The sequence below is a fragment of the Photobacterium sp. GB-72 genome (genome assembly GCF_003026095.1).
Lineage (GTDB): Bacteria > Pseudomonadota > Gammaproteobacteria > Enterobacterales > Vibrionaceae > Photobacterium.
This window is the reverse complement of sequence record NZ_PYNV01000014.1, coordinates 1-57,671: the sequence shown is the minus strand read 5'-3', so window position 1 is coordinate 57,671 and position 57,671 is coordinate 1. Positions and strand designations below refer to the sequence as shown.

Annotated in this window: 44 protein-coding genes and 2 tRNA genes; 20 read left to right on the top strand and 26 right to left on the bottom strand. The window is 41.4% G+C overall.

Annotation, left to right across the window (positions count from 1 at the left end; genetic code table 11):
* From C9J40_RS15460 to ppx, 3 genes are all read left to right on the top strand, one after another.
* On the top strand, positions 1-501 hold the full coding sequence (locus C9J40_RS15460; protein WP_107205967.1) for a glycine cleavage system protein R: 501 nt from the start codon (positions 1-3) through the stop codon (positions 499-501).
* 121 nt (positions 502-622) lie between these two features.
* Positions 623-2,710 carry a polyphosphate kinase 1 gene (gene ppk1 / locus C9J40_RS15455; RefSeq protein WP_107205966.1) on the top strand — a complete coding sequence of 696 codons (2,088 nt, stop codon included), beginning with the start codon at positions 623-625 and terminating at the stop codon, positions 2,708-2,710.
* 1 nt (position 2,711) lies between these two features.
* Positions 2,712-4,232: an exopolyphosphatase gene (ppx, locus tag C9J40_RS15450; protein WP_107247363.1), complete on the top strand. Its 1,521-nt coding sequence runs from the start codon at positions 2,712-2,714 to the stop codon at positions 4,230-4,232.
* 97 nt (positions 4,233-4,329) lie between these two features.
* Here the strand turns inward: ppx and C9J40_RS15445 are convergent, their stop codons facing one another.
* From C9J40_RS15445 to C9J40_RS15425, 5 genes are all read right to left on the bottom strand, one after another.
* The gene (locus C9J40_RS15445; protein ID WP_233217656.1) at positions 4,330-5,340 is read right to left on the bottom strand and encodes a PstS family phosphate ABC transporter substrate-binding protein; all 1,011 of its coding nucleotides are present in this window, start codon (positions 5,338-5,340) and stop codon (positions 4,330-4,332) included.
* A 14-nt stretch (positions 5,341-5,354) separates the two neighbouring features.
* The gene (gene phoR / locus C9J40_RS15440) at positions 5,355-6,686 is read right to left on the bottom strand and encodes a phosphate regulon sensor histidine kinase PhoR (protein ID WP_107247362.1); all 1,332 of its coding nucleotides are present in this window, start codon (positions 6,684-6,686) and stop codon (positions 5,355-5,357) included.
* A gap of 159 nt (positions 6,687-6,845) precedes the next feature.
* Complete coding sequence (phoB, locus tag C9J40_RS15435; RefSeq protein ID WP_107205963.1) at positions 6,846-7,535, bottom strand: phosphate regulon transcriptional regulator PhoB; 690 nt, start codon at positions 7,533-7,535, stop codon at positions 6,846-6,848.
* A gap of 187 nt (positions 7,536-7,722) precedes the next feature.
* On the bottom strand, positions 7,723-11,520 hold the full coding sequence (locus C9J40_RS15430) for an SbcC/MukB-like Walker B domain-containing protein (protein ID WP_107247361.1): 3,798 nt from the start codon (positions 11,518-11,520) through the stop codon (positions 7,723-7,725).
* Positions 11,521-11,534: 14 nt separating this feature from the next.
* The gene (locus C9J40_RS15425) at positions 11,535-12,767 is read right to left on the bottom strand and encodes an exonuclease SbcCD subunit D C-terminal domain-containing protein (RefSeq protein ID WP_107247360.1); all 1,233 of its coding nucleotides are present in this window, start codon (positions 12,765-12,767) and stop codon (positions 11,535-11,537) included.
* 355 nt (positions 12,768-13,122) lie between these two features.
* Between C9J40_RS15425 and C9J40_RS15420 the strand changes: the two genes are divergently transcribed.
* Positions 13,123-13,911 (top strand): glycosyltransferase family 2 protein, encoded by a 789-nt coding sequence (locus C9J40_RS15420; protein WP_107205960.1) that lies wholly within the window; start codon positions 13,123-13,125, stop codon positions 13,909-13,911.
* Between the two features lie 505 nt (positions 13,912-14,416).
* On the opposite strand, the gene C9J40_RS15415 is transcribed toward C9J40_RS15420, so the two are convergent.
* Positions 14,417-14,575 carry a hypothetical protein gene (locus C9J40_RS15415; protein WP_369919083.1) on the bottom strand — a complete coding sequence of 53 codons (159 nt, stop codon included), beginning with the start codon at positions 14,573-14,575 and terminating at the stop codon, positions 14,417-14,419.
* A gap of 268 nt (positions 14,576-14,843) precedes the next feature.
* Positions 14,844-16,151 carry a serine hydrolase gene (locus C9J40_RS15410; RefSeq protein ID WP_107247390.1) on the bottom strand — a complete coding sequence of 436 codons (1,308 nt, stop codon included), beginning with the start codon at positions 16,149-16,151 and terminating at the stop codon, positions 14,844-14,846.
* 514 nt (positions 16,152-16,665) lie between these two features.
* On the opposite strand from C9J40_RS15410, the gene C9J40_RS15405 reads away from it, so the two are divergent.
* From C9J40_RS15405 to rdgC, 4 genes are all read left to right on the top strand, one after another.
* A complete protein-coding gene (locus C9J40_RS15405; protein ID WP_107205957.1) occupies positions 16,666-16,908 on the top strand; it encodes a hypothetical protein in 243 nt (80 codons plus the stop codon).
* 172 nt (positions 16,909-17,080) lie between these two features.
* Entirely contained in the window at positions 17,081-17,473 is a 393-nt protein-coding gene (locus C9J40_RS15400; RefSeq protein ID WP_005369367.1) for a hypothetical protein, read from the top strand.
* Between the two features lie 297 nt (positions 17,474-17,770).
* Positions 17,771-18,997 (top strand): NAD(P)/FAD-dependent oxidoreductase, encoded by a 1,227-nt coding sequence (locus C9J40_RS15395; RefSeq protein WP_107247359.1) that lies wholly within the window; start codon positions 17,771-17,773, stop codon positions 18,995-18,997.
* Between the two features lie 157 nt (positions 18,998-19,154).
* Complete coding sequence (gene rdgC, locus C9J40_RS15390; protein WP_199187096.1) at positions 19,155-20,066, top strand: recombination-associated protein RdgC; 912 nt, start codon at positions 19,155-19,157, stop codon at positions 20,064-20,066.
* Positions 20,067-20,168: 102 nt separating this feature from the next.
* Here rdgC and C9J40_RS15385 read toward each other — a convergent pair whose 3' ends face one another.
* The 3 genes from C9J40_RS15385 to C9J40_RS15375 form a co-directional block, all read right to left on the bottom strand.
* The gene (locus tag C9J40_RS15385; RefSeq protein WP_107247357.1) at positions 20,169-21,602 is read right to left on the bottom strand and encodes a permease; all 1,434 of its coding nucleotides are present in this window, start codon (positions 21,600-21,602) and stop codon (positions 20,169-20,171) included.
* A gap of 132 nt (positions 21,603-21,734) precedes the next feature.
* On the bottom strand, positions 21,735-22,328 hold the full coding sequence (locus C9J40_RS15380; protein WP_107205953.1) for a DNA-3-methyladenine glycosylase I: 594 nt from the start codon (positions 22,326-22,328) through the stop codon (positions 21,735-21,737).
* Between the two features lie 69 nt (positions 22,329-22,397).
* Positions 22,398-23,759 carry a GntP family permease gene (locus C9J40_RS15375; RefSeq protein WP_107205952.1) on the bottom strand — a complete coding sequence of 454 codons (1,362 nt, stop codon included), beginning with the start codon at positions 23,757-23,759 and terminating at the stop codon, positions 22,398-22,400.
* Positions 23,760-23,922: 163 nt separating this feature from the next.
* Between C9J40_RS15375 and C9J40_RS15370 the strand changes: the two genes are divergently transcribed.
* Genes C9J40_RS15370 through C9J40_RS15360 form a run of 3 tightly spaced genes read left to right on the top strand, consistent with a single transcriptional unit; the run spans position 23,923 to position 26,883 of the window.
* Positions 23,923-24,435 carry a gluconokinase gene (locus tag C9J40_RS15370; RefSeq protein ID WP_107205951.1) on the top strand — a complete coding sequence of 171 codons (513 nt, stop codon included), beginning with the start codon at positions 23,923-23,925 and terminating at the stop codon, positions 24,433-24,435.
* Positions 24,432-26,222 carry a phosphogluconate dehydratase gene (edd, locus tag C9J40_RS15365; RefSeq protein WP_107205950.1) on the top strand — a complete coding sequence of 597 codons (1,791 nt, stop codon included), beginning with the start codon at positions 24,432-24,434 and terminating at the stop codon, positions 26,220-26,222. The genes C9J40_RS15370 and edd overlap by 4 nt, the downstream gene beginning before the upstream one ends.
* A gap of 22 nt (positions 26,223-26,244) precedes the next feature.
* Positions 26,245-26,883 carry a bifunctional 4-hydroxy-2-oxoglutarate aldolase/2-dehydro-3-deoxy-phosphogluconate aldolase gene (locus C9J40_RS15360; RefSeq protein ID WP_045127690.1) on the top strand — a complete coding sequence of 213 codons (639 nt, stop codon included), beginning with the start codon at positions 26,245-26,247 and terminating at the stop codon, positions 26,881-26,883.
* Between the two features lie 83 nt (positions 26,884-26,966).
* On the opposite strand, the gene C9J40_RS15355 is transcribed toward C9J40_RS15360, so the two are convergent.
* Positions 26,967-27,995 carry a substrate-binding domain-containing protein gene (locus C9J40_RS15355; protein WP_107205949.1) on the bottom strand — a complete coding sequence of 343 codons (1,029 nt, stop codon included), beginning with the start codon at positions 27,993-27,995 and terminating at the stop codon, positions 26,967-26,969.
* Between the two features lie 278 nt (positions 27,996-28,273).
* Here C9J40_RS15355 and yegQ point away from each other — a divergent pair, with 278 nt between their 5' ends.
* Together yegQ and C9J40_RS15345 are read left to right on the top strand one after the other, a co-directional pair.
* Positions 28,274-29,662, top strand: coding sequence for a tRNA 5-hydroxyuridine modification protein YegQ (gene yegQ, locus C9J40_RS15350; RefSeq protein WP_045084309.1), 1,389 nt, complete (start codon positions 28,274-28,276; stop codon positions 29,660-29,662).
* A 5-nt stretch (positions 29,663-29,667) separates the two neighbouring features.
* Positions 29,668-29,922 (top strand): YfhL family 4Fe-4S dicluster ferredoxin, encoded by a 255-nt coding sequence (locus C9J40_RS15345; protein WP_005369403.1) that lies wholly within the window; start codon positions 29,668-29,670, stop codon positions 29,920-29,922.
* 83 nt (positions 29,923-30,005) lie between these two features.
* On the opposite strand, the gene mepA is transcribed toward C9J40_RS15345, so the two are convergent.
* Together mepA and fdhD are read right to left on the bottom strand one after the other, a co-directional pair.
* Positions 30,006-30,836, bottom strand: coding sequence for a penicillin-insensitive murein endopeptidase (mepA, locus tag C9J40_RS15340; RefSeq protein ID WP_107205948.1), 831 nt, complete (start codon positions 30,834-30,836; stop codon positions 30,006-30,008).
* Positions 30,837-31,116: 280 nt separating this feature from the next.
* Positions 31,117-31,944, bottom strand: a complete 828-nt coding sequence (gene fdhD, locus C9J40_RS15335; protein ID WP_107247356.1) for a formate dehydrogenase accessory sulfurtransferase FdhD — start codon at positions 31,942-31,944, stop codon at positions 31,117-31,119.
* A gap of 101 nt (positions 31,945-32,045) precedes the next feature.
* On the opposite strand from fdhD, the gene fdnG reads away from it, so the two are divergent.
* The 6 genes from fdnG to selB all read left to right on the top strand — a co-directional run bounded on the left by fdnG (position 32,046) and on the right by selB (position 40,988).
* A complete protein-coding gene (gene fdnG / locus C9J40_RS15325; RefSeq protein ID WP_146144964.1) occupies positions 32,046-35,060 on the top strand; it encodes a formate dehydrogenase-N subunit alpha in 3,015 nt (1,004 codons plus the stop codon).
* A gap of 3 nt (positions 35,061-35,063) precedes the next feature.
* Positions 35,064-35,939 carry a formate dehydrogenase subunit beta gene (fdxH, locus tag C9J40_RS15320; protein WP_005369414.1) on the top strand — a complete coding sequence of 292 codons (876 nt, stop codon included), beginning with the start codon at positions 35,064-35,066 and terminating at the stop codon, positions 35,937-35,939.
* Positions 35,936-36,571, top strand: coding sequence for a formate dehydrogenase subunit gamma (locus C9J40_RS15315; RefSeq protein WP_005369417.1), 636 nt, complete (start codon positions 35,936-35,938; stop codon positions 36,569-36,571). Before fdxH ends, C9J40_RS15315 begins: the two co-directional genes overlap by 4 nt.
* Positions 36,572-36,668: 97 nt before the next feature.
* The gene (gene fdhE, locus C9J40_RS15310; protein WP_107206455.1) at positions 36,669-37,559 is read left to right on the top strand and encodes a formate dehydrogenase accessory protein FdhE; all 891 of its coding nucleotides are present in this window, start codon (positions 36,669-36,671) and stop codon (positions 37,557-37,559) included.
* 13 nt (positions 37,560-37,572) lie between these two features.
* Complete coding sequence (gene selA / locus C9J40_RS15305; protein ID WP_107247354.1) at positions 37,573-39,042, top strand: L-seryl-tRNA(Sec) selenium transferase; 1,470 nt, start codon at positions 37,573-37,575, stop codon at positions 39,040-39,042.
* A gap of 23 nt (positions 39,043-39,065) precedes the next feature.
* Positions 39,066-40,988, top strand: coding sequence for a selenocysteine-specific translation elongation factor (selB, locus tag C9J40_RS15300; protein WP_107247353.1), 1,923 nt, complete (start codon positions 39,066-39,068; stop codon positions 40,986-40,988).
* 10 nt (positions 40,989-40,998) lie between these two features.
* Here the strand turns inward: selB and C9J40_RS15295 are convergent.
* The 12 genes from C9J40_RS15295 to C9J40_RS15240 all read right to left on the bottom strand — a co-directional run bounded on the left by C9J40_RS15295 (position 40,999) and on the right by C9J40_RS15240 (position 55,458).
* A tRNA-Sec gene (locus C9J40_RS15295) sits at positions 40,999-41,093 on the bottom strand.
* 106 nt (positions 41,094-41,199) lie between these two features.
* A complete protein-coding gene (locus C9J40_RS15290; protein ID WP_005369422.1) occupies positions 41,200-42,180 on the bottom strand; it encodes a sugar-binding transcriptional regulator in 981 nt (326 codons plus the stop codon).
* 266 nt (positions 42,181-42,446) lie between these two features.
* Positions 42,447-43,223, bottom strand: coding sequence for an ABC transporter ATP-binding protein (locus C9J40_RS15285; RefSeq protein ID WP_107247352.1), 777 nt, complete (start codon positions 43,221-43,223; stop codon positions 42,447-42,449).
* The gene (locus tag C9J40_RS15280) at positions 43,223-44,299 is read right to left on the bottom strand and encodes an iron ABC transporter permease (protein WP_107205942.1); all 1,077 of its coding nucleotides are present in this window, start codon (positions 44,297-44,299) and stop codon (positions 43,223-43,225) included. Before C9J40_RS15280 ends, C9J40_RS15285 begins: the two co-directional genes overlap by 1 nt.
* A gap of 90 nt (positions 44,300-44,389) precedes the next feature.
* Positions 44,390-45,532: an ABC transporter substrate-binding protein gene (locus tag C9J40_RS15275; protein WP_233220330.1), complete on the bottom strand. Its 1,143-nt coding sequence runs from the start codon at positions 45,530-45,532 to the stop codon at positions 44,390-44,392.
* Positions 45,533-45,607: 75 nt separating this feature from the next.
* Positions 45,608-47,572: a TonB-dependent receptor domain-containing protein gene (locus C9J40_RS15270; protein ID WP_107247350.1), complete on the bottom strand. Its 1,965-nt coding sequence runs from the start codon at positions 47,570-47,572 to the stop codon at positions 45,608-45,610.
* 147 nt (positions 47,573-47,719) lie between these two features.
* Entirely contained in the window at positions 47,720-48,427 is a 708-nt protein-coding gene (locus C9J40_RS15265) for a response regulator transcription factor (RefSeq protein WP_107205939.1), read from the bottom strand.
* Positions 48,428-48,558: 131 nt separating this feature from the next.
* Positions 48,559-49,398: a sugar phosphate isomerase/epimerase gene (locus tag C9J40_RS15260; protein ID WP_107247349.1), complete on the bottom strand. Its 840-nt coding sequence runs from the start codon at positions 49,396-49,398 to the stop codon at positions 48,559-48,561.
* A gap of 1 nt (position 49,399) precedes the next feature.
* Complete coding sequence (locus tag C9J40_RS15255) at positions 49,400-50,674, bottom strand: DUF6005 family protein (protein WP_107247348.1); 1,275 nt, start codon at positions 50,672-50,674, stop codon at positions 49,400-49,402.
* Between the two features lie 9 nt (positions 50,675-50,683).
* Positions 50,684-51,940 (bottom strand): AMP-binding protein, encoded by a 1,257-nt coding sequence (locus C9J40_RS15250; RefSeq protein WP_107247389.1) that lies wholly within the window; start codon positions 51,938-51,940, stop codon positions 50,684-50,686.
* 10 nt (positions 51,941-51,950) lie between these two features.
* Complete coding sequence (locus C9J40_RS15245; RefSeq protein WP_107247347.1) at positions 51,951-53,681, bottom strand: IucA/IucC family siderophore biosynthesis protein; 1,731 nt, start codon at positions 53,679-53,681, stop codon at positions 51,951-51,953.
* The gene (locus C9J40_RS15240) at positions 53,668-55,458 is read right to left on the bottom strand and encodes an IucA/IucC family siderophore biosynthesis protein (protein ID WP_107247346.1); all 1,791 of its coding nucleotides are present in this window, start codon (positions 55,456-55,458) and stop codon (positions 53,668-53,670) included. The genes C9J40_RS15245 and C9J40_RS15240 overlap by 14 nt, the downstream gene beginning before the upstream one ends.
* Before the next feature lie 191 nt (positions 55,459-55,649).
* Between C9J40_RS15240 and C9J40_RS15235 the strand changes: the two genes are divergently transcribed.
* Entirely contained in the window at positions 55,650-57,002 is a 1,353-nt protein-coding gene (locus tag C9J40_RS15235; RefSeq protein WP_107247345.1) for an MATE family efflux transporter, read from the top strand.
* A gap of 545 nt (positions 57,003-57,547) precedes the next feature.
* Here C9J40_RS15235 and C9J40_RS15230 read toward each other — a convergent pair.
* Positions 57,548-57,624: transfer RNA gene (locus tag C9J40_RS15230), tRNA-Asp, on the bottom strand.
* Between the last annotated feature and the right edge of the window lie 47 nt (positions 57,625-57,671).

The window sequence follows — 57,671 nt, the reverse complement described above, 5'->3', positions numbered from 1 at the left end:
ATGAAACAACTCATAATTACTGTTATAGGTAAAGATAAAACGGGACTGGTAGAGCAACTTTCAGACACGGTATATAACAACCATGCGAATTGGCTAAAAAGTTCATTAACTCAGCTAAGTGGCCAATTTGCAGGGATTGTTCAAGTTGAAGTTTCCCCTCAACACATTCAACAACTTAGCGATGCATTATCGCAAATTTCGGGGTTGCAGATCCACATTGTAGAAGCACAAATCAAAGCTTCCTCACAACAGCAAATGCAGAAATTAACCGTTACAGGTAATGATCGGTTAGGGATTGTTAAAGACGTCACGACCCATCTGCATCAACTAGGCATAAACATCTACAAGCTCAAAACGAAAACGGAAAGCGCACCTAACTGGGGATACCCGATTTTTACCGCGCAATTTCAACTCGAGCTGCCAACCGATCTCAGCATGGATACCGTACAAGAACAATTAGAATTATTAGCCGATGATTTAACCATAGATATTGAACAATAATTTAAATATCTGGCTGATAAAACAATCACTCAAATTTACATCTCACTGTAACGCTAATACCTTATATTTGCCACAAACAGCTTAGTTTTATAATGCAAAGTAACAAGGACGAACACCGCGCATGACTACCGAAAATCTATATATTGAAAAAGAGCTAAGTTGGCTCTCTTTTAACGAACGAGTATTACAAGAAGCAGCAGACAAGTCTGTTCCTCTCATTGAACGAGTACGATTTCTCGGTATTTTTTCTAGCAATACAGATGAGTTCTACAAAGTCCGCTTTGCTGATGTGAAGCGCCAAATTTTAATTCATGAAGCACAAGGTGGCAGTGATCAAGCCAAAAAATTATTGAGCAAGATCCAAAGTCGAGTACTAAAGCTAAATCAAGATTTTGATACGCTATACAATGAAATATTGTTAGAAATGGCGCGTCGTCATATCTTTTTAGTTAATGAATTACAGTTAGAAGACAGCCAGAAAGCATGGTTGAAACATTATTTCCAACACACCATTTTGCCCCATGTTACCCCGATTTTACTTACTGACGATGTCGACATACTGCAAGTCCTCAAGGATGAATACTCCTATCTTGCTGTCGCTATGACCAAAAACCATGAAACCCATTATGCGTTAATAGAGATCCCAACTGATCAACTGCCCCGTTTTGTTCAATTACCCAAAACCAAAGGGAAACGTCATAAAACCCTTATCTTGCTTGATAATATTATTCGACTTTGTATCGATGATTTATTCAACGGCTTTTTTGAATATGACGAACTTGCCGTATTTGCGATGAAAATGACCCGCGATGCAGAATACGATCTCAGCCAAGAAGTTGAACACAGCTTGCTAGAACAAATGTCAGAAGGGTTAAATCAACGCCTAACTGCGATGCCTGTACGTTTTGTATATCAACGTGATATGCCGGGTGATATGATCAATGTGTTATGCGATAAACTCCAAGTATCAAGCTATGACAGTGTGATCCCCGGTGGCCGTTATCACAATTTTAAAGACTTTATTGGTTTCCCTAATGTCGGTAGAAGCTATTTAGAGAACAAAGATCTTCCGCCAATTAAAAGCTATCAATTTACATCGGCTCGTAATGCCTTTGATGCCATCAAAGCGCAAGATATTTTATTGTATTACCCATACCACACCTTTAGTCATATAACTGAGTTGGTACGACAAGCCTCTTACGATCCCAAAGTCCGTAGCATTAAAATCAATATTTATCGTGTTGCTAAAAACTCACGCATTATTGAATCAATGATTGATGCTGCCAACAACGGTAAGAGTGTAACTGTCGTTGTCGAACTGCAAGCACGCTTTGATGAAGAAGCCAATATTGAATGGGCAAGGCGTCTCACTGAGGCTGGAGTAAACGTTATTTTTGGTGTGCCAGGGTTAAAAATCCACTCCAAACTTTGCCTAATCACCCGTAAAGAATCAGGCGAGCTGGTTCGATATGCGCATATCGGTACGGGTAACTTTAATGAAAAAACCGCTCGAATTTATACCGACTTTTCACTCCTAACCTGTGAAAAAGCCATTACCGATGAAGTAAAACAAGTCTTTGCTTATATCGCAAACCCATATCGCCCCGTTAAATTTAACCATTTAATCGTATCCCCGCGTAACTCTCGCTCTCGATTGTATGAACTCATTGATAGAGAAATAGCTCATGCTAAGCAAAAGTTACCATCAGGTATTACACTTAAGGTCAATAACCTCGTCGATAGAGGTTTGATTAATATGCTATATCAAGCCAGTAATAGCGGCGTGAAAATCAAATTAATTGTTCGAGGTATGTGTTCATTAATTCCCGGGATTAAGGGGATCAGCGACAACATTACCGCGATCAGTATTATCGACAGATTTCTAGAGCATCCTCGCGTCGCGGTATTTGAAAATAATGGTGATACTGAGGTTTATATTTCATCAGCTGATTGGATGAGCCGGAATATTGATAATCGTATTGAAGTCGGGTGCCCTATTAATTCACCGGTGTTAAAACAACGTATTATCGATATTCTTAATATCCAACTTTGCGATACTGTCAAAGCACGTATTATCGATGAAGGCATGCATAACCATTATGTACCGCGTGGTAATAGACGAAAAATTCGCTCACAAACGGCAATTTATGATTATCTGAAACACAGCGAGAAAAAACTGAAAAAGCACGCTGAAAAAACAGAGAAATAAAATGACAAAAACTAATTCTTCGCCACAACCTCGCGAAATAGCAGCTATCGATATCGGTTCAAATAGCTTTCATATGGTTGTGGCTCGCATTGTTGGTCAAAGCCTTCAAATTGTCAGCCGTCATAAACAAAGAGTCCACCTTGCATCTGGGCTTGATAAACATTTAAACCTTGATCAAGCCGCCATGAATCGCGGCTTAAGCTGCCTTGCAATGTTTGCCGAAAGACTGCAAGGCTTTAAACCTGAAAATGTCCGTATCGCGGCAACGTACACATTACGTCAGGCGCAAAATGCCCATATTTTTCTCCAACGAGCTGAGCGTATTTTACCCTTCCCCATCGAGATCATTCCCGGAACAGAAGAAGCCCGCTTAATTTATCTTGGCGTTGCACATACCCAACCCGATAAAGGTAAAAAACTGGTGATCGATATCGGTGGCGGTAGCACTGAATTAGTCATTGGTGAAGAATTTGATACCCATATTTTATATAGCAAGCATATGGGGTGTGTAAGCTACAACAAACTCTTTTTTTCTAATGGAAAACTCAGCCGTAAAAATATTGCGGCGGCCCAACTTGCAGCACGCCAGAAGCTTGAAAGTATCGCCAGTAAATATACCGATATTGGATGGGATAAAACCTTGGGCTCATCTGGCACCATTAAAGCTATCCGTGAAGTATTAATCGCTCAAGGTCATAGCGATGGCGTGATCACATCATCTCGTTTAAACCGATTACTTGATCAAATTAGCACCTTTAAACATCAAGATGATCTCGAACTTCCGGGCTTAACCGATGAGAGAAAGCCTGTTTTTGCCGCTGGAGTAGCGATCTTAAGTGCTGTGTTTGAAGCGCTTGATATTGATGATATGCATTTTTCCAGTGGCGCATTACGCGAGGGGTTACTGTATGAAATGGAACAACGATTCCGTCACAGTGACATTCGTATTCGTACCGCTGATACAATGGCAAAACAATACAATATCGACACCACACAAGCGAAACGTGTTCAAACAACTGCGATTAAAATTTACGACCAAATAGATACTCAACCGGGCATGAACAAAAATGAATTATCGACCTTGCTATCATGGGGCGCGTTACTTCATGAGGTTGGATTAAATATTAGCTATCCCGGATTTCATCGCCATAGTGCATACTTACTTCGGCATAGCACGATGCCAGGGTTCAATATCGAACAACAAACGGTACTTTCAACCTTAGTACGCTATCAACGTAAAACATTAAAACTGACAGAAATGCCCGAGTTGACCATCTATAAACGTAAACATCTTTACCCGTTAATTCGTACCTTGCGTATTGCCGTGGTGTTAAATGGGCAGCGCAGTGATGAACCATTACCACATATAAAAGTGAAGGCCGATAAAGAGCACTGGCAATTAACCTTACCTAACGGTTGGACAACACAAAATAAATTACTCGCAGCAGATATGCGAACGGAACAAGAATATTGGCATAAAGCGGGATGGATGCTAGAAGTTAATGAATTGAGTGACTCATAGTTATACCTAACAGCTAAAACAACAACGCCAGCGAAATGCTGGCGTTGTCAATTAACCATTTCTACTTAGCTTATTAGGCAGTAAACATCATCTACAGTTACAGCCCAAGCGCAGCCATATTTTGTTCAACAACCTTTACGGGTAACGGAATATAACCGTCTTTTTGAACAATTTTCTGGCCGTCACTCGATAGAATAAAGCGCAAAAACTCCCCTTCCATCGGTGCTAACGGCTTGTTCGGGTGTTTATTAACATAAATATATAAAAAGCGGGATAATGGGTAATGACCACTGACTGAATTCTCAATCGTCGCTTCAACATAATCATCTCCTTCACGCGCCACAGGTATCGCTTTAATCCCTGTCGTTTTATAGCCTATCCCGGAATAACCAATCGCATTTAATGAAGTTGATACCGATTGTACAACCGATGCCGATCCCGGTTGCTCATTAACATTGTTACGAAAATCCCCTCGACATAGCGCATGTTTTTTAAAATAGCCATAGGTCCCTGAAACTGAATTTCGTCCATAGATCTGAATACCACGATCTTTCCAGCTACCCGGCAAGCCTAGCTGTCCCCATTTGGTAATAGGTTTTAATGCACCACAACGTAAGGTTTGTGAATAAATCGCATCTAACTGCTCAAAGTTAATCCCCTTTAATGGATTATCTTCATGCACAAACACCGCAAGCGCATCAACGGCAACTTTAATCGCAGTCGGTTTATAACCATACTCTTGCTCAAATGCTTCAATTTCTTTGTTTTTCATTGCTCGGCTCATCGGGCCAAGTTGCGCTGTCGCTTCAATTAATGCGGTTGGCGCTGTTGATGACCCTGCCGTTTGAATTTGAATATTGATGTTTGGATAGCGACGTTTAAATTCTTCCGCCCAATAAGTCATTAAGTTCGCCAAGGTATCTGAACCAACTGACGACAAGTTACCGGAAATGCCGCTCACTTTCTGATAAGGCAATAAGCTTGGCTCTACAGCTTTAACGCTTGATGTTTCTATACTGGATGTTTCAGTTTCAGCCTGAGCGCTGCCAGCCAGTAATAACAACAATACCCCAGTAAAAGATTTCAATCGCTTACTTATACATTTCATCTCTTTAATCACTTCTAAATATCATCGGCTAATTCAGCCGTTTGAGTGTTATCTGCAATTAATCGAGACGGCAGTGTAAATGCAAAGGTACTGCCCTTTTCAAGCTCACTTTCAATTTCTAAATGGGAGTCATGATGGCTCAAAGCATGTTTAACAATCGCCAGTCCCAAACCACTACCGCCAGTTTCACGAGAACGGGCTTTATCCACACGATAGAAACGCTCTGTTAAGCGATGAATATGCTGAGCTTCAATGCCCTCACCACTATCTGTTACTTCTAATCTTGCGCCGTTAGGCGAGCGATACCAACGAACCGTAATATCAGCATCACTTGGAGTATGTTTAACCGCGTTATAAACCAAATTAGAAATCGCACTACGTAGCTGATCATCATCTCCTAAGACACTTAAGCTCTGATCAATCTCAAAATTAAAATGCTGATTTTTATCCCCACTGAGTGAGATCGCTTCTTTTTCTAAAATATCTAACATCGCAGGTACATCGACCACTTCCTCTAACTCAATGGTTGGAGCGGCTTCAATTTTTGACAAGGTTAATAACTGTTCAACTAGCGCATTCATTCGCGCTAATTGCTCCGTCATCACCCCATGTGCACGATCCCACATTGGTCCCGATAGCATGTCAGGATCTGACGACATTTCAAGATAACCTTGCAGCACCGTCATTGGCGTGCGCAATTCGTGAGAAACGTTAGCAAAGAAATTACGACGCATACCTTCAAGCTGCTTAAGCTGAGATACATCACGTACCGCCATCAAATACTCACCTTCGGTATAACGCATGATCCGCAGCTCTAAGGTGCGGTCATAGTTCATTGGTGAAGTGATTTCTAATGGCGTATCAAAAGACTGTCTTGCCAGAAAACGAACAAAATCAGGGCTTCTTAATAAGTTACTAATAGGTTGACCCGCATCATCAGGCCAACGTAAGCCCAATAATTGCTGCGCTAATTTATTGCACCAAACGATATTGCCTTCACTGCGGAATACAACAACTGCATCGGGTAACGATTCAGCACCATTACGGAAACGACGAATTAGGGTGGTTAATTCTTTACGGCGGCGACGATTACGTTGTTGTAAACGATACATGCCATTAAATAGCGGCTCCCAACTACCAGAACCAGAAGGAGGAGTAAGGCTACGATCTTTCCATAACCAATCAGACATTTTCAATTGATTGTGGAAATGCCAAATCAGTTGAATCCACGTTGCGACGAGTAAAAACCATGGTAAATAACCGAAAATCAGACCAAGGATGATCCACGGTAGATAAAACAGAATTAACTCCCATACCAATTTTTTCCATGACAATCTTTCGACCATGCTTTACTCCTTGTAACGGAGTTATGGTATGGATCCGTTACATTAAATTTCTTTACTCGTACAAACAACACAACCTCCAACCTTATCGAACTGCGATAATGGGTGAAGGCTCGTATTTTTCTTTATATAGCCAACCCGAGTGTGGGTTGTGGATCATTACTATGGGCGAGTTGAGAAGCGATAGCCCGCTCCACGTACCGTTTGCACCATCTTATCGTGCCCACCTGATTCTAACGCTTTTCGTAAACGACGAATGTGAACATCAACAGTACGATCTTCAACATAAACGTTAGTGCCCCAAACATTATTGAGTAACTGTTCACGACTATAAACGCGCTCTTGGTGCGTCATAAAGAAGTGCAACATTTTAAACTCTGTTGGGCCCATATCTAATGGTTCATCATCCGATGTCACACGATGCGATACAGGATCTAATTTCAGCCCTTGCACATCAATGACATCATCTAATGCTGTTGGTGACACACGACGCATAACCGCTTTTAAGCGTGCCATTAACTCTTTGGGAGAGAATGGTTTAGTGATGTAATCATCCGCACCTACTTCAAGACCACGAACTTTATCTTCTTCCTCACCACGTGCTGTTAACATTACAACAGGGATTTGGCGTGTAAGTTCATCGCGCTTAAGGTGTTTGATCAGGTTAATACCTGAACCACCGGGTAACATCCAGTCCATGAGAATAAGCTCAGGATAAGGTTCGCACATTTTTTCTAGTGCTGTGTCATAGTCCTCAGCTTCGATCGCTTGATAGCCCTTTTGCTCCAACACGAAACATAGCATTTCACGAATTGGAGCTTCATCTTCTACCACAAGAATCCGTCTTACCATAATCAAATATACCTAGTCGTTTGCTTCATCTGACATGCGCCATTATGTGTTCTTAATATTACACTTTTGTGACTTGTTGTAATAAAAGTATAAACTAAGTTGAATATGTGTCATTTAAACACTCTCATAATTTATAAAATAATGAGATAAATATTAAATAATTACAATGGGTTAATGCGTATTTATATTAACCTTTTATGGCAATATGACTACGCCCCCCCCCTTGTGCTTCAACCGCCACTTGCACCCCGATACGTTCAACTAAAGTACCTACATGAGAGATAACACCAATTTGTCGACCATCCGCTTGAAGTGCATCAAGGCAGGCTAATGCCATTTCTAAACTATCAGGATCTAGGGTGCCAAATCCTTCATCAATAAACAGAGAGCCGAGTTGACGCGTATCTGCCGCCAGTGAGGCTAAGGCTAAAGCCAAAGACAACGACACTAAGAAACTCTCGCCCCCCGAAAGCGATTCCACACTACGTACTTCATCACCCATATCATGATCGATAACCTGCAACGCCAATGGGCTGCCCGGTACTGGTTGTAACGCATAACGTGGCGCAAGATCTTGCAAGTGATGGTTGGCATTAATCACTAGCTGTTGCAGCGTTAATCCTTGAGCCAAGGTACGGAATTTATTCCCCGTAGCCGAGCCGATTAAATCACTCATTTCCATCCATAGCTCGGTTTGCGTTTGCTGGGTCGCTAATGCTGAGCGAAGATCACCAGCTTGTTTATCAGCTTGTTCGCCTAAATCTAAACGTTGGCGTAATTGGAAGACTTGATCATCAAGTTGCGATTTTTCCGTCTGCCATTGGCTAAACAATTGCTGCTGAGTTGAGGCGTCATCACTAATGTCATGTTCACTAAACCACTGCTTGGCTAATTCAACCGTCGGCTGATAATCCACCTGTGCTTGCTGTCTTTCTTTAACAATGGTTTCGCCTTGCGACACCGCTTGCTCTAGCTGTTTTAGCTCACTGCGCTCTTGCTGTAACCATGCCTCATCGTGACTTAATAACGCCGTTAATTCAGCCTCCGTTAACGCGAGCTTTTCCAACCATGCTTGCCACACTTGTTGTAGATTCTGTTGCGCCGTTTCAGATTCTGCTAATTGTTGGGTCGCGTTCTGCTGTTTGGTTAACTCTGCGGCAATCACTTCTGCCAATTGGTTTAATTGTGTTTGTCGCTGTTGGCATTGTTGCTGCTGTGCATCAACATCGGCTTTGGCTAAGCGTTCAATCGTATCGAGTGGCTGATCGCCAATAAGCTCAATACGTTGTTGCCAACAAACCTGTTGCTCTTTCGCAAGACGGGCTACTTTTGCAGTTAACTCATGGGCTTGTTGCTCACCATGTTGAACGCTATTGGTTAATGTTGCGAGCACTGGTGCAAGCTCTGTCAGCTGTTTTTCAAGCAATTGCTGTTGCTCAATATTGGTTTGATATTGTTGAACTTGGCGCTCTAAATCGGCAATAAAGCCCGCTTTACCTTGCTGAGCTAATGCGTTTATCCATGCGTCATTACCATAGATTGTCATTAACGCCTGCTGTCTTTCAGCTATCACGTTTTGCAGATTATTAGCTTGTGCCGTAAACGCATTACATTGTTCTTGCGCTTGAGTTTGCTGCTGAGTTAGCAGATAGCCTTGCTCTTTCAGATCAGCTTCTTGCTTAGTTAATTGCTGTAATTGAAGCTGTTGTTGCTTTACCTCTTCAATCAGCACTTTGCGCTGTTCACCCTGCACTTTAATCTGCTGCATTTGCGATTTAGCATCATCGACTGCTTGTGACCAATGTGCTTGATAATGAGAAAGCTGAGCTACATCGCTATCAGTCGATAAGGTAATTTCAGTCAAAGTAATGGCATTTAGATCCGTTGCCATAAGATCGGTCCAATGGCATTGCTGCTGGTTAACTAACGTCTGAATCGTATTATTAAAACCTGCAATTTCTTGCTCAATATCAGTGTGACGTTGCTTCTCTTGCAAGACAGATTGAGTTAGCTGGCGCTGCTCGGCATTAGCATCTTGTAATTGCTGGGCTAATTGCTGTAATCGCTGTTGTTGTTGGCTAATAATGCTTTCAACTTGCGGATTATGCTGCTGATAAGGATGATTTTCAGAGCCACACAGTGGGCAAGCTTCACCTTCAACAAGCTGCTCGCGATAGTCATTTAAGCTCATGACAGCACGGCTTTGGTTTAGCTGAAGCTCTACTTCTTTATGCTGAGCATCTAATTGTAATAACTCAGGCGCTAATGCCGCCAAACGTTGCTCACAGCTAGCAATATTCGTCACTAAACCTTGCTGCTGAAGCTGAGATTTATCACGCTGTTGAAGCAAACCATGCCATTTATCTAGGCCGAATAAACTCTCTTTTAGCTTACTACTTAATTGCTGATATGCAGCGTAATGCTGGCGTTCTTGATCTTGTAATTGCTCTAATGCCGTTAGATCGTGCTCAGCAGTTTGCTGCGTTAATTGCAGCTTTTGCTGATCCAATGCAGAAAGCTGTTTATCCAATTGGATCTGCTGCTGCGCCACGCTCGTTAATGTTGTTTCACGCTGTTTTATGTCAGTTTGCAGCTGTGCAATTTGGCTTTGCGCTTGTTGATACTGGCTGATGTTATCTTTAATCGCATTTTGCTGCTCAGCCAAGGCTTTTACCCCTTGCGTTTGAGCCAATGCAGCGGTCACTTGTTGCTGTTGTAACTGGGCGGCGTGTTGCTGTTGTTGCTTACTCGCAAGTTGCTCACGCTGGATCGTGAGGTCTTTATTTAAGCCAGCTAATTGCTGCTGTAACTCTGCGCTTTGCTGCTGTAAAGCATCACGCTTTTGCTCAATACTTGCCGCTTGTTTTAGTTTTGGCTCAAGATCGGTTAACAGCTGTTGTTTTTGCGCTAATTGCTGCTGGCTTTGCTCAACACTCGTTTGTAATTGCCCTTGTTGCTGCTGCTTAGCCGTTAATTCAGCGGTCGCTGATTGCAATGATTGCTGCCACTTGAGCACTTGTTGCTGCGCTTGGGTTAATAGCGTGAAATCACCGCGAGCAGGCAGTGCTTGCTCATATTTAGTCAATTGCAAATAACGCGGCGCGGCTAATTGTTGGTCTTGCTTAGCTTGTACTAACTGCTGCTCACTTTCACCAATACGCTGCGTCAGTTTTTCAGCATTCACCAACACATCTTGATGCTGTTTTAGTTGCTCTAACTTTTGTTGCTGGCTATTTACTTGTTCACGAGCACTGACCAATTGAGTATTTAATGCTTCGCGCTCTTCGTCAGTTAACAGTGCGATATCACCTAACTTACCTTGAAGTTGCGTCAGTTTGAGCTTTTCATCTTTGGCACGTTCATGAGCCGCAATGGATAATCGACCGTAAATTTCACCGCCCGTCATACGCTCTAACAGTGCTGCACGTTCATCAGCCCCTGCTTTTAGAAATGCCGCGAATTCGCCTTGTGGCAACATCACAGCACGACGAAACTGATCGAAGTTCAAGCCAATCAGCTTTTCAATTTCTGCTTGTAGTTCTTGTTTTTTACCCGCGAAACGCTGCCCTGTTTCAATGTTTTCTAACCATTGTTCAGCGGCTTGAATTTTGCCTTCTGCACGACCACGCGCACGACGAACATGCCAATGCGAACGCCAATGTGAACCATCATTGGCAATAAAATCGACTTCGGCAAAACCTTCACCTTTACCGCGCGATAAAATACTACGCACATCATTGGCTTTGATGCGGTTATCTTCATCATCACGACCGATTTCAGCATCGTTCTTTTTGTTTGATTGCAAACGCGGAATACGATCAAACAACGCCAAACAAATCGCATCGAGCAAGGTTGATTTACCTGCCCCTGTTTTACCTGTGATCGCAAACAAGCCAGCATCGCCTAATCTGCCACCCGCAAAATCAATCTCAAATTTGGTTTGTAAACTCGCTAAATTTTCACCACGAAGCGCAAGGATTTTCATTGTTATTATCTCTCTTATTCTTGTTCTTCAACTTGGGTTAATAGGGTTTCAAACGCTTCAGCCATTGCTTCGGTTGGCTCACCATCGAATTTCTTATTCCAACTTAATGCGAACACTTGTTGTGGCGACACCTCTGATAATCGACGGTGTTGCAAGCTATCTTGTTGCTCGCGTTGGCTGTAATGAGGCGTAATTTTGGCAAGGCGAACAGATTTGCCTTCTAATGCTTGCAGCACTTTTTCACGCAAGAGGGCTTGTGGTTTATCAAGCAACACATGCACTTCTAAAAAGGGTTGTTGCTCACGTGGCAATTCATCGTCAGGTAAGGCTTTTAATGCGGCTAACACTTCATCTAACGGCGCGGGTTTTGTTGGCACTTTAAGCATATCGACACAGCGAGGAATACTGATCTCTTCAATCGCTTTAACGTCACTACCATCAAACTCTACTGCTAAAATTTGGTGGTTATAATTACGCTCTGACATCGATAGTGGAATCGGCGATCCGCTATAACGCACATGCTCTTTCTTCGCCACTTTTTGGGCTAAATGCAAATGTCCAAGCGCGACATAACCCATGTCATCAGCAAAAATTGAGGCTGGTAGCGCATGTTGATTACCGCCAAGTACACGACGTTCTGACATTTCAGATAATTGCCCTGATGCCATATACGCGTGTCCCATGCCGATCATCGCTTGTTCTGGCGCAAGCAATTCACGGGCGGCTTGGGTCATATCGCTATATAGCACTTCTACCCCTTTAATTAAGCGGTCTTCGTTTTCATCAAGGTTATCGGTACGTAAATCTGCGCTGCGCAAAAACGGCACAGCTAATACATACGCGGCAGTTTGTTTATCTTTATTAGTGATAGGCACCAGCATACGCTTAACATCTAAGGTGCCATCTTCTAAGCGATGGATACCGCCAACCATATGCAAATCAAAGGCTTTTAATAGTTCATGAGGCGCATCAAGCTTGCTTGGTGAATCATGGTTACCGCCAATCATCACTACATCTAAATTCGGTAGGGTTTTCGACACTTTTGCCAAAAAGCGATACAACATGCGCCATGCGCTGGCTGGCGGATTGGCAGTATCGAAAATATCACCAGCAACTAATAAGGCATCCGCTTGCTGAGCTTCAAGTTCATCGGCTAACCAATCTAAGAACGCTTGATGTTCATAGTCGCGGTTATAACCGTGGAGTTGATGCCCTAAGTGCCAATCAGAGGTATGGATGATTTTCATAATATAATGCGCAACCTAGCCAGAAATAATCTGCTGATTGTACCGTGAGATCTGCCAAACCACATCTGCTATTTCACTGCCTTACACAGCTATCACGGAATTTTATTTTTGATAAATAAGTCAGTGAGTTAGTTTTGGAGAATGATGTAGTTTAAAGTGTTAAAAATTAAAAAAAATTAAAAAAAATTAAAAAACTTTTAGTGTTGTTTTAGTTGAAACTAATTATAATTTATTTCTTTAATGTTTATCGTGCTTTTATTACTACGAGCACTTTCTAGAGCTCTGCTTGTAACGCCTTGATTTAGATAAATACATCTAAATACTTTATATATTATTCAACAATTCGGACACCTTAATGAAAACATCTTTAGTAATAACAACTTATAACTCTAAATTATATTTAAAGGCTGTTCTTAATAGCGTCTGCATGCAAAATATTTTACCAGATGAGGTAGTTATTGCTGATGATGGTTCATCAGACGGTACAGCCGAAATGTTGAGCAGTTTAAAAGATACTTTTCCTGTTCCATTAATTCATGCTTATCAAGAAGATGAAGGTTTTCGAGCTTCTAGAGCCAGGAATTTAGCCGTAAAAGCGGCCTCCGGCGATTTTATTGTAATGATCGATGGAGATATGTTCTTAACTCAAAACTTTATTCAATCACATATTAATAACGCTAAAAAAGGTACTTTAACTCAAGGCCCTAGAGTTAAGATGAGAAAAGAATTAAGTCTTCGTGTTATGAATGGATATGAATTTCCAAACTTATTCTCTTGGGGGATTAAAGGGTTAAGGTATAGAAAAAATGCTATCAACTCATCGTTCTTAACTAAGGCCCTTATATCTATAAGAAATGATATTAAAAATATAAGAAGCTGTAATTTTGCTTTTTGGAAACAAGACTATATAGCTATCAATGGTTTTGATAACGATTTTATTGGATGGGGAAGAGAAGATAGTGATTTTGCGCAACGCCTAGTTAATAACGGAATAAAAATACAGCATATTCGTTGTGGGTGTATTGGCTACCATCTTTGGCATGAAGGTAACTCCCAAGATAATTTAGGCGTAAACCATGAACTGTTATTAGATACAATTAAAAATAAAAAAATACGCTGTGATAATGGTATTGATCAACTTTAGGTATGTTGAATAAAAATTTATTAAATATTACTAACTTTGGCACATTTTAATGACTCTAAAAGGTCGCTTCGGCGGCCATTGTTATACTGAACGTTACCGTTAGTATAGTTTGTACATTAAGGAAACCAGTAGTAGTTGATTCTATTTCTGCCTATGATGAAAAGGGCTCTTTATATCTTGAGCTCTAAAGTCAACTTTTCTTTGTAATGTGTGCTTTATTGTTTCTGTCGCCTTCGTATTTTCAATCAGGTCCTGCTTTAGTTCTTCAGACTCTTCTCTAAACGCAAGAAGTTTACCTTTTTATTCAAATAAACTTTCACATAGAAAATGAGTTAAAACCGTCCTTCTCCAAGCAAAAATCACCGTTTCTCGTTTCAACAGCCCACGCAACATAGTTAACAGCATTATCAAGCCTCAATGACAGATATCCATCGCGAAGAAAAAACGATTTCTGTCTGTAGTGCTGCCGATAACATTAACTATGAACTGGAATACAATTATTTAATTATCGCCATTGATGCGGTAAGTAATGACTTAAGACATCCGCTTGCTGAGCTTCAAGTTCATCGGCTAACCAATCTAAGAACGCTTGATGTTCATAGTCGCGGTTATAACCGTGGAGTTGATGCCCTAAGTGCCAGTCAGAGGTATGGATGATTTTCATAATATAATGCGCAACCTAGCCAGAAATAATCTGCTGATTGTACCGTGAGATCTGCCAAACCACATCTGCTATTTCACTGCCTTACACCGCTATCACGGAATTTAATTTTTGATAAATAAGTCAAGGAGTTAGTTTGGGGAAATAAGGTATGTTTCTAGGTGAGTTAAAATGAAAAAGGCCGCTATGAAGCGATCTTTTAAATGTATATTTAACAGTGGCTCTATTTATACGTACAAAAAATCGTCAAAAGATGATTATTCATCCTGCGTTAGGCTGTTTTTAATACTTCACATAATTTATTAAGCAGTAAGGCTCTTTCCCTGAAATCCACAAAATAGTTATTAATGAGTAGTACAACACCATTTCCAGTATCTGGATCGATCATAACGCGTGACAGAATGCCAGGCCCACCACCATCATGTCCCCAAAATGTACCGTATCGTGCCGTTTTAAATTGGAACCATCCAAGTCCAAGATTGCTACCTGTTGTAGGATCATTACGCTGAACATGAAAAATACTATCGATGGTTTCTCTTTTGAGTAATGCCGTTTTAGCTTTATTCTGTGAAAGGAAGGATTGCATAAAAGTGGTTAATGCCAAAGTGGAAGATCCTAGTAATCCGGCTGCATTGAAAGGTGAAAAATAACTACAATCATCAATAGGATAATAGTTTTTATTGCCATCAGAAGGGATGACCCTTTGACTTAAGTAACCGCGATCTTTCATGCTTTTGGTATATACGCCCATAATTGGAGCTCGAGGACTGTTTTTCGCTTCGTAAGGAGTAATGAGTTTTTGTTGATCTAAATCGGCTTTCTGCCAACCGATATCTTTGATTCCTAAGGGAGAAAATATATATTTATATGTATATTCTTCAAAGGATAAATTAGTTACTTTTTCAATTAGATAAGCAGCAACTAAAGCATTCAAATTTGAATAACCTGAGATCACACCAATAGGATCTGGTGTAACTTGCGTGAAATCACCAGGCTGGTAAAGGTCAAAAACCAAATCTGAACTGTAATGAGCACCATCCGGAGAAATATTAGATGTAATCCATGCATTCAGATCATCAGGGTAATCTTTACAGAAAAAATCTGCCATGCTGTCCGGGTCTGATGTCATTCTTCGCGAAGACAAGGATGATGTGTGAGTTAACAATTGATATGGCGTGATCGGGGTCTCAGGAAAGTGGGGATTTCGCATGGTGAATCCCAAATAATCGCTAACATCACCATCTAGCTTTATTTTACCTTTTTCCACTAATTGCATCACGGCAGTCCAAGTGACCAACTTACTGACAGAGCCTAAAGTCGGCCATATGCTTTCAAACGTTGCCGGTTTTTTACTTTCTAGATTTTGATAACCAGAACTCTTTTCCCAGACTAACTCACCATTTTTAATTAGAGCAGCACTGATGCTGGCTGCTGGTAGATCAGTTATTGCATTTTCCAGTAAATCTTCTAACGCTTTTTCTGGTGTTTGCTTTTTAGTAAGAGCCCAAGCTCCGGTTACACCAACTAATCCTCCGATTCCAACACCTTTTAATAACCTTCTTCTCGAAATCTTATTCATTTTTACTCCATCCCTAAAGTAATAAAGCTCTTGATACTAAATAATCATGAGCGAACAATGCCACAATTGATCTTGATTTATTAGATAACACTTAAGGACGGGTATGTTTAAACTATTAAATTAAAATTGGATGCACTTAACATATGGAGTCTTTCATGTATTACATAATCCTAATTCACATTACAAACCATCCTTTTACTCTCAAAAACGACCTATTTACTTCTAGTTGCCCACGTTACTATTAAGTAAAGAATGTGAACCACTAGCATAATTCCTCTTTTATATCAGCTCTGTTTTGCATCACTCAAAAATTGAATCTCGCTTCATTTCCCATAAATTCAACCACCTATACCCCATTCCGAGCCTAATTCATACCACCAATACGAATTATTACATATGGGTAATAATTAATTACCAAACACTGCAATTGTTTTGTTTTTTGAAAGAATTAATATAGCCACATCGAAACGCACAAGACGTTCACAAAAATTCAAAACAAAAGGTTTTATTACTCATGAAAACAGTTATTAAAGCAACAATCGCAGCCGCTATTATCGCAACATCTTTTACTGCTGCAGCAAAAGACGGTAACTTCACTGGCAACATTAACGTTAAGCAATCAAAAACTAATGCAGTTAATATTGGTCACTACCAAAAACAAGGCACAGCTGAACGCTCTCACTCTGGCTTAGTATTTTCACAGCACAAAGCTGCATTAAACTTTTCTGAAAAACTACTTTCAGCAGCAGATAAGTAAGTATTACCCATAAAAGAACACTACTCTTTCTTTTATTATTACTGTTTAACTATTGTTCTTTCTATTTACCATTAATTACTAACTTAAAAGGTAATTATTGTACTTTTTGTTACGCCCTACAAAAGGCTGAATCCGCTATTTCAGCCTTATTATAAAAATTAAGGTCAATCCAATGACAACATTAACCGAAAAGCCAGGCATCACTCTGATTAAATCAGGTACTTTTAAGCTAAATGATTTAAGCAAACTGTTAGAAGTTGAAGGCTTAAAAAGTGATATGGCTGAAGTTGCTGTTACCAATAACAGCGCGCCATTGACGATTGGTCATTTCACTATGTCTCCAGGCGTAGAGTTTGAATACTTTTACGATTCAGTAGAGTACAAAGTGGTTACTAAAGGTAAGATCGTCATGCGTGATACAGACGGCAATAAATACGTTGCTGAAGTGGGCGACGTTATCCTGTTCTCACCTGATGTTACTGTTATCTTCGATGCAGAAAGTGACGGTGAAGCTATCTACACCGCGCACCGCCAAGCTGCAGAAGATTTCGCGCCTGCTAAATAATTTCATTGCCAAATGAATCCTCTAAAGCCTTGAGTTTTGCTCAAGGCTTTTTTCTGTTTGTAAATCCCCCCCCCCTCCTTACTTTATTTCATTAACGCATCCGATAATGGCAGAATTCTTTAATAACAAATGTCCACGCAATCAGAAAATCCCATCTAGACTCTATAGTAATTTTTAACCCTATCATTTCGCCTTTCTAACTCTCGATCTTAACGGTCTTTTTTATTTTGTCGATGCGGCGACAGTGATAATTATCCCATTATGAACGAACTCATAATCATTATATGAGGACTGACTATGTCACGAATTATTATTGTCGGTGGAGGTGCCGCTGGCATTGAACTATCAACCCTATTAAAGAAAACAATAAGAAAAGATGATGATGTCATCTTAGTTGAACCAGAAACGCATCACTTCTGGAAACCGCGTTTGCATGAAATCGCAGCGGGGACATTTGATAGCGATCTTGATACGGTTTGTTATTTCACTCATGGCGCGCGACATGGCTATCAGCATTATCAAGCCTCAATGACAGATATCCATCGCGAAGAAAAAACGATTTCTGTCTGTAGTGCTGCCGATAACATTAACTATGAGCTGGATTACGATTATTTAATTATCGCTATTGGCGCGGTAAGCAATGACTTTAATACCCCTGGCGCTAAAGACCATTGCATCTTTTTAGACTCAGCCAACCAAGCACGCCAAGCATGGCACCGAATGAGCTACATTTTACGTGCAGGAGAGCCCCGTACAGTTAATATTGTCGGCGCTGGTGCAACAGGGGTTGAACTGGCAGCAGAGCTTGAACGTGTGAGTAGAAAGCTACAACGTTATAACGGCACACCGTTAACGATTAATTTAATAGAAGCGGCAGATCGCGTATTACCAAATAGTCCTGAAAAAATGTCGCGTAAGGTGCAACAAGAGCTTGAGAAAAATAACATTAATGTTTTACTTCAAACTCGCATTAGCGAAGTGACTGAGAAAAGTATGATCACAAGCGATGATCGTACGCTTGATGCTGATGTTCAATTTTGGGCGGCTGGGATTAAGGCCCCTGATTGGCTAAATGGTATTGGCGGATTGGCTTATAACCGTATCAATCAAATTGAAGTCAATATGGATTTAACCACAACGGTTGATGACTGTATTTTCGCGCTCGGTGATTGCGCGGCTATTCCGCAACCCGATGGCAGTTTTGTTCCACCAAAAGCACAGGCGGCGAATCGAGCAGCAGAACATTTAGCCAAAAGTTTGGGTGGTTTTTTACATGGGAAACCACTCACTGACTTTATCTTTAAAGATGGCGGAATGGTGGTTGCGGTTGGGCATTACTTTGCGGTTGGCTCTTTTGCTCCCGGCTCTAAAATGGAAAGCCAATTTGTATTACATGGGCTACTTATTCGCCGCATCTACGATACAATTTTCCGTTTACACCAAAGAACCATCAGTAACATGTTTACGGTTTCTCGGTTAATGGTTGCTAAACGTATGAAAGCGATTTTCAAACCTAAAATATAACGGCTTTATTGTGAGAGCATAAATTTAATTTCACTCACAGTTCAGTAAGTTATTACACAATCTTAAGCTTCAATCACAAACGCCTCTTAGTAATTTTTAGTGGTTAGGTTAATATGTGCGGCCCAACTGTTTAACCCTAGGAAGTGTGACTGCCATGATGTGGTTTAAGAATTTACTAACCTACCGCTTTACGCGTGAAATTGATTTAAATGCAGACCAACTGGAAAAACAGCTGGAAGAGTTCCGCTTCACGCCTTGTGGCAGCCAAGATATCCAAAAATTTGGCTGGGCACACGCATTAGGCAAACATGGTGATATGTTCACCCATGTTTCTGGCGACAATATTTTAATTTGTGCGCGTAAAGAAGAAAAAATGCTGCCAGCTTCTGTGATCAAAGAATCACTGAATAACAAAATTGAGATACAGGAAAAAGATCTTGGTCGTAAGCTGAAAAAGACTGAGAAAGATACGCTTAAAGATGAAATCGTGATGGATTTACTGCCTCGCGCTTTCAGTCGTCAATCGCAAACTTTTGCCCTTATCATGCCAAAGCTTGGCTATATTGTGGTTGATGCAGGCAGCTTTAAAAAAGCAGAAGATATGCTAGCGCTACTACGTAAATCTATCGGTAGCCTACCTGTTGTACCTGTCGTTCCTGAAAAACCGTTAGCCCTAACGATGACAGAATGGGTACGTAGCAATCAAGCGCCTCATGGTTTCACTATCGGTGAAGAAGCAGAGTTTAAAGCGATTGAAGAAGATGGCGGTGTGATCCGTTGTAAACAACAGGATTTAAACTGCGACGAAATTCTTGCACACATTGAAGCAAACAAGGTGGTAACGAAACTGGCTTTAAACTGGCAAGACCGTGTCGACTTTGTCCTTGCTGATGATTTAACCGTGAAGCGTTTGAAGTTCTCTGATGAAATCAAAGATCAAAACGAAGATATCGACCGTGAAGATATGGCGCAACGTATTGATGCGGATTTATCACTGATGGGCGGTGAGTTCTCAGCATTCTTACCAAACCTATTTGAAGTGGTTGGCGGTTTAGAAAATAAAGGCTAATCCTTTTATTTAATCGACATCGAATATGCGAAATAAAAGCCGTGGTGCTCTGTTGTTTTTACAACCTAAGCACCACGGCTTTGTTATTGACTCGCGGATTGATTACATGCTCATTCCCATGCCTGCATTGGCTTTTTTACCTAAACGGTAATACCAAATAGAAAGTGGAATGAAGATCAAGTTCATCACTGTGGTCATGTTCATACCAAAACCGGATTGGTTTAAAGTACGTAAGGTTTGATCGGTTGTGACCCAACCAAAACCGTTGAAAATGGCATCAACGCACATACCTGTAAATATAATCGCAATAAACAGTAAACCCACCATCCATTTTGTTGGACGTTTACCATAATATTTTTGGTACACACGCATCATTGGAATGGTTAATACGTCGGAAAGAATAAAGCCAATCACCCCACCAAATGAAATACCACCATGCCACAGTGCTGCCGCTAAAATTAAGTTACCCACTGAACATACATAGGCAATCATAGCAACAAAAACACCGATAATGACATCAAGGAACGAGTGTAACCAAGCAGGTAATCCGGCATCATTACTGATAAATAAGGCGCGCCAACCTTCTTGTGGCACTAAAGCAATTAAGATTGATGATACAACAACACCAATTAAGATCTCTTTGCCTATCATTGCCAAATCCATTTGGAAGAAGCTGGCAGATTTAGTGATTTTTGCCATTGTGCCAGTGTCATTTTTTGCTGGCATAGCCATGTTCGACATATCCATGCCGCAATCACTACTCTCATGCTTCATGTTAGACATGTCCATGCCGCAATCACTGCTCTCATGTTTCATGTTAGACATGTCCATGCCGCAATCACTGCTCTCATGCTTCATGTTAGACATGTCCATGCCGCAATCACTGCTCTCATGTTTCATGTTAGACATGTCCATGCCGCAATCACTTCCCTCATGCTTCATGTTAGATATGTCCATACCGCAATCACTGCTCTCATGTTTCATGTTAGACATGTCCATACCGCAATCACTGCTCTCATGCTTCATTTCAGACATATCCATGCCACAACTGGCTTTTTGTTGCGGCGCAGCATTGGCTATGTGCTGACGTAATTCTTGTTCAACATCTTTGGGATAAAAACGGCTAAACAAAAAGCCAACAGTTGCAATTAAGATCAAGCCACCAATAACTTCACCCCATAAAAATGTCCAGCCCATGAGTGCTACCAGCACAATAAACATTTCCACTATCAAATTAGTGCTTGATACTAAAAATGCCATTGCGTTAGCGACTGTTGCCTTTTTGGCTAATAGGGTGTGAGACAGTGACGCCGCAGCATAAGAACACGATGATGACATCATGCCTAATAGCGTGGTAAAGCTAAGGCTTTTCACATCGGTTTTACCCAAGTGTTGCACCACGGTATCAACGGGTAATAAGTTACGAATAAAAGAAGAGAGTATTAAGCCAAAGGCTAATGGCCAAAAGATTTGCCATGACATGTTAAAAAACACAGAAATGACATGAAAGATGATATTGCTATCCCCACTTTCCATGAAGAGACCTTTGTTGTTATTTATAAGAGAGATGTCGTTAAGCATAGTACGCTTATCTAAAGCGTTACATTGCTTTATCACTCAAACTAACTTTGCAAATGTGCCTAAATAAAAGTTTAACAATATCAATAACTAGCTATTTTTTGAATAACCGTGACAGGTTGTTAGATGATCGTTCACCATACCTACTGCTTGCATAAAGGAATAACAAGTCACCGCACCTATAAATTTAAAACCTTGCTTTTTTAGCACCTTACTCATATTTGCTGATTGCTCAGTTTGTGCTGGTATTTCAGCAATGGTTTGCCATTGATTTATAATGGCTTTGTTATCAACAAACTGCCAAAAGAAATCGACTAATGGGGTGTGTTTTCGCACTGCAACCAAAAGCTCTAAATTATTCAATGCTGCCGCGATTTTACCTTTATGCTTGATAACATCGAACTGCTGGCAAATATGCTCAACTAATCCTTCTCGTGGCTGTGGCAATAATTCTGCTTCAATTTTAGCTAAATCAAAATCAAGAAAAGCTGCTCGATAAGCCGGACGTTTACGCAGAACGGTTAACCAACTCAAGCCACTTTGCATACTCTCTAAAATAAAGCATTCAGCAAGGGCGTTATCATCACACGTTTTTTTGCCCCATTCGGTATCGTGATAATGCTGTAGCAGTGGATCGGTCGTTGCCCAGTCACAACATGTTGTTGGCTTACTCTGGGTTGTCATAATACAGTCCTTATAAAAAAATACGGGAGTATCACTACTCCCGTATTGGCTTCTACACGTTATTTTAATTTATAAGAAAATACTTAATGTTGCAGCAATTGTGAAGGCAATTGTACCTAGAAGAGTTTCCATTACCGTCCACGTTTTTAGGGTTGTTTTCTCATCCATATCTAGCAGTTTACCTACTAGCCAGAATCCTGAATCGTTGAAGTGAGATAACACGGTTGCGCCCGATGCAATTGCAATTACGATGAAACATAAATCTAAAGCACTTAGACCTGTTGTTGCGGCAACCATAGGTGCAATCAGCGCTGCTGTTGTAGTTAGAGCAACCGTTGCTGAACCTTGCGCGACACGTAACGCTGTTGAAACTAAGAATGCCGCCACAATCACTGGCATACCAGTATCAGACATTAAGTTAGCTAACGCGTCACCAATACCACTTGCACGTAGTACGCCACCGAACATACCGCCCGCACCCGTTACAAGAATAACGGCACAGATTGGCGCAAGTGAATCACCACATAGCTTTTCAAGTTTTGCCATGCCGTAATTCTTAGAAAATAGCGCTAAACAGAACAACAAGGTGATCATCAATGCGATAGGAGTTTTACCCAACATACGTAAGGCATTAACCCAAGCGTCATCACCATTTACCACACCCATTACTGTTAGCGTGTGTAGACCCGTGTCCATAAAGATAAGCACTAAAGGCATTAACAAAATAGCAAGAACTGTTGAAAACTTAGGTAAGTTGTTTTCGTCAATTACTTCTTGCGTTGCCAAGAAAGCTTGTGGCAATGGCAGTTTAAAGCGTTCACCCGCCCATAGACCGTAAAGGTAAGCACCTAGGTACCAAGTTGGTAGTGCAATCAACAAACCAACAATGGTCAATAAACCAATATTTGCACCTAATAACTCACTTGCAGCGACAGGACCTGGGTGTGGCGGCAAGAATGCGTGCATTACAGCAAAAGCACCAGCAACAGGTAGCGCGTACTTAATTGTTGAGCCACCAAATTGTTTAGCAACACTAAACAAAATAGGCATCATAACCATTAACCCAGCATCGAAGAAGATTGGAAAACCAAACAACAGCGACGCAACACCTAATGCAAAAGGTGCTCTTTCAGGGCCAAACCTACCAATTAAGGTATCCGCTAGTACTTTAGCGCCCCCTGTTACTTCAAGAATTCGCCCTATCATGGTACCTAGACCGACAAGCAGAGCAACAGAGGCTAATGTGCCTCCAAAACCTGACATCATGGTAGGTACAACTTGATCAGCATTTACACCTGTTACTACTGCTGTAATAAAACTCACTAAAGTTAAAGCTAGGAAAGCATGTAACTTAAATTTCATTATTAGTAATAATAACAACAAGATAGAACATACTGCGATGAACAATAAGTAGGTTGGGTCTAACGTCATACAGGATCTCTCCAGCAAAAAAGAATGTTTTATTCCGTTGTGAATATTTTTATTGTGAGTATCTTCACAACGCTAAATGTTACGGGTAACATGTTACCCGTAACATGGTAACTTACAAGAAAATAGAACAACTGATGTTCAAAAGTGAGATAGAGGTTAAAAAATGGCAGGTCAAAGCATAATTGTAATGGGGGTATGTGGTTGCGGGAAATCTACGATTGGTGAAGGTATCGCCCACAGCTTAAATGCAAAGTTCATCGATGGTGATGATTTACACCCAAGAGCCAACATCCAAAAAATGGCCAGTGGAAATCCATTGAACGATACCGATCGTGAACCTTGGTTAGAACGTATTCGTGATGCGGCTTATAGCCTCGAGAATAAAAATGAAGTTGGGATCATTGTTTGCTCAGCTTTAAAGAAGAAATATCGCGATCAGATCCGTGAAGGTAATCAAAATGTATCGTTCATCTTTTTAGATGGTGATCGTGAATTGATCCTTGACCGAATGCGTACCCGTAAAGGTCATTTTATGCGTGACACCATGTTAACTAGCCAACTTGAAACTCTTGAGCGTCCTGTTGATGAGATGGATGTGTTCACTGTCTCTATCGATGGTTCTATTAACGAAATTATTGAAGATGCTGTTCAGCAATTACGTGAGGCAAATCTATGAATCCGATTATTTCAGCCGTTACCGAGCGCATTAAAGCAAGAAGTGCTGAAAGTTATCCGCAATGGTTAGCCATGACCAAAGAAATGGAACAAGCGGGTAAAGGCCGTAGCCAACTTTCTTGCGGTAATCTTGCTCACGTTGTTGCCGCTAATTGCGCCCAAGAAAAATCAGCAATTTTAGATTTTCTGCATGCCAACATTGCTATCGTCAGTGGCTACAATGACATGCTAAGTGCCCACCAGCCTTATAAATATTACCCAGATATTATTGCAAAATCGCTAGCGGAATACGGTCATACGAGCCAAGTCGCTGGTTGTGTTCCTGCAATGTGTGACGGTATTACTCAAGGTCAACCAGGCATGGAAATGTCGCTCTTTTCTCGTGATATTGTCGCTCAAGCAACGGCAATTACCTTAAGTCATAACGCTTTTGATGCAACATTATTGTTAAGCATCTGCGACAAAATCGCCCCGGGACAATTGATCGGTGCATTATCTTTTGCACACCTTCCAACAGCATTCGTGCCAGTTGGACCTATGGGTACCGGCATAAGCAATGATGAAAAGGTTAGTGTTCGTCAACAATATGCCGCTGGTGAAGTCGATTCCGCTGCGCTATTAACCATGGAATGTCAGGCATACCACTCACCGGGGACTTGTACGTTTTATGGCACAGCGAATACTAATCAACTTATTTTAGAAGCCATGGGCTTAATGCTACCGGGCTCGGCGTTTGTACCACCAACAAGCGAGCTACGTAAAGTATTAACCGAAGAAGCGGCTTGTCGTATTGCTGCGGCAGCAAATCAGCAATCAAGCCAATACCGCCCTCTTTATGAAGTAATGACGGCAGAAAGTTTGGTAAATGGTTTAGTGGCATGGTTAGCCTCGGGTGGCAGTACTAACCATAGCTTACATATGGTGGCGATTGCTCGTAGTGCGGGCATTATTTTAACGTGGGATGACATTAGTGATTTATCTGATGTGGTTCCTTTATTGGTGCGCATGTACCCGAATGGGCCTGCTGATATTAATGCTTTCCAACAAGCAGGTGGCGTACCAACCTTAATGAAAACATTGCACCAACGTGGGCTACTCAATACCAATGTGAAAACGGCGTTTGGTGAATTTACTGATCAAATGACCACCCCAAGCTTACAAGATGGCAAACTGGTATGGTCGCCTTGTGCAGACTCAACAGATAGTGATGTAATTTGTACACCTGAGATCACTTTTAACCCGACAGGTGGCTTAAAAGTATTAAAGGGAAATATTGGTACATCGGTGATTAAAGTGTCTGCGGTTGCAAAACAGCATCAACATATTACAGCACCAGCGAAAGTATTCCGTTGCCAAAACGAGGTTGAAAAAGCCTATAAACAAGGTTTGTTAGATCAAGATGCGATGATTGTTGTGACCCATAACGGACCTGCAGCAAATGGTATGCCTGAACTTCACAAATTAATGCCAATTTTAGGTAATATCCAAAAGAAAGGATATCAAGTCGCATTGGTTACCGATGGTCGCTTATCAGGTGCATCAGGCAAAATTCCTGCTGCAATCCATATTACGCCAGAAGCACTACGTGGTGGTGCAATTGGTTTAATTCAAGATGGCGATATGGTGGAATTAAATGCGATCACAGGTGAGCTAACGGTTAACGCTGATCTTACAGCTCGTCGCGCACCGATTGAAAACGATATACCTGCATTTACCTTTGGTCGTAACTTATTCGCCAATTTACGCAAGCAAGTTTCAAGTGCCGATACTGGCGCCACTATTTTTTAAGTTATTGGATAGGAAGAAAAACATGAATACTTGGCAAGTTAATCCACAAGATGTGTTTGCCGCATCGCCAGTTGTACCTGTAATGATCATTGAACGCGTAGAAGACGCTGTTCCTATGGCACAAGCACTAAAAAATGGTGGTATCACGGTATTTGAAATTACCCTTCGTACGCCTGTTGCTCTTGATGCAATTCGTGCGATTGCGGAAGCGATGCCTGATGCGATGGTAGGAGCAGGAACGGTACTTACCTGCGAGCAGTATGACGCTGCAGTTGAAGCTGGCGCAAAATTTGTGATTTCTCCAGGAATGACACCTAAGCTACTTAGCTATGCAAAATCTGGCACTGCACCTTTAATTCCAGGTGTGAGTACACCATCAGAAATCATGCAAGCATTAGAGCTTGGCTACCAGCAATTAAAATTCTTCCCTGCAGAAGCGAATGGTGGTGCTAAAGCTCTCGCCGCTATTGCAGCGCCATTACCACAAGTACAGTTCTGCCCAACTGGCGGCATTAGCCCAGCAAACGTTGATCAGTACAAAGCGGTGAAATGTGTTGCCACCGTTGGTGGTTCTTGGATGCTACCTAAAGATCTGATTGATAATGGTCAGTGGGAAGAAATCACCAAACTTTCTCAAGAGGCGGTAGCGCTATTAGCGTAATGCTAAATCAATCAGTGATTAATAAATAAAGATTGATGAATAAATGTAGGCAGCGCACGTGACTCTCGTGCGCTGTTTTTTTATTACTTACTTTCTACTTCAGGCTTTCCTAAGCTCTCGCCTAAGTACAAGCTATAACCAATATCTTGAATAGGATTAGCCACTTTCTTTCCTGCTAATTTCTTCAATAATAATGTCGCAGCTGCAGCACCAATTTCTTCACGTGGTGTATTCACACTCGCAAGCGTCGGTGAAATCGCTTTACCAATATCTAAGGCGTTATAACCTGCAATGGCTACCTGACTTGGAATGGCAACATTGTGCTCTTGGCAATGCATCATAGCGCCAATTGCTAAGTCATCATTGGTACAAAACACAGCATCTAACTCTGGGTGTTGCGAGAGAGCCTGACGCATTAATTCTCGCCCTTGGGTAAAGCTCGAGTGCTCTTCTGTCGAGACAATACGTGGCGTTAGTCCTTTTGCTTCCATCGCTTGAATATAGCCGTCACAACGCAATTGGGTACGGCGATCTAATCGCGCAGCGAAATAAACAATATTGCAGCGTCCGTATTCAATCATCTTAGAGACTAAATCAAATGCCGCCTGTTGGTGATCCAACCCTACCGCCATATCAATTGGATGTTCAGGCAAATCAATCGTTTCTACCACTGGAATAGCCGCAGCATTGATCATCTTATAACTGCGTTCGCTGTGAATACTTTCAGTCAAAATCAAACCATCAACATGGTAAGACAATAACGAAGCAATCTTCTCTTCTTCCTCTTCCGCACTGTAGCCATAGTGGGTGATCAGGGTTTGATAACCTTCTTTTTTGGTTACCGATTCAATCCCTTGTAATAAAGAAGCAAACACTTGGTTAGATAACGATGGCAGTAAGATCCCAATCGCCTTACTGTTACGGTTCGATAAAATATCAGGCGCGCGACTGGCGACATAACCTAGCTCTTCCACCACTACCGCGATTTTTTCTCGTGTACTTTCAGCCACAGAGCTAGGATCACGCAAATAACGACTCACCGTCATTTTTGTTACTCCCACCTGTTTTGCAACATCATTTAATGTGGGACGGTGTTTCGGTTTGGTTGTCATTAGTCTGTCCTGACGATGAAATGAAGAAAATAAAATGCAATAGACGTAGATTATGAGGTAAATCTAATAGCAGCAACTATTTATCTGTAATTTCATCACGATTAGATTGTTTACGCCCCGCCTTAAAAGCGATTTTACCGAATGTAATTATTGCAACAAAGAAAAAACTCAAGGAGAAAAGTGGCACTTAGGTCACGAAAAACGTAAAATCTCGCCTTAACTTTGTATCACTAGGTGATACGAACTGATCTGGAATCAGAATAAGAGAATATAGAGCAATGTTTAAACCAGAATTACTTTCACCTGCAGGCAGCCTTAAAAACATGCGTTACGCATTTGCCTACGGCGCTGATGCCGTTTATGCAGGTCAACCTCGCTACAGTCTTCGCGTTCGTAATAACGAGTTCAACCACGAAAACCTAAAGATTGGTATTGATGAAGCACATGCTCAAGGTAAAAAGCTATATGTGGTATGTAATATTCAACCGCATAACTCAAAGCTAAAAACCTTCATTCGCGATCTTAAACCAATCGTAGAAATGGGCCCTGACGCACTTATCATGTCAGATCCAGGTCTTATTATGATGGTTCGTGAAGCATTCCCTGAGGTTGTTATTCACCTGTCAGTTCAAGCCAACGCAGTTAACTGGGCAACAGTGAAATTCTGGGCTAGCCAAGGTGTTGAGCGTGTCATTCTATCTCGTGAGTTATCACTAGAAGAAATCGAAGAAATTCGTGAGCATTGCCCTGACACTGAACTAGAAATCTTCGTTCACGGTGCTCTTTGCATGGCTTACTCTGGTCGCTGCCTACTTTCTGGTTACATCAACAAGCGCGATCCAAACCAAGGCACTTGTACAAATGCTTGCCGTTGGGAATATAAAACAGAAAAAGCGACTGAAAACGATGCGGGTCAAATCGTTGAAATTCAAGACGCAGTGCAAACACAAGACGTTGAAGAGCGTCCTGATAATACACTAGGTCTAGGAAAACCAATTGATGATGTTGTGCTACTAAGCGAATCTCACCGTCCTGAAGAAAAAATGGCGGCGTTTGAAGATGAGCATGGTACTTACATTATGAACTCAAAAGATCTTCGTGCTGTTCAACACGTTGAGCGTCTAACTAAAATGGGTGTTCACTCACTGAAGATTGAAGGCCGTACTAAGTCGTTCTACTACTGTGCTCGTACTGCGCAAGTTTACCGTAAAGCGATTGATGATGCTGTTGCAGGTAAACCATTTGATGAATCATTACTAGGCACATTAGAAAGCTTAGCGCACCGTGGTTACACTGAAGGTTTCCTACGTCGTCACACCCATGACACGTACCAAAACTATGACTACGGTTACTCAATTTCTGATTCTCAACAATTTGTTGGTGAGTTCACAGGTAAACGCCGTGGTGATCTTGCTGAAGTCGAAGTGAAGAACAAGTTCGTTGTTGGTGATAGCCTTGAAGTAATGACACCAAAAGGTAACGTTATCTTCAATCTTGAGACGATGGAAAACCGTAAGTCTGAAGTGATTGATGACGCGAAAGGCAATGGACACTTCGTATTTATCCCTGTACCAGCTGATATGGATCTTGATTTTGGTCTGTTAATGCGTAACTTGGGTAATGGCGAAGATACACGTAACCCTCACGCTCCTAAAGACGGTAAATAAGCACTATGGCACTGCTCATTACAAGCAAATGCATTAACTGCGACATGTGTGATCCTGAATGCCCTAACGAGGCGATCACCATGGGTGATAGCATCTATGAAATAAACCCAGATCGCTGTACTGAATGTAAAGGGCATTACGACAAGCCGACCTGTCAGTCGGTTTGTCCAATCACCAACTGCATTATTACCGATCCTGATCACGTTGAATCTGACGATGAACTGCTAGAAAAGTTTGTTACCTTACAAGGTCTTGCTTAGTTCTTATTCGATCCAACCATCAAACAATAAAAAAGCGCCTTGCGGCGCTTTTTTTATACCTATACACAGTTAATTTAGAAAAATTAACTATTAATAAGCACCTTACACTGAGCAGGTAACACTGGCTTCGGTTTAGGTTTTGGTTTAACCGCCGGTTTATTTGACTCTGGCTTTTTAAAATCTGGTGACCATGAGGCTAACTCTTTACCACAGCCATCACCTGCTGGTGGTGGGGTTTGTGGCTCACAGTAGGTACTGCCTTCAGGACAATTTAACCGGACATGGAAATGGTAGTAATGACCAAACCAAGGACGAACTTTACGTAACCAATCACGATCTTTCCACTCCGTTTTACAAAGCTGTTCTTTGATCACAGGATGAACGAATATACGGGCGACACGATCATCACTTGCCGCAAGCTGGATCAAATGCGCTTGTTTACTGCTCCAGTTCTTTTCGATGATTTTGTGATTTTTCACATCAACCATAGGTAGTGCTGAAACTGTTTTTAAATCGTTCTGTGATAACGGTTTTTCTGGAATACGTAACCAAATATCCGCATCCAAGCCTGTTTGGTGGCTGGCGTGACCTGATGAAAAGCGTCCACCACGAGGCATCGCAATATCTCCCACCAGCACATTACCAATTTTCAGTTGCTGTGCAGTTTTCATTAACTCTTTTAAGAAAGTGATTGTTTCAGGGTTACCATAGTAACGGCCGCGTTCAGCGCGGATAACTTGATAACCATCACCTTCCAGTGGCAGTGCTTCCGCGCCTGCTAAACACCCATTCGAGTATGAGCCAATAGACATTGACTCACCAGATGTTGGTGTTTTTACTTTTTCCCAAGGTGTTGCTATCACGCTCGTACTTGAAGCTACAAGTAACAATCCTGTTAATATTTTCCCTAACACAACTGATTCCTAATTATGATAAAAAACAAATCATACTGTTAATCATTTATAATTCACAGTTATAAAAATATTTATATATCACCTATAATTAAAAGTCTGGTTATCTTATACAACTAAAATTAAAGGGGATTATTGGTTTGTTTAAGTCAGTCTTTGTTACTTTTACTTATTTAACATGATTATTACTGATTAATGGAAATATAAACAAAGAAAGTATTAACGTCATAAACCTCTTATATTATTTTATAAATAATCTAGGTTTTAATTTCATGAAATATGCTTAATTTATTATTCTATGTTTTTTTGTATAAATAGTAGCCCTACCTTCTCGACAAAAACCTATTAATGTCAATCCAGATTCTTCAGCTAAATTAATCGCTAATGCTGTAGGTGCTGATACTGCAAATAATATCTCCACACCGACAGATGTTGCCTTTTGCACTATTTCATAACTAGCACGACTGGTAATTAAGATTGCACCTTTGGTAAGTTGCGAATATTTTGCACGAGCGCCTATTAACTTATCTAGCGCCACATGACGACCAACATCTTCATAAATCGCCGCTAATTCACCGTGTTCATTTAACCATACGGCAGCATGGGTACAACCTGTACGGTTAGCGAGTTCCTGATTCTCATGTAGAAACTTAATAGATTGATTAATAACAGAAAGAGGCATTCTTTGCGTATCAGGAACCGTATTTACAGGCTTCATTGCTTGCTTTAAATGTTCAATACCACACAACCCACAACCGGTTCTTCCTACCAGTTGTCGACGCTGTTCTTTTAGCATCATAAAAGCACGATTTTGTAATTCTATATAAACTTCTATCCCCTCTTTACTACTTTTTATATCAATATTTTTTATTTCTTTAATATTATTAATAATTCTTTCAGATAATGAAAAACCAATTGCGAAGTTTTCTAGATTTGATGGGGTTGCCATCATTACTGCATGAGATATTCCATTATAAATAAGCGCAATGGGAACTTCTTCAGCAATAAAGTCTTCACATTCTATTTTTATTCCGTTCTTATATTTAATTATTTCATGAACAGAATATTCCTGATGCTCTATATATTCATCAGTAATTAAACAACTAGACATTTATTATTTCACACAAAGATTTGACGATATTATATTCGCGCATATAATATCCGACCTCTTATGTAATACAATTTTTTTTATAATAATTAGGTGAGTTGACTTTGAATATAAGTAGACGTCAATTATTTAAATTGTGCGCGGGAGCTGTCGCTACGACATCTATTGCCTCCCTTGCCACAATACCGCAAAAAGCTTGGGCGCAAGCTCGAGAATTTAAATTAACAGCAGCAAAAGAAACGCGTAATACGTGTTCTTACTGTTCTGTTGGTTGCGGAACTTTACTTTACAGTACTGGTGCAGCAAACGGTAATATCAAACAAAAGGTATTCCACGTTGAAGGTGATCCCGATCATCCAGTAAGTCGTGGTGCATTATGTCCAAAAGGTGCGGGTCTAGCTGGTTTTGTTAACAGCGAACAACGTTTGAAATTCCCCGAATATCGCGCACCTGGTTCAGACAAATGGCAACGTATTTCATGGGATGAAGCATTCACTCGTATTGCCAAGTTAATGAAGCAAGACCGTGATGAAAACCTTGTTAAAACAAATGAGCAAGGCACCACAGTTAACCGCTGGCTAACCACAGGTATGCTATGTGCTTCGGCAGAAAGCAACGAAAATGGTTGGTTAACACAAAAATTTGCCCGTGGTTTGGGCATGGTTCCAGTTGACACTCAAGCGCGTATTTGACACGGCCCAACGGTAGCAAGTCTTGCTCCAACATTTGGCCGCGGTGCGATGACCAACAACTGGGTTGACATTAAAAATGCCAACGTAATCCTTGTAATGGGCGGCAACGCAGCAGAAGCACACCCTGTAGGCTTCCGCTGGGCAATTGAAGCTCAAAAAACCAATAACGCTGAAATCATTGTGGTTGATCCACGTTTCACGCGTACTGCAGCAGTGGCTGATCACTATGCACCAATCCGTTCTGGTGCTGATATTGCCTTCCTATTAGGTGCTATTCGTTACCTGATCGCAAGCAGCCAAGTAAATCACGAATATGTAAAAGCCTACACTAACGCTAGCTTTATCGTACGTGATGATTACGCATTCCATGATGGTCTGTTCTCAGGTTATGACGCAGAGAAACGTCAGTACGATCGTAGTAGCTGGTTCTACAAGCTAGACGATAACGGCTACGCAATGAAGGATGAATCCCTACAACATCCTCGCTGTGTATGGAACTTACTGAAAGAGCACGTATCTCGCTACACACCTGATGTAGTTTCAAACATTACAGGTACGCCTGTTGATATGTTTGAACACGTATGTAAGGCGCTAGGTAGCACTGCTGCCGATAACCGTGTTGCCACTATTTTGTACGCAACTGGTTGGACTCAGCACTCAAAAGGCGCTGAAAACATCCGTTGTATGGCAATGATCCAGTTACTTCTAGGTAACATGGGTATGGCTGGCGGCGGTGTTAACGCCCTACGTGGTCACTCAAATATCCAAGGTATTACTGACCTTGGTTTGTTAGCACAAAATCTGCCGGGTTACTTGAAACTGCCATCTGATAAAGATGTCGATCTTGCCACTCACCTTAAGCACCACACACCAGTGGCACTTGAAGCAGATCAAACTAACTACTGGCAACACTACCCGTCTTTCTTCGTATCATTACTGAAGTCGTTCTACGGTAAAAATGCAACCGCAGAAAATAACTTTGGTTACGACATGATGCCGAAGTGGGATCAGGGTTACGACATGCTTCGCGTCTTCGACATGATGAAGAAAGGCGAAATGAACGGTTACATCTGTCAAGGTTTTAACCCTGTTGGCTCTATGTCCAACAAGCAAAAAACATTGGATGCGTTATCTAAGTTGAAATACTTAGTGGTTATCGATCCACTAGCGACAGAAACATCAACGTTCTGGCAGAACAAACCAAACGTAAACGAAGTGGATACCAAGAATATCCAAACGGAAGTATTCCGTTTACCTTGTGCATGTTTTGCTGAAGAAGATGGCACCATCGTAAGTTCAGCGCGCTGGTTACAGTGGCACTGGAAAGCGGCAGATATGCCGGGAGAAGCGAAAGGTGATGCTGAGATCTTAGCGGGTATCTTCATGAAGATGCGTAATATGTACCAACAACATGGTGGTACATACCCAGATCCAATCCTATCGCTAGATTGGAACTACGCCATTCCTGATGCGCCAAACACTAAAGAATTAGCACAAGAACTTAACGGTAAAGATGCTAACGGCAACCAGCTATCTAGCTTTGCTCAACTAAAAGCTGATGGTTCTACTACAGCAGGTTGTTGGCTGTACACCGGTAGTTGGACTCCTTCGGGTAACCAAACTGCACGTCGTGATAACAGCGATCCATCTGGTTTAGGTTTAGCACCAAACTGGGCATGGTCTTGGCCTGCTAACCGTCGTGTTCTGTACAACCGTGCATCAACACGTCCTGACGGCACACCTTGGGATAAGTCACGCACGCTAGTTGAATGGAATGGTAGCAAATGGGTTGGCCCTGATGTGCCTGACTTTAACGCTAAGCTTCCACCATCAAGCAATGCGGGTCCATTTATCATGCAACCAGAAGGCGTTGGTCGTCTATTTGCATTAGATAAAATGGCTGAAGGTCCGTTCCCTGAACACTACGAACCGTTTGAAACACCCATTGGTACCAACCCATTACATAAGAATGTGGTATCAAACCCAGCGGCACGTATTTTCAAAGACGATCTTGCACAGCTTGGTCAAAAAGAGCAGTTCCCATTTGTGGGTACGACTTACCGCTTAACGGAGCACTTCCATACGTGGACAAGTCACTCTCACTTCAACGCTGTTCTACAACCAGAACAATTTGTTGAGATTGGCGAAGGCTTGGCAAAAGAGCGTGGCATTAAGAATGCTGACATGGTTCGCGTAACCTCTAAGCGTGGCTTCATTGAAGCAAAAGCGTATGTGTCTAAGCGTATTACACCACTGCATGTTAATGGCCAAGCCGTTCACACTGTGGGTATTCCTATTCACTGGGGTTATGAAGGCGACACCAAACCTGGCTACTTAGCAAATGCGCTATCGCCATGTGTGGGTGATGCTAACTCACAAACGCCAGAGTACAAGGCATTCTTGGTTAACGTGGAAAAGGTGAAGTAAGCCATGGGTATGGAATCACAGAATATTATTCGTAGTTCTGCGACATCATCGCTAACGCCTTCACCTGATGCGCGTAAACGCCAAATTCAGGTAACAAAGCTTATCGATGTAACGTGCTGTACTGGCTGTAAAGGCTGTATGGATGCGTGTAGCGAATGGAACAACTTGCGCGGCAAAGTAGGTACCTTTGAAGGTACCTACCAAAATCCGCCAAATACAACCGCTGAAACATGGACCACTATCCACTTCAAAGAAATTGAAGAAGATAACAAGTTCAAATGGTTATTCAGCAAACACAGCTGTATGCACTGTTCTGATCCTGGCTGTTTAAAAGCCTGTCCAGAGCCTGATGCTATCGTGCAATACGAAAACGGTGTTGTCGATTTTAACTCTGAAAAGTGTGTCGGTTGTGGCTACTGTATTGCTGGTTGTCCGTTTGATATTCCACGCATGAACCCAGTCGATAACCGTGTTTACAAGTGTACTTTGTGTCTTGATCGCCTACAGGCAGGTCAAGTGCCTTCATGTGCAAAAACCTGTCCTACAGGTGCACTACGTTTTGGTGAGCGAGAAGAAATTCTTGAATACGCTAACCAACGAGTGGCAGCACTGCAAGCCAAAGGTCACAAGAACGCGGGTATTTACAACCCAGCTGGTGTGGGCGGCACACACGTGATTTATGTGTTGCACGATATTACTGATCCTGAACGTTACGATCTGCCAAAAGATCCAAAGATCAGCGAAACAGTGAAATTGTGGAAAGACGATGTGAAGCCACTTGCAGCAGCAGGTTTAGTGGGTACGCTTGCGTTGGCAGCGATTCACCGTGTGACTGTTGGTCGCAGCCGTGTTGCGGAAGAAGAAGGAGATGAAAAATGAGTTTGAATAAAACAATTTTACGTCATAAGCCTTTAGATCGCGTTGTGCACTGGACGGTAGCACTAACGGGTATCTGGACTCTATTGTCTGGTTTATCTTTTATGTTCGCACCATTGCACTTCCTTAGCTATGTCTACGGTTCACCGCAACTTGCACGTATTTTGCACCCATTCGGCGCAATTGTGATGACAATCGGACTTGCGTTTTTAGTTGCACGCTACTGGAGCCATAACCACTTTGAAAAAGGTGATCTCCAGTGGATGCTAAAAGTTAAAGACGTCTTAACCGAGAACGAAGAAAACGTACCAGAAGCAGGACAATACAACGCAGGTCAAAAAATGATCCTACGTCAATTTATTGCTTGTGGTCTGATCCTTCTTGTTACCGGTTTGATTGCATGGCGTGCCTACTTTGCGGCTTACTTCAGCATTGATGTCGTTCGCATTGCACTGATTGTTCACTCAATCACAGCCATTGTTTTTGCTCTTAGCCTGATTATCCATGCTTACATGGCGTACTGGGTAGAAGGCTCTATCGATGGCATGTTAGAAGGGAAGGTTTCTCCTGCTTGGGCGAAAAAACACCACCCTCGTTGGCTACGTTCGCTAACTAGCGGCAAAAACCAACACTAACAACATGATTAAAAGCGGTAAGCCTGCACTTACCGCTTTACCTTTTTATACCAACCAAGGTTTACTTTGGTTGGTATTCTTGTCATTGGAAAACAGCATGAGCGTTAAAATTCTAGATAAAAATACCATTATAAAACAAAAAAGTGATGGCTTTACTCCGTTAATTATTGGTGATCCTGCAACCATTTTTTCAGCTCGTGCCGAGCGTTTACGTGCACTGGCTAAAGACTCTTTCATGGCAGATTACCTACTATTAGCCGGACAAATTGTTCAACAACAAGCGCGATTGGCCGAAGACTTTGCCCAACCTGTTGCTAACTTCGTATCAGAAAATGCTTTAACTTGGCCGCTATCTTTAGATCAAGCTTGGTTTCCAATCTTAGAAGCCATGTTAGCGCAATTAACCACCTCATTACGTTTAGTTGCATCTGACGACATCGTAAAAGTGATCGATTCACTTCAAGATCTTGATAGCGACACCCTACACCATTACTTCACCGCACTTCAGCATAACCAGCCTGAGCGTGTACCTGCTGATCTTGCTATTTTGCTATGGGCTTGTATTAATACATTCACCAGCCTACTTGTAAAAACCACGGCACTAGAGTGGCAACCCGAGCCCAATGTAAAACAGCATTTCTGCCCTCTTTGTGGTGGTGCGCCAGTGGCAAGTTTGATTAAAGGCAGTGGCCACCGTTACTTGCATTGCAGCCAATGTGAAACAGAATGGCATCGTCTTCGTGCTGAATGTACTCAATGTGCGGATGGTGAAAATATTCATCTACAAAGTGAAACCCTTGAAGATGCGGTACGTGCTGAAACTTGCGGTCACTGTAATAGCTACCTCAAGATTTTATTTTTAGAAAAGCAACCAAACCTTGATCCTATCGCAGACGATCTTGCGACATTAGTGTTAGATCATAAGCTAAACCAAAACGAATTATACCGTAATGGATTTAACCCATTCTTTTTACCACTAATACAGTAATACTGAGAGCGATATGACAGCCCAAGCACTCTATGCCCACTTACCCAGTGTTGATCTGATTTTAAATCACGAATTACAACAGCCTTTGATCCATCAATTTGGTAAAGAGCACATCACTACGCTTGTTCGTCAATTATTAGATCAAGCCCGCGAGACAATTCGAGATCAACAACAATTACCTCAGTGGCTGACACTTAATGAGTGCGACGGGCTGGCACTATCGCAACAGAAACTTGCACGTATAAATCTGTTTTCTCATCATCTCGCGCAATCGACCCTGCCTTTACAACATCAAGGGCAACGTCGTGTTTTTAACTTAACCGGTACTATCTTACACACCAATTTAGGTCGTTCGCTGCAAGCAGAAGCTGCAATAAAAGCGGTGACAGAGGTGATGCGTTTCCCTTCGACTTTAGAGTATTCTCTCCAGCAAGGTAAACGAGGCCACCGCGATCAAGCCATCAGTGAACAACTGCAACAGCTCATTGGTTGTGAAGATGCGTGCTTAGTAAATAACAATGCCGCTGCGGTACTGTTAATGCTAGCCAGCCTTGCCAGTGGAAAAGAAGTCATTGTATCGCGTGGTGAGTTAGTTGAAATTGGTGGCTCATTTCGCATTCCAGATGTCATGCGACAAGCAGGGTGTCAGCTCGTTGAAGTCGGTGCCACGAATCGCACTCACTTGAAAGACTATCAACAAGCGATTAATGAAAATACCGCGTTACTGATGAAAGTACACACCAGTAACTACATGATCCAAGGCTTTACCAGCGCGGTATCTGAAGCTGAACTCTGTGCGTTGGGACGCACAATGCAAGTACCAGTGATCAGCGATTTAGGCAGTGGGTCATTAATCGATTTAGCCCAATACGGACTACCAAGCGAGCCGATGCCACAAAAGATGCTGCAAGATGGCATTGATTTAGTGAGCTTTTCTGGCGATAAATTACTCGGTGGACCACAAGCTGGGATCATTGCTGGGAAATCTGAACTCATTGAACAGCTGCAACATCACCCACTTAAACGTGCACTTCGCTGTGACAAGATGACCTTAGCAGCGCTTGAAGCAACATTGAATTTATACCGTCATCCAGAGCGTTTACCTTGCGATCTCCCTACGCTGTCGATGCTAACTCGCAGCCTTGATACGCTGACAGATTTGGGGGAACGTCTAGTGCCTTACTGTCAGCAATTGGTTGGTCAGTACTTTACAGTAACGGTGATGCCTTCAATGGGGCAAATAGGCAGTGGTGCGCTACCCACCGAACAACTTGAATCTGTCGCGTTATGTTTCAGTGTTAACAATAATCAAACATCCTACACGCTTAATGATCTTGCGGATCTTTTAGCAAGCGGTGAGATCCCAATTATCGGTCGTATTCACCATGACAAACTGTGGTTATGTTTACGTGGGATCAGTCATGAACAAGATTTCATGACTCAGCTTGCTCAACTTTCACTTTCTAATGCTAATCACGAATAACAAAGAACTAATAACGCCACTTTATGATAATTGCCACCGCTGGCCATGTTGATCATGGTAAAACCCATTTACTTCAAGCCCTAACAGGCACCAATGCTGATCGCTTACCAGAAGAGCAAAAACGTGGGCTAACCATTGATTTAGGGTATGCGTTTATGACCTATCACTCACAGCAAACGCAACAACAAGAAACCCTCGGATTTATTGATGTACCGGGTCACGAGAAGTTTCTTTCCAACATGCTCGCCGGTGTCGGTACAGCCCATCATGCGATGCTGATTGTCGCAGGTGATGAAGGCATGATGGCGCAAAGCTATGAGCATTTAGCCATTTTGCGTTTATTGGCGATGGATAGCCTAACAGTGGTGATCACCAAATCAGATCTCACTACTTTAGAGCAACAACAGCAGTTAGAAGCACAACTCACTCAACTCTTATTTCAGCAAGGTTTTACCGAGCCAACAATATTTCATTGCTCCGCGTTTACTGGTGATGGTATTGATGTACTTAAAGCTCACTTAATCGCTTTAACTGACAATGAAAAACAGCAACAAAATGATTTAGGCTTTCGTCTTGCCATTGATCGTGCTTTTCACGTAAAAGGGGCAGGATTGGTTGTTACTGGGACGGCATTAAGTGGCAGCATAAAGGTCGGTGATAGCCTGCATTTTGTTAGCCATAACAAACTTAAGCAAGGTCAAACACAGGCAAAAACTGTCCGTATAAAAGGTTTACACGCCCAAGGAAATACAGCGCAAACGGCAACAGCAAACCAGCGTGTAGCGATGAATATCGTTGGTGACATTGATAAGGACGAGCTTAGCCGTGGCGACTGGTTAGTCAATATTGTGCCCGATGCCGTGAGCAATCGCGTAACGATTACACTGGCTGCCAATACCGATATTAAACACTGGCAAGCAGTACAAGTTTTCCATGCCGCAGCCCATACCACGGGTCGTATTGCGCTACTTGAAACAGATAAGGCGAAGGCAGGCGAGCATGTACTGGCTGAGATTACCTTCGATAGTCCATTATGTTTAGCAGAGCAAGATCGCCTATTACTGCGCGATCCCGCTTTAAAAACGAACCTTGGTAGTGGCGTCGTCATTGATTTGCTACCACCTAATCGTGGCAAGCGAAAGCCAGAGCGTTTAGCTTATTTAACCCAACGTGTAGAACTTGATTCCCTTAAAGATATTATTGCCTTTAAACTTGCCAATAAACCACAATCTATCAGTGAGTTAACGTGGCAGCATCAAAGTCAACACATAGAACAAGTCGCAGGTAGTCATGTTGAAAATGATATTACCCAGTACGGTGATTTCCTTTGTACTTCTGCCTATCAAGTACAACTACAGCAGAACATGATTGAAAAACTCGCGTTATACCATCAACAAGAAAATGACCACATCGGCTTAGGTAAAGATCGTCTTTATCGCATTGCAGCACTCAACCAACCTGCAGCTATTTTTAATGAGCTGTTGGCTCAGTTATTAGCCCAGCAAAGCATTATCAATACTCGTGGTTGGTTACACCTTGCCAGCCACCAGCTACAACTCACAGAGCTTGAACAAAAAAGCTGGCAGCGCATTGCCCAAATCATGCAGCAAAGTTCAACCCCTTGGTGGGTGCGCGATCTCGCCAATGAATGTGATTTTGATGAAGACGAATTGCGTGCTCTAAGCTATAAATTGGCACAACTGGGCTATATCTCTGCGATTGTTAAAGATCGCTATGTAAGCCACGACTATTTGATCTCGATTGCTAATCGTGTCCGTGAACATATTGAACACCATCAAAAACTGGAAACAGCAGAGTTTAGAACGATTAGTCTACTAGGACGAAAAGTCGCCATTCAGATCTTGGAGTATTTCGATAAGATTGGTTTTACAAAAAGGAAATTTAACTATCGCGAACTGCGAGATGAAGGTTTACTAAAAGGATAAACAAATGAAGTGGCGGAAGAACATAGGAGTCGAACCTACCCAGGACTGCTGGCAGCCCTACCCGGATTTGAAATCCGGACGCATCACCGGATACGCCGTTCTTCCTCATTTGTGTGACGTATTTTATGTGTTAAAGGTATAGTTATCAACTGCTATCGCTCAATTTCAGGGATAGCAGTTGTTTTTTAAGAACAACTGATTAAATATCAAGCTACTTCATTTGCTGATCTAAATTTAAAATAGTGAGCGCGTTACTTACACTGGTTGCTAATACATCAACAACCCCAGAACGCAGTGCGCCTAAGAGTGCTAAGGCTTTACTATTTTCTGCTGCCGTTACCACAACAGTTGGAATATTTCGTAATTCTTCCATGGTTAAACCAATAACACGATCGCTCATCATGGTATCAGCTTGTTTTCCATGGCTATCAAAAAAGTCATAGCCCGCAATATCACCGACCACACCTTTACGAATTCGCGCTTCAACAATTTCTTGTGGTGTAAACCAACCTAACTTCACCATATGGCTATTTTCATTCATATCGCCTACGCCAACCAACGCTAAATCAGCACGACGAGCACGATCTAAGGTTTCTTTTACCGTGCCATTTTTCATAAATGCTTCTTTCACTATGATGTCGTCAACATAAGCGGGGGCATACAAGGTTTCACTAATACCATCATATTTTTTCGCCAATTGGCGACAAATGTGATCGGCATTAATGGCATTGCCTGAACGGTGTGTACCACCAATACCAGAAACAAATCGACATTTACGATGCGGCACAACACCAACATGATTAGCAATAGACGCGATATTACGTCCTTGCCCAACCGCAACCACCATATCATCAGTTAATGTCGTCGTTAGGTAGCTCGAAACCAGACTTGCCACTTGCTGACGTTGGGTTTCGTCATCAGGCTGATCGAGTGCAACCAATGCGCGTTTTAAGTTAAAACGCTCAATCAATTGCTGTTCTAATTTTTCACTAAAAACAGGGTGATATTTAACGGTAATTTCCACTACCCCTTCATCACGCGCACGACGAAGTAAACGACCGACTTTAGCGCGAGACATACCAAAGCGCTGAGAGATCTCTTCTTGAGTAGCACCATCCTGATAATAAGCAATAGCGATCTCGGTAAGTAAATCACTGTCTACATGGTTACTGTCAGTACTGCTTATGCTCATTTTTGTGCCCTTTGTGTGGATAACCGATTTATTTATATTATCGGTTTATTCTATCACTGAGCAGAACAAAGCAATACTGACTAAACTCTCACATTTAGACGTGTACAGCTTTCACTCATAAAAACAGCACAAAAGTGAACGTGTTTTTTACCACTATAGGCCAACTCCCAACACCACATATAACAGGCTGATATATAAACACTTAATATCACGTACAGCTTTTTACCTTAAATATACCAAAAACTAAAAAGGCTGCACACAATTCATTACGCACTCATCGCTTCATCCACCAGTACTATCGGATAACCTTGCGAACACTGCTCCACTCGCCCTTTGACACCATAAGCGTTACGTAATACCTCTGCTGTTAACACTTGCTCTCCTTTGCCCATAACGACTACTCCATCAGGGCTGAGGACCAACACTTTATCGCAAAAACGTAAGGCTAAATTTATGTCATGGATCGCGACAAGACCCATGCCTCCAGTGTGCGCCAAATTTTGTTTTACAGCCTGAAGCACACTAATTTGCCAATGCAGATCTAACGCACTGGTTGGCTCATCAAGTAATAATAATCGAGGCTCTCGAATCAGCACTTGCGCTAATCCGATCATCTGTCGCTGCCCACCTGACATTTGTGCTAGCTGTTTAAGTGCTAAATGGGTTATTCCTAATTGGGAAAATGTTTTTTCAATGATTTGCTCAATATAACTTTTACTCAGTTCGGGTTTTACCGCGCGACAAGCACTAAATACAATTTCATAAGCAACAAGGCTAGTTGCCTGAGGCAGTGTTTGTGGCAAGTAACCGATTCTTCTGGCACTTTCGCTAAGGGCTAACTGACTTAATATTTCGCCATCAAGAGACACATCACCTTGATATTTTTGTAATCGCGCTATCGCTTTGAGCAATGTCGATTTACCTACTCCATTAGGGCCGAGTACCGCCACCAACTCACCATTTTGGATCGGCTCAACAGAAAGTTGCTCAATGATCTTTTGCTGACCATACCCCGTTGTGAGGCTATTAATATTTAATGACATTACAACTTCCCTTTACTCGATAAAATAAGGCTCATGAAGAATGGGATACCAATTAATGATGTTACGATTCCAATTGGTAAAATCACTCCAGGGATCAAGCTTTTACTCGCGATGGAAGCCAGCGATAACAACAATGCACCGGCAATGGCACTCCCCGGAAGAAAAAAGCGATGATCTTCGCCTAATAACATTCTTGTTATATGAGGACCGACTAACCCAACAAAGCCAATTTCCCCCACAAACGCCACAGCGACAGCCGTTAATAAGCTCACTCTCAACAACACCATTAAGCGCATGCGCTCTACGCGAATACCGATACTTCTTGCTTGATCTTCTCCCGAGCGAATCGCTGTCATCGCCCATGCTTGACGCATAGAAAGCGGGAAACACACCGCAAAGACAAGTGCGACAATCAACACTTTTTCGTTATTTGCTCGCACCAAACTGCCCATGGTCCAAAACACTATCTGTTGTAAAGCATTACTGTCTGCGACAAACATTAATAAACTGACTAAGGCGTTAAGGGCAAAAAAGAGTGAAATACCAAACAAGATCACGGTATTAACCGATGCGCCTTGGCTTCGTGATAACACCACCACCAAAAGTGATGCTAAAAGCGCAAAAGCAAAAGCAAACAAAGGCAAAATGTAGTCAAAGCGAAACGGTAACCATGACCAATCAAATAAGATAGCAACCGCCGCGCCTAATGTTGCAGCCGCACCAATGCCTAAGGTAAACGGACTCGCTAACGGATTATTTAAAGAGGTTTGCATTTCAGCCCCCGCTAACCCTAATGCCGCACCAACAACAATGGCCATTAAAGCGTAAGGGATCCTGACATCAAAAATAATCACTTGTTGGACGGGATCGAGTACTTCAGGCTGAAAGAGCGCGGAAAAAATATGGTTTAAGCCAATTTGAGAAGGGCCGGTTGCAGTATCAATAACCCATGCAATGACAAGTGCTATCGCCATCATACTTAACAAGAGAATTCGTTTAATCACAAAGCGCCGATAACGCTGTGACAAACTGGTTGTTTGATGGTTTTCATCAACACTTAATGTGGCTAATTTCATGATATTTCCTTTATCTTACAAAGCCAAAAACCGGATAACAGTGACGTCATCCGGCTCATTGAATTAATTAAAACAACACTAATATTTAATTTATAACGCCATCCAATAGGTACCATTAAGAGGCACTGGCTGATAATCACGATATAGTGTTTCTAATGTTTTTTGTGGTGATAGCTCAGCAAACTTTTTGGGGTAGGCCCATTTAGCAAACGTCTGAATAGCAACAATATTGAGCGGCGTATTATAAAAATGGTGCCAGATAGAATAAGCCCGTTTATTTTTCACTGCGGTTAATTGATTAAGTGGCGGTCGTTGAGTAATGGCAGCCAAAGACTGGTGTGCTACTTTGGCACTAATACTGGTACCAAGAACAATATATTGCGGTGCTTCTTTTTGAGTCTGGGTTGAGCCAACAGCAGTACCAATATAAATGTCAGGCTGATGCGTTAATAAATACTCTTGATTTAATACGCCCACAGATCCCGGAAGTAGTGGCTGTGCCATATTCTTCACCCCAATAAAATCAAGCATTTGAGCAACCATACCCCGAGCCATGGTCTCACAACATTCACCGTTAACACCTACACGACTATGAAGAAAGACTGTCGGAACATCTTCAGGTTTTACCGTAGCAAGACCTTGCTTCACCTTATCTAATTCTTGGTTATAAAATTGAATATAGCTTTTCGCTTGCGCTTCTCGACCCAGTACTTTGCCCATAACTTCTAGGCTGCGTAAGGTATTTTTCACCGGATCTTTGCGAAAATCGATAAAGACGACCGTTACACCCGCACGCTCTAAAATTTCAATAATTTCGCTATTTCGCGCATTAGGCCCATGACCTTCGACACCTAAAAAAGCCACATCCGCTTTAAGCGCTAATGCGGTTTCTAAACTAAAACTCTCCGTTGCGCCTTTACCAAACAGAGGAATATTATCGATGTCAGGAAATGCGGTTTGATATTGTTGATAAGAATCAGGATCGACTAACTTCATGTCTCCCATCATACCGACAATACGAGATAACACTTGATCGCCTTCTAAAATCGCTAACGCGGGAATATAGCGACTTTCACTTAACAGTAATCTTTCCGCAGGTTGAGATATTACGACTTCTCGCCCAGCTAAATCCGTTACAGTAATGCTTTTCGCTACACTGTGAGTACTACATAAAACCAAGCAAACACTGAGCAGAGCAATAAGACGATTTTTTATTGATAGAAATTGCGGCATAACTTTCCCTTTGATCACATTCACCTAGCCTTAAACGAAAAAAGGAGAGACAGACGTCCCTCCTTGTTCATTTATTTAAAAGGCATACGCAACATTAAAGCGGATATCACGACCCGGCTCGCGTGGTGCACTCGCAATAGCGTTTACATCACCGTAGCTAGCATGATCACGATAATCTTTATCAAAGAGATTTTTAACTGCCAGAGAGAGTGTTAACTCTTCACCCGATAATGGTTGCCACTGGCTGTAAATATCATGAACGGCATAACCTGGCTTTTCACTGTAGTTAGTGACGTACTCTTCACCTTTATAGATTTCAACCACTTCTACTGCATCATCAAGACGAGCAACATAGCGACCTGTATAACCAATTAACAAGTTATCAAATACATAGTAATTAATATCCGCAACCCATGTATCACCTGTCGAGGTACCAATACCAAAGTTCTCATCAATTAAACGTTGACCATCAAGATCCGAGAGAGAGTGATTGAAGCTTAATGACATACTTAAATCATTGAAGGTGTAGCCAGCACGCGCAGTGAAACCTTTGGTTTCTAAGTCGCCTTGATTTTTCGCACTCTTACCGACCACATCGTCAATTTTATTAATGTACGCCGTTGCTGATAGATTTAGACCGCCGTTTACCCAGCTCGCCCCCACTTCGGTATTATGTGCTCGCTCTGCTTTACGGTTTGGATCTAACTCAATATCAGTCATGAATGAATCTGGGATCTGGGCGCCACGGAAAGCTTCTGCGTAACCGGCATAAACATTCAAACCCGGTATAACGCTGTAGTTCAGGCTAACATTAGGGCTAAAGCCTGAATGATCGACTTCTGTACCGTAAGAATCTTTTAATTTATATGTATCGTAACGACCACCAACACTTAATAGTAGCGGCTCAACAATACGGAAATCACTCTGTACATAGACGCCTGCAACAGTGCCTTTAAACTCATAAGTATCTGGGCTATAAGCTAAGAATGTGCCATCTGTTATATCTTTACGGTAATCAACACCATACGTAACAGCAAACAAGTTAAAGCTACTCGTGTTGCGAATATCACCACCATAGCTGTGTGTTTTCGCAATATTATTTGTTTCACGAGGTACGTCTGGACGACTCTTATGCTTTAGCTCAGTTTCGGTGTTATATGCGGTAACATCAAGATCAAGGTATGGGTTATCAGCAGGATTTAAACCGTAATTCAGCGTGAAAGTATCTCGGTTCATCTCTTGGTCAAGCGGGAAATTCTTTCTACTTTCAGCCCAGTGAGGTCGGAAGTTACGATACGCTTCATCACCGCGGTGATCATAACTTAAAGTGATTTTCTGCGCATCAGTGATATCACCAACAAGTTTAATAAAGCCAACTTTGTTTTGTGCTTCAGTAAACGGCTGCTCGTTACCATCGCCATCTGTGTAGTTACCTAAATCGCTATACACCATAGTAGCAACAACGCTTACGTTGTCAGTAAGGTAACCATAGCCGCTGACGCTCGTTTTATATCCTTTCGTATTATCATAGTAGCCCGCCTTCACTAAGCCACCAAAACGTTCGTCACCTTGCAACATATCTTCAGCATCTTTGGTTTTAAAACGAATCGCACCACCCAGTGCCCCCGCACCATCTGTCGCACGTCCAGCACCCGCCGCAACTTCAACTTGTTTCAATAATTCTGGTTCTATTGATAAACGCCCTTGGTGGTGAAAAATATTGCCTGATTGAACAGCACCATCAATAGTCACGTTTAGCTGGCTATCTTCTAAACCACGAACATAAATCTTTTGAGCAACACCAGTACCGCCACCAATGCTGACTTCGGGATCTGTGCGGAAAATATCATTGATATCGTTGGCTTGTTGTCGTTCAAGCTGCTCAGAATCAATAAACACTTCTGTCGCTTGTAATGGGTTACCCATTACAACCATTTTTTCATGTTCACCTTCTGAGTCGGCAACCGCAATTTGTGTAAACAACGCACTTGAGACAGCAACCGTTGTCGGTAGCAGCTTGAATTTGCATCCTTTCAACATCTTAATTTTCCATTGTTAATGATAATAATTATCATTATTTTGCTTCTACGCACTAAGATGTAAATGCTTTTTACAATTGTTACAACCACACAACTAATTAATTACTATGAAAAAAGCCCTTACCTTTCGATAAGAGCTTTTTCCTTATTAACTAAAACTGTAACCAACGCCATGAGCCGTTTTCAGCCGCTCAACTGGCATACCTGCCGATACTAATTTTCGTCGAACTCGGCTTAAGTGCATATCTAAACTGCGGTCATATAAGCTAAACTCACGTGACAATACCTGTCGGTATAAATAGTCTTTACTCAATACTTGATTTTGTTGAAAAGCTAATGTCCAAAGTAAATTAAATTGAATTGGTGTCATTGATAATGTGGTTTCTTTATAACTTACCGCTAAACTTTGCTTATCCATTTTCAAATCATCAACAATTAATAACTTGGTTTTATTTGACGGTAATTGCCGCTGCTGAATACGCCTTAAAATCGCAATAACACGACACAAGACTTCCTTAATCGGCTGTTTACGTGGAATGTAATCATCTACACCATGGAAAAAACTGTTTACGCATTCAGTATCGCTATAGTTATCCGCTAATAAGACAATAGGAATGTGAGAAACTTGCCGGCACTGTTTTAAAAACGTAAACCCTTTCATTTCAGGTAATTGATTAGAGACCAGCATAAGATCTACTGTCGCATTTTTATAAACGTTTTCAGCTTCAAGTGCAGATTGGCAACGTTTGATCACAAAACCTTCACGCCAAAACAGTTCAATTAACTGCTGACCATAATTATGCTCAGGTTCCACAATTAAGATTGTTCTTGAATGATGGACCTTATCTATATTCATGCCAATCCCTAGCTAAGTATCTGTCACTTTATTGATAATAGTTATCACTATCAGTTAGGTAACTGATAGTATACGAGCGTTTTTTTATAATCAATGCCTATTTATCGAAATCAGTTAAATAAAAATTAAAACTAAAACAGTAATTCAGCCTGTTTTATATTCTCACCAAACCTATCTAATGCTTTTTTGTCATTTATTAAGATTTGCTTTACATTATTACCAAACCACTCAAGTGATGCGGTTGTATTTTTATTTCGAGATAATCCATCAATAAAATGTTGATAATCTAATACCCCCTCAAATAAAGGTGTCATTCCTTCACGGCTACCTGCTGGCGAATAAACGTTATCAGGTGAAAACACGTTTAAATATTCTCGGGAAGCGATATTTTTTAAGTGGTAATGATCGACATAATCACTAATTTGATTGTGAAAATAATTAATGTCAGCACCAGATTCCCAAACATGTAAGCTGTCAAAATTAATTTTTAAAGCCGGATGGTAAACCTCATCTAAAAGCTGCAGAATCGATTCTGTCGTATCCGCTAAAGTATTGGGATGGGTTTCAACAAGTACATTTAACCCTTGGTGATGCGCGTATTCACAAATATGACGTAGTCTTGTAACCAGCTTTTCTCGGTCATTTTTATTAACCTTATCGCTGGCTTGATGCCCCGCAAAAGTACGTATTTTATTTGTGTTCCAATAGTTCGCTAACTTACAAATATGCGCACACTTTTGCTGAGTAACGGTTGGATCCCCCACTAAGGGTAAGTAATCACTTAGCATCGAAATCGAGAGTCCCATTTCCTTTAACCATTGAGCATCATATTGAGGTTGTGACTCCAGACTTATGGCATGTACCCCCCAAAGCTCAATACCTTGAAAATCATGGCTTCTTGCCCATTGTGCTAAGTGTTCTAATGACATTAATTGATGACGAAACGAAATAGTACAAATAGATAATTGCATATCAGCAAACCTCCATAACAGAATCACACGGTAAGTCGTTTAATTCACACCAATCGGAATACATATCAAATAACCCTTTTTTAATACGCTTTTCTGTTCTGTCTTGCTTATCCAACAAGTATTGAATACCTGTATATAAATTAAGATCTTTGGTTTCTGCCATTTTCATTACTTGATACTGAATACTGGTATAGGTCTGGATTAATTCTTCAATCACATCACACCAATATTCAAAATCATCATCACTTTGACCTAACGCTCTGCCAAAATAAGCAAAGCCATGTTCGTAGGCATATTTACGCACCGCGATAACTTTTAATTCACGTAAAGAAAGTGGGAGATCAGACAAACTAATCCCCTGCGTTTCATCAAGGTGAGCTTGAATAATTTCACGAACGGCATTTGTTAGCGGGTTTTTATCTTCAATAAAGCAAAGCTTGAAATAATCTTGCACCACATTTAACGGCGCATCGTGCAGAGCATTTTCATTAAAAATATACCCTCCCTCAACGGTTGGCTGAGAGATAGCATTTTCAATACGATCTTGTGAAATTTCACCTTGCCAACGAAAGTCAGGATCCCACATCATCCAATGCTCTGGCGTCTCTGTTTCCGTCAACATAACGTAATGGGGAAATGGGTTCTGATTAAATTTATTTTCACGCTCAGGAAGGTGATAAAGATCGAGCATCACCATCAAGTGCTCTGAGTTCGATTTATTACCAAGTAACGCTTTCATGGTGGCTAAATTCGCAAGCTTGGTTTTCTCACTGTCATACCAAGCGATAAGCTCGCCACCAAACAAACGTTGGTACCAATCAATAAATAATTGGTGATTAATGTCGTCACTATGGTATTGCAGTTGGTAGCGCTCACTTACATCAAACGTCGCATCCCATACCGCAAAATAAAATGGTCGATGATCAATGCCTTTGCTCTTTAACGCTTCACATACACAACTAACAAAGCAATGTACTTTTACATCTTCAAATTCAACCTCAGGCTCTTTCGGTGCGAGCTCTGAGTCGTTGTTAACTTGGCATAGGAAATCGGCTAAGCTCGCAACTGTCGCATAATCTGCAGCTGTAATATGTTGCTCTGGTACGGTCAATCCTAAATCGAGCTCTAAATGTAAAATAAGCTGAAGTATTAACACTGAATCTAAATACAACTCTTCATTCAACTTTGCTGATGGACTAAAAAGCGCCATATGGCTATTTTGCATATTTTCTTCAAGCACTTTTTTGATAGCTTGGATCATCTCTTCGCGCTGCATTTTTCTTCCTTAACCAATCGCTGCAATTGAAACACTACTTTGTGAAAGCGCTTTTCGATTTATCTTTCCGTTTGCCGCTTTTTCGATAATCTCGCGCTGCTCTATATCAACGGGTAACTGGTGATTCGCTAAACGCGTTCCACACCATTGACGAATACGGCTTGGTTCAATCATTGTGTCTGCCACAAACTGCAAACATACACGCTCACCAGATAACTCATCGGCACGCTTAAACACCACCGCATCTGTAATTTCAGCCAATTCCATCACAACGTTTTCCACATCTTGTGGATACACATTCAGCCCAGAAACATTGATCATGTCATCGCTACGGGAGACGAAACATAACTGCCCTTGCTCATCAAAAAAACCAAGATCTTGAGTATTAATATCAAGCTTATTTTTGGATACGATGATCTCTTGCGGGGAAGTGACATCACTCCCTGCTGATACCCTTAAATGTGGAAGTGGAAAGCCCATTTGATTGGCATATTCAGGATTTTCGCAGACGGTAATACAACCTGCTTCAGAACAGCCGTATTGCTGGAATAAATACTGACTTCGTACCTTTATCGCTTCAAACCAGGCTTGCGGTAGCACCGTTCCTGACGTCATCACAGCATGTAGTTGTTCTTGTTTGGGATAGAGCTGTACGAGGGAATGCAGTAAGTTTGGTGATGAATAAAGCAAGTGCTCACTATTCTCTAAGCATTTTCTCAATAGGTATTTAGGATTAATGTTGGTTATGATCACAGGCACTAAACCACGCTTAAGCGCGACAAGTACGCCACAAATTAATCCATAAGAGTGAGTAATTGGACATGCAATTAAAGGGGTCATGGACTGAGGTGCTGTAAAGGTTGTCACATAACTTTCAATTTCTTCATCAATAGACAACCAAGAACGAGTGATCACTTTCGGCTCACCAGTTGTCCCAGAGCTAGTTTGTACTAAAACCGCTTGTTGATCTTTATCTTCTCTTTTTAGCGTCAGTCCCGTCTGCTCAATATCAAAAATAACGATATGACAGTTTGCTTTGTCTGCTAAACGCTTTGCCGCTAAACGCGGAGTCGTGGCTAAAATAGGATAAAATGAACCACCATTTCTTTTTAAATATAAACAAAGTGCTAGCAACTGAGCAGGATTTTGTAGGCACACGGCAACGCGTTTTCCTGCACAGTCTTTTAACTGAGGGTGCGCTGAAAATATTTGGAAGCACTGTGAGAAAAAAGCACTATCGATATAATCATCGTTAACGTAAATCATAATATCCCTATTATTTAAAAGCGCACGAAAGCGCATTCGACACGATATGGTGACACTCTTGTTTCTTAGCCTGAAATTTTCGAGCTAATAATGATTCTGTTGCAATTGAAGTAGATTGGTAATCGAGTTGAGCTATCCGATCAGCAAGCTCTGGATGCGCTGCACTGTATTGTTCGAGCTTATTCTCAACCAGTTGCCAGAACTGCCTTTCCGTTCCACCGTAATGCCATTCAATAAGGTGAGAAACCTCTGCAAGGTTATAAATGAATAAGGTATCCATCACTAATTCGCGCAGCAGCTCTACCGAACTCATGGCATAAAATATATCTAGAGGTGCCTTGGCTAAGGTTGGTTCTAATAATGCTAAATCAGGTGCTGGAAACTCAGTACTAAGGAACGTAGAGTGGTATTCGACACTTTCATGAAAATCACGAATAATAATCTTTTCAGGCCAACCATTGCGGTGAACCAATACCATGTTTTGTCCGTGCGGCTCCGTTCCCACCCCATACTTGACCAATAAGTGCCAAATTGGGATCACTGCCACCTCAATAAGTTGCGAAAGCCACGGTACTAAGCCATATTTATCAATCCAATGATCGATGAATGGCTGACCATCTTGCTCGACCATCATCAACGCATTAAATGGTACCGCCGTTTGCTCAGGTGATAATTTTTTTTCTAGGCTTTCTCTAAAAATAACCGCCAGTTGGTCACTTAAAGGATCACACTCCACCGTTTTCCCAAGCGGTACATAAATCCCGCCCGCGTATTCGGCTAAGATGTCTAATCCTGACAACTCAGGATCTTGACTAACAATGGTTTCAAGCCATGTTGATATCTCTGGTGCCAAGCAAACGGAATAACCAGCTAAGGTCCGCTTAGAAGAGGTGTTCACCATATTCAATGGCAATTTGATATTGGCTTTTGCTTGATTCGTCACATTGAGTAAAGTTCTGACCGATTGCGAAGCAACATATTGGTCTCCTAACTCTCCCAAATCGATAATAATTTTCTGCTCAAGTAAAGATGGAAAATCTTCTTTGTGTAATTGACGCCACTGCCAAGGATGAACAGGCAATAAAGCATACTCCTGCCAGTTACCTTGCTGCTGAGATAAAATAAAACTCAATGTTTGCCAGTGATCTTGATCTAATTCACTTGACCAAAAACGATCATGCTCATCAGGTAAATGTGAACGAAAATGTGTTCTTTTTATCGCGATCCAGTGCAAACAAAATGATTCCCCAGCTTCAGGTCCATAACATTGATGATCAAGAAAGTTAAACCCTGTTCGCGCTTTAAAAGAGGGGTGATAAGGATGTCCTTCATCAAGTTGTGCTTCCAACTCAATAAAACTTGCCTGCCGACGTGAATCACGAGCTGGAATATTGTCTTGATTCCAGCGACACAAATTGGAGGTTTGTTTAAACTCTTCGATAATAGATAACTTAACTTGCTCAAGGGCGGGCAAATCTCGAACAATATCTTCCCAAGATTGCGAGATAAGCTGAGGCTGACCATCAATCGTTAAGGTTGAAATATCTAAACGATAACGCCCAAAAGCGCCAATATGACCACGAACGTGATAATGCTTTTCCGCCATGCTCCAAGTAAACGTGTTGTGACCATTCTCAGAGCCAACATCAATTTCAACCAATTGTTCAAACATGATGGCTTCAAAAAGTTGCTTAATGATTCTCTGTTCAGGTTCTAGCGTAAGACAATTAGGCAATGGCATCTGATACCTCCTTTTTCTGATTTGTGGTATCAGCTGTTATAAATGGATTATCGATGTAGCAATAAATCGCCTGTTCGTTCTCAACCATTAATTCATCGACATCGTGGACACGTGTCAGTAAATTCGCTTTCATTGCCCATTGCTTATTTGTCAGTAATTGCTCGACAAATAATTTACCGCCACCCAGTAATGATTTATGTAATGCGGTGAGCCGTTGCTTAACAAAATTCAGTAATAAAGCTTCATCAATAATATGATCAGCGCCTAGTCGACCAATAATCGAAAAGAGATGGTTGATCATTAAATAATAAGTGAATCGCTCACAGATCATTTCATCATCAAAATACAAGTCATGAACACGGCTAGATTCAGGCTCCATACCTTCTAAATAACTGCGGTAGCTTTTTGATAAATAGAAACCTTGGTTATCTCGGAAATAATAATTCGATGGATAACCAGTCTCTAATTGAATAACGCTATTTTGTTGGTGTGCTTCTAACGCAATGCCATGCTCATCATACAAACGGATCATAGGATCTATCGCACAATCCCAATAGCGGGCAAACCATCGCATCGCTACATGAGATTCAGAGCAATGCTCTTTCGTTGCCAACTCAACAATAATAGAGGCTAATAACGATGCTTGATTTGGCAGCGGATCTTGTGTCAATGCAGCAATAGTAAGAACATCCTGATCTTGATCCGCCTGAAATGGATTTTCTCGAATAATCGTTTCAAAACCACTTTCTTCTCGCTCTGGTAATAATACGGTGACGTATGCAGGATCTGTCACAACATTAAAGCTAGGATAATCACCACTAAATCCCGTCTTACGATATAACCCAGCCATAACTACGCCAGCATCAAGTTCATGACGTTTATTTACTCTAAGAGAATTCGTAATTTTTACAGGTATCGAAAACTTATACATCCAAGATAAATGCGCACTGTATAGCGATCTCACAGAGGACGTTGCGGTGAACTTACAACCATGCTGTCCGCTATCAATAATTAGCCCCTGAGTCATTAAATCCAGAATAGCAGGATCATGTAATAATTTTTGCGCTTGCAGCGGATGCATAGGCAAGACTATAAACTCATCTGAAATTTGTAAGTCTGCGGTTTCGAGAGAAGAAGCAATGATCTCTTCAGCTGAAATTGATAATGCTGAGCGCTGGCAAATCAAAGAGCGGGCAACATTAAAGTAATGAAGTGCAAACTCCCCTTTTAATTCAGGCGCATAAGATTGATGATGAAAATCAAGCATCCCTTGACGACTTTTAGGCGTCGGATGTTGCCAATGTCCAAAAACTAAACTCTGTTCAGCATCAATAAAACAGCGAGAAGGCGGTGCATTTTTTGTCATATTTTCCGCCAAAAAATACTCCATGAGCGACATACTTTCTAACAGGCGAATCAATAGTTCCTGTTTTTTCAGTGACATTGTCTTTTGCTCAAAAAATGAATCTAAAAGCGTAATTGCAGCTTCTTTTTCAGAGATGGTATACCAATTTTCATCATTATTTTTTAACCAGATATCACCAAAAGTATGGCGACCAACAATGGTTTTATAAGTCACTTCAACGGCTATAACTACATGTTCTATAGGTAAGTTTATTTCAATAATCCACTGACACGATGGTGAACAACATAATTCATTTTTCTCCATCCACGCATCAACTCGGTACCATGAATCTTGCTTACATTCTTTTAAGTAACAATTAAAGAGGGCCTGAAATGAAGCGACTTCAGCTATTTTTTTTGCTGTTAACATCATGTTGAACCGACTATTTATTGATAAATAAGAAATTAATTAAAGATTCTTAATGATATTAATTCTCATTTCAATAATGATTACATTTGTTACACAAAAATGTATGCAGCAGCAAAACGTGGCACTTCAACGCTCGTACTTATGATTGAAACGCTTCAAAATGGACATTAAGCTCATTCATAAAACATAAATTCATGACGTATAACAAGGTCACTCAGGGCCCTATCATTAGTACTTTTTTCCTGTTTGCTTTTCCTGCACTCATTGCATTACTTGCTATTACCACTGCAAGTTTGGTCGATGGGATCTTTGTAGGAAAATATCTAGGTTATGAAGCTTTAGCAGCTATCAATATTCTTATTCCTTACATCACATTCATGTTTGCATTGGGTCTAATGGTGGCTATTGGTGGGACAGTAACTGCAGGAAAATTTATCGGAGAAGGAAACTATAAAGAGGCTAATGGTATTTTTACCTTATCGTTAATCTCTATTTTTTTATTCGCTACCTTGATGGCGATTATTAGTTTATTTTTCAATGAGACTTTATTTTTATTTCTTGGTGTTGATGAACAATTAACCCCCCTTACTCAAGCTTACTTCCAAGTAATATCAGTCGTACTCATCATTCAACTAACCACGATGGTTTTATATTATTTTGTACGCGCAGATGGCTTTCCAACGCTAGCAACATCAGCTTTAGTCTTGGGCTCTGTCGTTAACATCATGCTTGATGTCCTTTTTCTTGGCTATTTTCAGTGGGGAATTCAATCGGCCGCTTGGGCAACAGGTATAGCACAGATAATACAGTTATTAGTGCTCTGTACTTTTTTCACTAAGAAACAAAGATTAATTAAATTTAAGCTCTGTTATTCATGCGTGAAACCTTACTTCAGAGGGCTACTTAATGGGATTTCAGAATATATCAATGAAATTTCTGTTGGTATTGTTATTTTCACTATTCATTGGCTATTGATGAAAGTGCAGGGCAATACTGCTATCTCAGGCTTCGCCGTCGCAAACTATATGTTATTTATTAGCATGATGCTGTTTTACGGCATTATCGATGCTCTTCATATACTGGTAAGCCAAAACTATGGAGCAAAAAATTTCACACGCATCAACCAATTCATGCTTTTAGCTACCGTTACCGTGATAAGTATTAGTACACTATTAATAGTAAGCGCACTGTCAGGATCAGATTCAATAACGAAGCTTTTCATTGAAAATACAAAATCTGACGCCTATCAATTAGCATTAAGTTACATTAGCGTTATATGGCCCTGTTTTATCTTTAGCGGAATAAATGTCTTACTATCTTGCTATTTCACAGCGATGCACTGTCCTCTTCAATCATCTATTATCGCTTTATCAAGAGGGTTAGTTTTACCTGTATCACTGCTTCTACTCTTCACAAATTTTATTCCAAGCATCCCATTTCTTTTTGCTTTACCTATCGCAGAGTTAAGCACTTTTATTATTGCATTAACGCTTTACCTTCGTTTCCAACACAGTATAAAACACAAGTCTAAGCTGGTAACTATATGATGCTTATCAATAATCAGTCATACAAAAAAGCTCTACTGAGATCTTAAATAAGTGGTCGAAAGTGCTGGACTTGCCTAAGCTTCGCAATAAAAGCTTAACTACACACTATCATTTCCACTTTCTACAGACGAAAAAAAACCTCGCTATTACTAGCGAGGCTTCTTAATAAGTGGCGGAACGGTGGGGACGCCTAGTTCGGGCTTGCGCTCAAGCGGGACTCGAACCCGCGCCCCCGGCGTGACAGGTCGCTAAGCTCTCCAATAAAGAGGCTAACCAACTGAACTACCAACTCACTCAAATACATTTAACTCATTTATTCTAAATGTAAAAAAGCCCCAGTCTTTCGACTAGGGCTTAATATAAGTGGCGGAACGGCTGGGCTTGCGCTCAAGCGGGACTCGAACCCGCGCCCCCCCTGCGTGACAGGCCGCTAAGCCCTCCAATAAAGAGCCTAACCAACTGAACTACCACTCACTCAAATACATTTAACTCATTTATTCCAAATGTAAAAAAGCCCCAGTCTTTCGACTAGGGCTTAATATAAGTGGCGGAGCGGACGGGACTCGAACCCGCGACCCCCGGCGTGACAGGCCGGTATTCTAACCAACTGAACTACCGCTCCGACGAACATGGATGTTCTAATATCGCGAAGCCATGGATGGCTAAGAG

Bases quoted from the DNA above. Each gene is read 5' to 3' on its own strand.
- C9J40_RS15415 (WP_369919083.1), bottom strand. From the start codon at position 14,575: ATGAAAATCATCCATACCTCTGACTGGCACTTAGGGCATCAACTCCAC.
- C9J40_RS15410 (WP_107247390.1), bottom strand. From the start codon at position 16,151: ATGAATAAGATTTCGAGAAGAAGGTTATTAAAAGGTGTTGGAATCGGA.
- C9J40_RS15445 (WP_233217656.1), bottom strand. From the start codon at position 5,340: ATGAAATGTATAAGTAAGCGATTGAAATCTTTTACTGGGGTATTGTTG.
- C9J40_RS15395 (WP_107247359.1), top strand. From the start codon at position 17,771: ATGTCACGAATTATTATTGTCGGTGGAGGTGCCGCTGGCATTGAACTA.
- C9J40_RS15245 (WP_107247347.1), bottom strand. From the start codon at position 53,681: ATGCCATTGCCTAATTGTCTTACGCTAGAACCTGAACAGAGAATCATT.
- C9J40_RS15400 (WP_005369367.1), top strand. From the start codon at position 17,081: ATGACAACATTAACCGAAAAGCCAGGCATCACTCTGATTAAATCAGGT.
- C9J40_RS15420 (WP_107205960.1), top strand. From the start codon at position 13,123: ATGAAAACATCTTTAGTAATAACAACTTATAACTCTAAATTATATTTA.
- fdhD (WP_107247356.1), bottom strand. From the start codon at position 31,944: ATGTCTAGTTGTTTAATTACTGATGAATATATAGAGCATCAGGAATAT.
- C9J40_RS15265 (WP_107205939.1), bottom strand. From the start codon at position 48,427: ATGAATATAGATAAGGTCCATCATTCAAGAACAATCTTAATTGTGGAA.
- C9J40_RS15290 (WP_005369422.1), bottom strand. From the start codon at position 42,180: ATGAGCATAAGCAGTACTGACAGTAACCATGTAGACAGTGATTTACTT.
- phoB (WP_107205963.1), bottom strand. From the start codon at position 7,535: ATGGTAAGACGGATTCTTGTGGTAGAAGATGAAGCTCCAATTCGTGAA.
- rdgC (WP_199187096.1), top strand. From the start codon at position 19,155: ATGTGGTTTAAGAATTTACTAACCTACCGCTTTACGCGTGAAATTGAT.
- fdhE (WP_107206455.1), top strand. From the start codon at position 36,669: ATGAGCGTTAAAATTCTAGATAAAAATACCATTATAAAACAAAAAAGT.
- C9J40_RS15285 (WP_107247352.1), bottom strand. From the start codon at position 43,223: ATGTCATTAAATATTAATAGCCTCACAACGGGGTATGGTCAGCAAAAG.
- C9J40_RS15460 (WP_107205967.1), top strand. From the start codon at position 1: ATGAAACAACTCATAATTACTGTTATAGGTAAAGATAAAACGGGACTG.
- C9J40_RS15235 (WP_107247345.1), top strand. From the start codon at position 55,650: ATGACGTATAACAAGGTCACTCAGGGCCCTATCATTAGTACTTTTTTC.
- C9J40_RS15370 (WP_107205951.1), top strand. From the start codon at position 23,923: ATGGCAGGTCAAAGCATAATTGTAATGGGGGTATGTGGTTGCGGGAAA.
- C9J40_RS15405 (WP_107205957.1), top strand. From the start codon at position 16,666: ATGAAAACAGTTATTAAAGCAACAATCGCAGCCGCTATTATCGCAACA.
- fdxH (WP_005369414.1), top strand. From the start codon at position 35,064: ATGGGTATGGAATCACAGAATATTATTCGTAGTTCTGCGACATCATCG.
- C9J40_RS15380 (WP_107205953.1), bottom strand. From the start codon at position 22,328: ATGACAACCCAGAGTAAGCCAACAACATGTTGTGACTGGGCAACGACC.
- edd (WP_107205950.1), top strand. From the start codon at position 24,432: ATGAATCCGATTATTTCAGCCGTTACCGAGCGCATTAAAGCAAGAAGT.
- ppx (WP_107247363.1), top strand. From the start codon at position 2,712: ATGACAAAAACTAATTCTTCGCCACAACCTCGCGAAATAGCAGCTATC.
- C9J40_RS15270 (WP_107247350.1), bottom strand. From the start codon at position 47,572: ATGTTGAAAGGATGCAAATTCAAGCTGCTACCGACAACGGTTGCTGTC.
- C9J40_RS15355 (WP_107205949.1), bottom strand. From the start codon at position 27,995: ATGACAACCAAACCGAAACACCGTCCCACATTAAATGATGTTGCAAAA.
- C9J40_RS15385 (WP_107247357.1), bottom strand. From the start codon at position 21,602: ATGGAAAGTGGGGATAGCAATATCATCTTTCATGTCATTTCTGTGTTT.
- C9J40_RS15345 (WP_005369403.1), top strand. From the start codon at position 29,668: ATGGCACTGCTCATTACAAGCAAATGCATTAACTGCGACATGTGTGAT.
- C9J40_RS15360 (WP_045127690.1), top strand. From the start codon at position 26,245: ATGAATACTTGGCAAGTTAATCCACAAGATGTGTTTGCCGCATCGCCA.
- yegQ (WP_045084309.1), top strand. From the start codon at position 28,274: ATGTTTAAACCAGAATTACTTTCACCTGCAGGCAGCCTTAAAAACATG.
- C9J40_RS15280 (WP_107205942.1), bottom strand. From the start codon at position 44,299: ATGAAATTAGCCACATTAAGTGTTGATGAAAACCATCAAACAACCAGT.
- C9J40_RS15430 (WP_107247361.1), bottom strand. From the start codon at position 11,520: ATGAAAATCCTTGCGCTTCGTGGTGAAAATTTAGCGAGTTTACAAACC.
- selB (WP_107247353.1), top strand. From the start codon at position 39,066: ATGATAATTGCCACCGCTGGCCATGTTGATCATGGTAAAACCCATTTA.
- C9J40_RS15315 (WP_005369417.1), top strand. From the start codon at position 35,936: ATGAGTTTGAATAAAACAATTTTACGTCATAAGCCTTTAGATCGCGTT.
- C9J40_RS15240 (WP_107247346.1), bottom strand. From the start codon at position 55,458: ATGATGTTAACAGCAAAAAAAATAGCTGAAGTCGCTTCATTTCAGGCC.
- selA (WP_107247354.1), top strand. From the start codon at position 37,573: ATGACAGCCCAAGCACTCTATGCCCACTTACCCAGTGTTGATCTGATT.
- C9J40_RS15425 (WP_107247360.1), bottom strand. From the start codon at position 12,767: ATGAAAATCATCCATACCTCTGATTGGCACTTAGGGCATCAACTCCAC.
- C9J40_RS15375 (WP_107205952.1), bottom strand. From the start codon at position 23,759: ATGACGTTAGACCCAACCTACTTATTGTTCATCGCAGTATGTTCTATC.
- C9J40_RS15255 (WP_107247348.1), bottom strand. From the start codon at position 50,674: ATGCAGCGCGAAGAGATGATCCAAGCTATCAAAAAAGTGCTTGAAGAA.
- C9J40_RS15260 (WP_107247349.1), bottom strand. From the start codon at position 49,398: ATGCAATTATCTATTTGTACTATTTCGTTTCGTCATCAATTAATGTCA.
- C9J40_RS15275 (WP_233220330.1), bottom strand. From the start codon at position 45,532: ATGCCGCAATTTCTATCAATAAAAAATCGTCTTATTGCTCTGCTCAGT.
- ppk1 (WP_107205966.1), top strand. From the start codon at position 623: ATGACTACCGAAAATCTATATATTGAAAAAGAGCTAAGTTGGCTCTCT.
- C9J40_RS15250 (WP_107247389.1), bottom strand. From the start codon at position 51,940: ATGATTTACGTTAACGATGATTATATCGATAGTGCTTTTTTCTCACAG.
- phoR (WP_107247362.1), bottom strand. From the start codon at position 6,686: ATGGTCGAAAGATTGTCATGGAAAAAATTGGTATGGGAGTTAATTCTG.